The sequence below is a fragment of the Gloeomargarita sp. SRBZ-1_bins_9 genome, assembly GCA_039794565.1.
Lineage (GTDB): Bacteria > Cyanobacteriota > Cyanobacteriia > Gloeomargaritales > Gloeomargaritaceae > Gloeomargarita.
Genome location: JAUQVX010000011.1, coordinates 1 through 56,536, shown reverse-complemented (window position 1 = coordinate 56,536; position 56,536 = coordinate 1). Strand labels below are relative to the sequence as shown.

Sequence of the window (56,536 nt, the reverse complement as noted above, 5' to 3'; positions counted from 1 at the left end):
AGACCACCCGTAGCCCCATTTCCTCCAGCAGGATGCGCGAAGCCCAGGCATCACCCCCGATGTTGTAATCGCCGATGATAGCCACGTCGTAGGGAGACGGGCTAAAGCCCAGCTCGGCGTCGCTCACCTTGTCATAGGTGGGGAACACCCAGTCGCGGATGGTGTCGTTGGCGATGTGGTGCCCCAGGGATTGGGAAACCCCCCGGAAACCTTCGCACCGCACCGGCACCACGAGCTTGCCGATGTCTTTGCTCTTGTGGCGGGCAACGGCTTCGATGTCATCCCCAATCAGCCCGATAGGACACTCGGATTCGATCGTGATGCCCTTGGCCAAGGGAAACAGGGTAGCCATTTCGTCAATGGCCTGGGCCAGCTTCTTATCCCCCCCAAAGACAATATCCCGCTCCTGGAAATCGGTAGTGAACTGCATGGTGACAAAGCTGTCCACACCAGTGGTGCCCACGTAGTAATTGCGGCGCCCTGACCAGGAGTAATATCCGCAGCCCACGGGACCATGGCTGAGATGGATGACGTCCTTGACAGGTCCCCAGACCACCCCCTTGGAACCGGCATAGGCGCAACCGCGGGTGGTCATCACTCCAGGGATGGACTTGATATTGGACTTCACGCCACAGTCTGTAGCCCCTGCGGCCAGGACGTTGAGATGCTTCTGTCGTTTCTTGCGGGTCTTTTCGGGGTAAGCCGCCAGCACCTCCTGGATGATTTCTTTGCGCTCTTGGTACACGCTGCTCATGGTGGTTCCTCCAGATGGATGGGTAAGGGATAGGGCGTCCAACACCCCCAAGCGAGCAAGCGTTGCACGCCCATAGGGGTCAAACCTGGGTCAATTGCTTAGCCTGGTCCGCCGCCACAGCCCGCTCGTAGGCCTGCTCGTCGTCCAGGATGCCGTATTCCACTAACAGGGCCTCCAGGTCCTCCATCGCCAGGGGCGTGGGGATGGTCAGGTGGGTGTTGTGGAGAATCTTCCGGGCCAAGATGCGGTATTCTTCGGCCTGCTTACTGTCGGGGGCGTATTCATTCACCGTCATGCGGCGCAATTCCGCGTGTTGCACCACATTGTCCCGGGGAATGAAGTGAATCATCTGGGTATTGAGCCGGCGGGCCAGGTTTTCGATCAGGTCCACCTCCCGGTCCACCTTGCGGCTGTTGCAAATGAGACCCCCCAAACGCACACCGCCGGAATGGGCGTATTTGAGAATCCCCCGGGCGATGTTGTTAGCGGCGTACATGGCCATCATTTCCCCGGAAACCACAATGTAGATTTCCTGGGCTTTTCCTTCGCGGATGGGCATGGCAAACCCACCACAGACCACGTCCCCCAACACGTCATAGGCCACAAAGTCCAAGTCTTCGTAGGCCCCGTTTTCCTCCAGGAAGTTAATGGCCGTGATAATGCCGCGCCCGGCGCAGCCTACCCCCGGCTCCGGACCCCCCGATTCCACGCAGCGAATGCCCCGGTAACCGGTGAGCATCACTTCCTCCAACTCCAGGTCCTCAACTGACCCCCGCTCCGCCGCCAGGTGTAGAATGGTTTTTTGGGCTTTGCTGTGTAGGATTAAGCGGGTAGCGTCAGCTTTGGGGTCGCAACCGACGATCATGATTCGCTGTCCCAGTTCGGCCAGAGCGGCCATCACGTTTTGGCAGGTGGTGGATTTGCCAATGCCACCTTTGCCGTAGAAAGCAATCTGTCTCATGGTGTCCTCCTAAAACAAACCAAACAACCAACAACCACGCATGCAACCGCAGAATTAGCCCAGGGAAGGGCCATCAACCCGTGGGGGTGAGCGTTTACCCGGTGTAGTCAGAACCCACATGGCAACCTCCTTAATCTCCTTTACGCCAGAGCTTCGACAACCACCGCTGGACCTAGGACCCGTTGCAGGCGGACTTGGATCAGGTCTTTCACGGTGACCAGGCGGCTGGGGCAATCACCGCAGGCCCCTTGGAGTTGCACCCAGACGCAGTCCCCCTCCAGGTCCACCAGTTCCACATCGCCGCCGTCTTGCTGGAGCAGGGGGCGCAGCTCCGCCAGTACCGCCTGAATCCGCTGGATTTTTTGCAGGGTGGTCAAGCGGGGGGGAGCAATGGTACGGGCCAGGATGTCGGCAATCGCCTCCCGACAAGTGCCGCAACCCCCCCCTGCCTTCAGGTAGTGGGTCACCTCCTCTACCGTGGTCAGGCGGTTTTCCCGGACGACTTTGCGGATGCGCTCCTCACTCACCCCGAAGCAGGTACACACCAGGGGGCTGTGGTCTGCCGTGGGTTGTGCTATCGGCCACCCCCGGTACTGGGCAATGGCCTGCTCCAGCGCCTCTTGCCCCATGACTGAGCAGTGCATTTTCTGGGGCGGCAAGCCATCCAAGTAGTCGGCAATGTCCTGGTTGCTAATAGCCAGCGCCTCGTCCACGGTGCGTCCCTTGACCATTTCCGTCAGGGCTGATGACGCAGCAATGGCACTGGTGCAACCAAAGGTTTGGAACTTCGCATCCAGAATGCGGTCGCTGGCCCGGTCAATCTTGAGATACAGGCGCAGGGCATCGCCACAGGCCAGGCTTCCTACCTCGCCCCGCACCACCGCTATCCCTGACTCCCCCTTGTCTTCGATGGCTCCCTGGTTGCGGGGGTGATAGAAGTGGTCCAAAACCTTGTCGCTGTAGTTCCACATGGCTGACCTCCTAACCAGTTGCCAGCAGGGCGTGGGTGCGCTCAGTCAGCCAATCGCTCTCGTCATCGCTAAAGGGGGAGAGAGCGCGCAGTTGGGCGACAATCCCCGGCAGCACCGCCAGCACCCGTTCAATGTCGGCCGGGGTGGTATAGCGCGAGAGACTCAAGCGAATGGAGCCGTGCAGGACGCTATAGGGCAGTCCCATCGCCTGCAACACATGGGACGGTTCCAGGGAAGCCGACGTGCAGGCCGACCCGGACGACGCGCAGATGCCCTCCCGGTCCAGCAGCAGCAGGATGGCTTCCCCTTCGATGTACTTGAAACCGAGGTTGCTGGTGTTAGGTAGACGGGGGCTGCCCTGGCCGTTGACCACGGTTTCGGGGATGGCCCTGAGAATGGACTGCTCCAGGTGGTCCCGCAGGGCTTGCACCCGCGCCATGTCCGCCAGGTGTTGCTTGGCCAAAACCGCCGCCCGGCCTAGGCCCACGCTCCCCGCCACGTTTTCCGTACCCGCCCGGCGGTTCCGCTCCTGGTGACCGCCAAGGAGCAAGGGGCGAAACGGCACACCCCGCCGCACATACAGCGCACCAATCCCCTTGGGGGCATGGAATTTGTGCCCGGACAGGGTGAGCAAGTCAATGGGGCTGTCCTGCAGATGGATAGGAATCTTCCCCACCGCTTGTACGGCATCCACGTGGAACAACACCCCCCGGGACTTCACCAGTGCGCCGATTTGGTCAATGGGAAACAGGACGCCTGTTTCGTTGTTGGCCCACATCACCGACACCAGGGCCGTATCACCGGTCAAGGCCGCCTCCAGTTCCAGTAGGTCCAGTTGTCCCCGCCGGTCCACCGACAGGTAAGTCACCTGGTAGCCCTGCTTTTCCAAGTGTCGGCAGAGATTGCGCACGCAGGCGTGTTCCACCTGGGTGGTGACGATATGGCGCCGGTTGGGGAAGCTAGCCAGTGCCGAGCGAATGGCTGTATTGTTGCCTTCCGTACCGCCGCTGGTAAACACGATTTCTGTCGGTGTGGCCCCCAGCAGGTCAGCTACCTGTTCCCGAGCGGTCTGGATGGCCTGCGCTACTTGACCGCCAAAGCGGTGCATGCTCGACGGATTGCCGTAGGCGGTGGTCAGGTAGGGTAACATGGCCTCCAGGACTTCCGGCGCGACGGCAGTAGTGGCGTTGTTATCCAGGTAAACGACGGTCATGGGCGACCTCCCACCCCCTGCTGGGTCTGTAAACGGGCCAGGTGTTGCTGGTAGGTAGCAAACCACTGGCGCCAGTAGCTGCTGATGTCCTCCAGTTGGTCAGGAGAGTTGTCCTCAAAAATACCCCCGCAGCGGTATTCCCCCAGGTCGCGGCAACGGTTGCACCGGCGCGGGTCCCAGCAGTAGTGGTGCCCGATGCGCTGGATAGCCCCCTGGGGACAACGACTGCAACACTCCCCCCAACTCATGTACTCATTCGGCGTTTTGTAAGGCATGGCACACCTCCGGTTGGGTTTGCAGAAATTTGCTGTAGAACTTGCGGGCCACGACGTCAATCGCGTCGTAATCCTCAAAGGGTTCGATGCCCCGCTGGCGCAGTTTTTCTTGGGGGCAGGCGCCAATCTTGCTACAGAGCACCCCTTGACAATCGGCAATCGCCGCCAGGATGTGTTCCATGGTGGCCTCCTCGCCGTAGCCCCCCTGGCAGTACTGGGCCACCTTGCGATGGCCAACGAAATTGACACTGGCCCCGTCCACCTCGTAGATGAGAAATTCCTTGGCGTGACCAAAGTGTTGATTGACCAAACCGCCGCCTTTGCTGGCCACGGCCACCAAGATTTTGGGGGTGGGGGCTGCGGGAGCAGTCGTCAGTTGGGCTTTCAGGGCAGCCAATTCCCGGCGCTGGCGTTCGACCTGCTCCTGCACCCGGCGGCGTTGCTCAGGGTCATAGGTCACCGGCATGGTCATCACTTTGGCCTTGGGAAACTCCTGGGAGCGGTCCTCCCCCAGCAGACCAATGGCATCAGCCCGGCACTGGCGACAGTGGCGCATGATGCGCATATTCCCTGCACATTGGTCCTGTAGGGCTTTCAGTTCCTGGGGTGTGGGTCCCCGTTGCCCGTGGAGACCAAAGTAGGTGCCGTGGGCGGGGTCGGAAATCAGGGGCATGATGTTGTGAATAAAGGCCCCCTTCTCCCGGATAAACTGATTGACCTCCAGCAAGTGCCGGTCGTTGATCCCCGGAATCATCACCGAATTCACCTTGCAGAGAATATCAGCTTTTTGTAAAGCCTCCAGCCCTTCTTTTTGCCGCTCTAGCAGGATTTTGACTGCTTCTTTTCCGTAGATACGCTTGCGTTGCCAGCGAATCCAAGGGTAGATTTGTGCGGCAATCTCCGGGTCAATGGCGTTGATGGTGACCGTCACGTGGTCAATACCCAGGGCCTTGATCCGGTCAATGTAGTCCGGCAAGTTCAAACCGTTGGTGGAAAGACACAGCTTCAGGTCGGGCGCGTGCTCAGCCAGGAGTTCAAAGGTGCGAAAGGTCTGCTGGGGATTGGCTAAAGGGTCCCCTGGCCCGGCAATCCCCACCACCGTCAACTGGGGAATTTTCCCGGCGATCACCAACACCTTGCGCAGGGCCTCTTCGGGTGTGAGGACTTCGCTGACCACCCCTGGTCGGCTTTCGTTGGCACAGTCGTACTTGCGGTTGCAGTAGTGGCACTGGATGTTACAGGCGGGGGCCACTGCCACATGCATGCGGGCGTAGTGGTGATGGGCCTCCTCGCTGTAGCAAGGGTGCCGGGCAATCCGCGCCTGTAAACGGGCATCCCGTTCCACCAGAGCGTCAGCCAGCCCGTTTTGGGTACAACGGCAGTGGGTTGGGGCATCGGTTGCCATTTTTTGAGGCCTCCCTATCCGATGCCATCGTTATATCACTGCCGTTTTTGCGCCCCAATGATACCCCTCAAATCCCCTCATTAAATTGGTTAGGTAGGTACTCAATCCCCCACAACCCTACCCATGGGACATAGCACTTTTAAGGACATCAAGAATCGGGTATTTTTCCCCCCAGAGGAAACCCTTTCGACAGGGGAAACAGCCTTAAAATCTACTCAACTCCAGCCTCGATTGACACCCATCGATCGCATCTTTTGTATCAATCATAACACTAGCATATTTAGACCGTTACATATAATACCAAAATTGATGTAAAATTTCGCCTATCGTCGGTTAGCCAGGCGAGAGAAGGGGGGGTACAGAGGCAGAGGAATTTCCAAATCCCCCAAAATCCTTGTTGCACCGGACAAAAATAGAACGGCCTAGGGAGAAAAATTCCAGTTCATTCCAGGAGTCGGCATGGGTCTAGAGCTGTCAAGCCAGCCGTTAACGGGGACACAGGTCGCCGGTGGGGGCTGAGTACAACCTAACTAAACAATCAGGGATCCAGGGGTACCAGGCGAGGGCAAGACAGGGGCTTGTTATAACGAAAGGAACAGGAAATAGGGGATCAGGCTTATGTGGGAGGCTATTTTGACAGACCATATCGAAACCTTACCGGTGGGAGAGCGGTGGAATATCCGCGCGCGTCTCCAGGAATTGGCAATTGCTTGTGAATGTTTGGCAGATGGTTCCCTGGCCGTAGAAATCAAAAATTGCCATCAGGCGATTCTGGTGGCCATGATCCTGTTCCGGTTTAATAGCTCCCGCCAGCAGCAGGTGGATTGGTTAGAGCGTTGTTGGCAGAGTTTAGCGGTACCCGGCGGGTAATGGATGGGATCAGGTTTGTGGTGTTTATTCGTCTTTATACCGCCAGGTGGTTCAGGCCATTCCTGTTTGGTTAGAGGCCATGATGCTGGAGATGGTTTGGATCAACGATACAACCCTGCGGGATGGGGAACAGGCGGCAGGCGTAGCGTTTACCCCTGAGGAAAAACTGGCCATTGCCCGCTTGCTGGACGCCATCGGCATTCCGGAATTGGAAGTGGGTATCCCGGCCATGGGGGGGGAGGAAGCAAAAGCCATCCGGCGCATCGTTCGGGCGGGTCTCAAGGCCCAGTTGATTGGCTGGAATCGTTGCCGCCTGGAGGACCTGCGGGCTTCTCTGGCCTGTGGGCTACGCCGGGTGCATATCTCGGTGCCGGTGTCAGAGGTGCAAATCGGGGTGAAGTTCCAAGGCGATCGGCAGGCGATGCTCCAGCAGTTACGGGCCTGTATCCAATTCGCCAAGGACCAGGGGTTATTTGTGGCCGTCGGGGGAGAGGATAGTTCCCGCGCTGACCCTAGGTTTCTATTGGAGGTGGCCACGGCAGCCCAGGCGTGGGGGGCGGAACGGTTCCGGTTTTGCGATACAGTCGGCTGTCTTGACCCTTTTACAACCTATGATCAGGTACGGCATTTGACCGAGGCGCTGGCGATTCCGGTGGAGATGCACACCCACGACGATTTCGGTATGGCCACGGCCAACGCCCTGGCGGGAATTCGCGCCGGCGCCCGTGCGGTGAACACGACGGTCAACGGTTTAGGGGAACGGGCTGGGAATGCGGCCTTGGAGGAGGTGGTGCTGGCCTTGCAGGAGATTTATGGCTGTCGGTTGCCCATAGACACCAGCCGTTTCTGGGAACTGTCCCAACGGGTGGCCCAGGCGGCTAATTGTCGTCCACCCTTGTGCAAGGCGGTTGTTGGCATCAACACCTTTGCCCATGAGGCGGGTATCCATGCCCACGGCGTACTGACTGACCCCTTGACCTATGAACCCTATCCCCCGGAGCGGGTGGGACGACAGCGGCAACTGGTGATTGGCAAACATTCGGGTACCCACGCCATCACTCACGTTTTACAGCAGATGGGGGTGCAGGTCACGCCCGCCCAAGCTCAGGCAATTTTGGCCCTTGTGCGCCGACGGGCTACTCGTCACAAAGGGGGGTTGCCCCTGTCGGAATTGAGAACAATCGCCCAGAGGGTCCAAGCGTCATGGACGGAACTCCAAGCGAGTTGATGGGTCCTCCCCAATTTGCCCTGGGGGAAAAGGTGCGGCTCACCCGGACGATTCGCAACGACGGTACGTTCATCGGACGGGGGCCGAGGGAGGTTTTGGCCGGCAAGGGGGAGGTGGGCTACGTGGTGGGCATCGGCACGTTTCTGCAGATGTTCTATATCTACAGCGTGCATTTTTTGGCGTTGGGTATAGTGGTGGGGTGCCGGGGGACAGAACTGGAAAGCTTGGAGCCACCGGCGGACATCGAGTAACAGCTACTCCCTATGACTCCTCTAACCCTATTTGGGCAACCGGCGCGGCGGGGACGTTGGTTCCTGCTGCCTTTAGGCATGGCCATTTTGCTGTGCCTGGGGACGGTTTACTCCTGGAGCATTTTTCGCCTGCCCCTGGAAGAACACCTGGGCTTAAGCGCTACCGCCAGCCTACTTCCCTATACCCTGGCATTGCTGTTTTATGCCTTGCTGATGCCGATTGCCGGCTTTGGTTTGCCACACCTGGGCACACGTCGGGTGACGGTGATGGGAGGACTGCTGGTGGGGCTGGGTTATCTCTTGGCCAGTCTAGCAAAGGGGTTGCCTTTACTGGTGGTGGGGTATGGGGTGCTGGGGGGATCAGGGATTGGTATGACGTATGGTGTCCCACTGCTGGTAGCGGCCCGCTGGTTTCCTGACCGCAAGGGGCTGGCTGTGGGGCTAACAGTGGTGGGGTTTGGATTGTCTCCCTTGGTCACGGCGCCCCTGGCCAACTTGTGGATTCAAACCTACGGGGTGCGGGTGGCGCTGCGGCTGATGGGGTTGCTGTTGATGACGGTGATCCTGGCCCTGGCGGGATGGATGCGGTTGCCGCCGCCGGATTGGCGCCCCCCAACGGACTCGTCTGGGATGCAAACAAATGGGGTCTATCCGGTGACTCTGTGGCGCAGCCGCTCCTTCTACGGGTTATGGCTGTGCTATGCCCTAGGAACTTTCATTGGGCTGAGCGCGATTGGGATTGCTAGTCCCGTCGGTCAGGAGGTCATTGGCATCACTGCTGACCTGGCAGCAGCCAGTGTCGCTTGGTTTGCTGTGGGCAATGGGGTCAGTCGTCCCCTGTTTGGTTGGTTGAGCGACCGGTTTCCTCCCCGCTACGTAGCGATGTTTTCCTATGCCCTAATGTTTGTCGCTGCGCTGGTAATGGGTTCGGCGCGGGCAGGCCAAGTAGGCCATTACCTGCTGGCGTTTAGCCTATTTTGGTTCTGTTTGGGGGGGTGGCTGGCCATGGCTCCCACGGTTACTCTGCGTTTTTTCCACCCCGACCGCTATGCCCAAAACTACGGTTGGGTGTTTACGGCCTACGGTGCAGGGGCGCTTTTAGGTACATTGCTGACCGGTCAAATTCGGGATTGGTTAGGGTCGTATCAAGCTGTTTTTGGGGTCATGGCAGGGTTGGCTATGGGGGGCATGGGACTGGCTTGGACCGGGTTGAAACCCCCAGTTCATACCAGCCTGTTAAAAGGTTAAAAAACCATAAAAATCCCTATGGCTGGTCGGACAAGTTACAGAATCAGACGGCTATGCGGGGTTAATTTTTGAATAGTAAAATCAGTCATCCATGGGTTGGGCCGTTTAGGAGACCGGTCATGGTCAAGGGTGGGTCCATGTTGAATACGTGTCCTGTATCCAATTTGGGCGAGTTAAAGTTGCGTATCCCCTGCGACCGTCCGTCCCAGGAAGCAGAGATTACCTGTCATCAAACTTACCGTTGTTTGAGTCAAGTGTTGGGCTTGCCCCCTGGTCGTCCTGCGACAACGGCCGTGCCTTTACCCAACATCACCCTGTTTGCCAATGGCCAAAATACTCCCTTTGCCTCCTGTTTGGTTATCTGGCAGGCCTGTCAGGGGATGACCCAGCGACCCTATCAGGTCTGGCAAACGGCGGGGGAGTTTCGGGTGTGGGAATATCAGGGGTCCTCGGGACGGTTGCGTTACCGGCTGCCTCAGGCCCTGGGGGATGGCGGATGGGATATGCGCGTGATTGTCATGCACCTGCTGTTAGCCGCCTGTGTGACCCAAAGGGACCGTCCCTGGGAGGAGGATGTCGTCATCAACGACCAGCTCATCGCCGAGTTTTTGGGATGGCACCAGCGCAAGGACCTGAATCGTTTGCAAAAGTTGCTGCTGCTGGAGGCGTGGATGCGTCAGGCCAGTTACCTGGAGGTGGAGGTCTTTTGGCAACAACGGGGCCCAATTCCGGCGGTGCATTTGCCCTTTGCGCCCCTGTGGTTGGTGAGGCCGACGTACCATGTCGCTACGGCCAAGGACGGCTCCACCTACTTGAGTGGGTTGTCGTTCCAGGTGCGGGCGGGTCCCTGGGCAACTTACTTTCTCCAACGGCATCAGGCGCGCCCCAAAACCGCTTACTATCAGTACGGTTGGCTGCCCCGGTCGTTGCCGGCCAAGATCATGCAACTGTGGAAACGCTATCCGGGTAGTGTCGTATTGCTGTTACATTTGCTTTTTCAGTCCCGGGTGCGCCAGGAACCCCTGACCAAGGTGGCGACCTTACTCAAGCTGATTTACGGTGACCAGGCGGTGCAGCAGGCGTGGCATCAGGCGGAGTTGCGGCGCAAGTTAATCACCACCTGGGAGTTGGATTTGTATCCCTTGTTTGACTATGGTTTCCGGCCCCTGTTTCGGGAGGACTGCTACCCGCGCGCTATCCAACCCGATTGGTTTACGGCCCAAGAGCTACCCGACGACCCGGAAGAGGCCTTTCACTACTGGGTTAACAGACCACCAGAGGCAAAGATGAACTCAAAACAAAAATGGTTACAGTTGTTCAATGCCGCCATTTGCCTGGAGGAATTCCCCGCCGATTGGCCGATGAACTTTCGCCCCAAGTGGAAAAAGACCCCAGCCAAACCCAGGTCTAGACCGGCGGTGGGCCATCCGATTACCGGCGCCCTGGTGAGGCAAGCGCGGCTGCAACAACACCTAAGTCAACGCCAACTGGCCGCCCTGCTGCACAAAAGTCAAAGCTGGTTGCGGGATATTGAAGCGGGCCGCTACAGCCTTAAACCGAAGGACGTGGCTCTGCTGCAGACGGTTTTACCGAACTTGGCGGGGACGCCGGCGGGTTAACTAAGCCCTGCACCAGGTCCTGAAATTCCCGGGCGAAGGTCACCTGGGCGCGATTAGTTTTGCCGCCGATATACAGCCGGTCATCGGCCCACAACCCCCAAATCTGGCTATAGGAGACATAGCTCATGAGCACACCCAGCATCAAACCGGCAAAACCGGCATAGAGAATGGGCACACCGGGGTCCGATTTGACCTGCAAACCCGTACTGCCGATGATGTCCGTCACCTGCAGCGTAATTTGCCCCAGTTGCACCGGTGTCCCGACCCGCCCGGTCGCCAGCAATTGCCCCTGCTGATCGTAGAGCAAAAACAACCCCTGCAAATCGGGAATGACCAGGGACACGCCCACACGCAAATCCGGTTGCAAGGGCAACCAGGTTCCCCACAGTCGGCGCCCGTTTTCTGCCGTAAAGGCGGTGACGGGAACGTCGAAAACAGGGCTGTTGTTGTAGCGCAGGCGCACGCTGTGAACCCCCCAACTGGTCTGGTAAAAGGTGAGGCCGTGCCAGCGCAGGGGGTGATTGACATAAATGGTTTGGCGCGTCACTTCGTTGCCCTGCTCGTCTACCAAGCCCAAGTCGGTATAGAACTGGTCAATGTCACCGCTGGGGGTGTATTCGATCCAGAAGCGGTGCACGCGCCCCCGCAGGTTAGGCAGATGGCGTACCAACGCCCCGGCTCTCACCACATGCTGTAGGGCAAAATCCTGACCGCTGGGCACCATTTCCTGCACCAGAAAACCGGTGAGGGAACTGACCATCCCCCCGAGAAGCACCACCACCAAACTGGCATGGACGACGATGGGACCCACCTTGCCGACCAGACCCCTGCGGGCGTAGAGTTTGTCTCCTGCCGTAACTACCCAATAGCCCTTTTGGCGGAGGGTTTGGCTGACGGTTTCGATAGGGATAGGGGGGCAGGTTTGGCTGAGGCTGAGGCGGGCGATTTGCTCCGGGCGTTGGTAGTAATGCCATTTCTGGGCCACCCGCAACGCCGGCCACTGCCGCAGGCTAGTACAAGCCAGCAAACTCGCCCCAAACAGCATCAGCAGGCTCAAGTACCACCAGGTTTGGTAGACGTGGTCCAACCCCAAGGCCAGGATGACTTTCCAGGTGAGAAAGCCAAACAGGGCGGGATGTGCCGGGTAATGGGTCTGGTAAAAGGCCGGCGATTCCCCCTGTTCGATTACCGTACCGGCTACGCTGGCCAGGGCTATTCCCAAAAGCAACCCAATGGCCAGGCGCAAATCCGCTACCACCTGCACCAGGGCGCGCCACCAGACTTGCACTGCACGCCAACGGGCCAATGGGGTCATGGGCTGTCGTCCGTTGTTGCGATTCCCATGCTAGAGCAATTTCCCGCAGGCCTGCTGTTGCTGGAGCTGGGAGAGCCACTGCTGAGCTTGGGCACCTTGAGCCTTGAGGGTCACCCGCCGGCCGATGGTCTCATCCCTGTGCCAGCGTACGTGCACGTAATGGGGGGGCCACACTGGTAAGCGCTCCGGCCATTCAATAGCTACGATCCCCGGCGGCGCTTCCTGCCAGTAGTACTCCGGTTGCAACTGCTGCACCTCCGCCGGACTCAGGCGATACAAATCCAGGTGATACAGGGGAATGCGGCCCTCCGGGTACTCCTGCACCAGGGCAAAGGTGGGACTGGTGACCGGTTCGGTAATCCCCAGTTCTTGGGCCAGGCCCTGCACCAGAGTAGTCTTGCCGCTGCCCAGCTCCCCCTGCAACAACACCACCGCTCCGGCGGGCAACACCTGACCTAAAGCCTCCCCCAACCGCTGGGTCGCCGCCGCATCCGGGAGTTCTACCACCATGGCTGCACCCGCTGGTACCACCGCATCAAAACCCGGGCCAAACGCTGGGGATGGTGCTGCACATAGCCTTTTTGCGGGTCCTCCTGAATCACATCCGCCAAGAGCAACCGGTAGCCCATGCGCAAGACCTCCTCCCGGTCCAATTCCACAAAGGCTGACCCCACCTGGGCATACCGTTCGACAGCCTGGGGCGATGGCGGTCTTTTTTGCACCAGCACCACGTCAAAGATGCGCCCGCCGGTGACCTGCTCAATCGCCCGCAGGTGGTCCGAAACCCGGTATCCCTCTGTTTCCCCCGGCTCCGTCATGGCGTTGCAAATATACACCCGGGGTACGGTTGCCTGGGCAATCGCCGCCGTAATTTCCGGCACCAGCAAGTTGGGGATGACACTGGTGTAGAGACTGCCCGGCCCCACCAGGATCAAGTCCGCGTCTTCAAGGGCTTCAATGGCCTTGGGCAACGCCGGGGGATTGGGGGGGGTACAGCCGATGCGCACAATGCGGCCCCGGGCCTGGGGAATTTGCGACTCCCCTTCGATGCGCCGTCCATCAGCCAATTCCGCCCACAGATGCACATCCGCCATCGTCGCCGGCAACACTTGTCCTCGCACCGCCAGCACCCGGGAACTGGCCGCAATCGCCTGCTCCAAGCTGCCAGTGATGTGGGTCAAGGCCGTCAGGTACAAATTGCCGAAACTATGGCCGCTCAACCCTTCTCCCGCTTCAAAGCGGTACTGAAACAGGGCCGTCAGCAGTTGCTCTTCATTGGCCAGGGCCGTCAAACAATTGCGAATATCCCCCGGCGGCAGGACCCCCACCTCCCGGCGCAACCGTCCCGACGACCCCCCATCATCGGCCACCGTGACGATGGCGGTGATATTGCTGCTGTAGTGCTTCAGTCCCCGCAGCAGGCGTGAAAGGCCCGTTCCTCCCCCCAAAGCCACAATCTTCGGCCCCCGATTGCGTTGGCGCTGGGCCAGGAGGACGTCCACCACATCCTGTTCCCCCTCCGGACGCAGGGCCTCCGTCAGAGTTCCCACCGACCGGGTTTGGCTCCAGATGATCAGCCCCAAGCCCAGCAGCACCGCCAGGGGGCCCGAGATATAGTTGGGGATCACCGTCGCCAATCCCCGCACCAGGCCCTCGATGAGCTGTAACAGACTATTGATGGGCGTCAGGCGCAGGGAAATGGACAACCCCAACACCACCAACACAGAGCCGATAAACGTCAGCAGCAGCCAGCGCTTAACAAACAGACCCGGTCGCAACCACTTAAGCCATTGCCGCAACCGCCAAGGTGCCTGCTTCCCCATGGGTCACCGCTCACCGGTCGGTTTTGACTCTAGCAAATGGTTAGCCTCGTGGGAAAGTCCTCTAGTACTCAATACCCGGTTGGGCCTTGATGCCCTGGGAGCGAAAGGGATGTTTGCGCAGGGTCATTTCCGTGACCAAATCCGCATATTCGATGAGGGCCGGAGGTGCACCGCGTCCGGTCAAGACCACATGGGTGTGGGGGGGTTTTTGCTGCAATCCCTGCAACACCTGATCCACCGCCAGGTAACCCAAACGCAGGGCCACATTCACCTCATCCAGGACCGTGAGGTAGTAATCCGGGTTGCAAATGTACTCACAGGCCAATTGCCAGGCCGTCTGGGCGCACTGCCGGTCCCGTTGCCAATCCTGGGTATCCCAAGTGAACCCCTCCCCCAAAGCATGCCAGCGAATTTGGTCCGACCATTGCGCCAGAACCCGCCGCTCTGCCGGTTCCCAGGCCCCCTTAATAAACTGCACCACCGCCACCCGGTAGCCATGACCCAAAGAGCGCAGCACCATCCCCAGAGCCGCCGTGGTCTTTCCCTTGCCGTCCCCCGTAAAGACGATCACCAAACCCTTTTGGGTGCAGCGCTCCAGGTAAGCCGCCTGTTGCCGTTGGCGCCGTTGCATCTTCCGGCGGTACTGCTCCGGCGTCAGCACCTTACTTCTTCTTGCGAGAACTCGATTTTTTCTTTTCCGTAGCCTCCGCTGCCGGTTCTGGTGGGACTTCTGCTGCCGGCGGGGTTGGCGCTGGGGCAGCCAGTTCAGTGCTGGTCGTGGCCGGTGTGGTTAGCTCTTCCCCCAGCCGATAGCGGGTAAAGCGTCGCACCCGGATATTTTCCCCCACCAGGGCAATGGTTTGCTTGATCAAATCCCCCACCGTAATACTGGGGTCCTTGATGTAGGGCTGGTCCAGCAGGCAGCGCTCCCGAAAGATTTTCTCCAAGCGGCCCTGGACAATCTTTTCCCGCACCGCCTCCGGCTTATTGGCCAGGTCCTCCCGGCCCATTTCAATCGCCCGCTCCCGTTCGATCACCGCCGGCGGCACCTCGCTCATGTCCACGTATTCCACGTTCTCCGTCGCGGCAATTTGCAGGGCGATATTGTGGGCCAGATTCTGAAACACCTCACCCCGGGCCACAAAATCCGTTTCGCAGTTAATTTCCAGCAACACCCCCAACTTACCGCCAGTGTGAATGTAGCTGTAAATCAGGCCCTCGGTGGTGCTGCGACCCGCTTTTTTCTCCGCCGAAGCCAAGCCCTTTTGCCGCAGGTATTCCACAGCCTTTTCCAGGTCACCGCCGCTGTGCTGGAGCGCTTTTTTGCAATCGAGCATCCCGGCGCCGGTGCGTTCGCGGAGAGTTTTGACCAACTGGGCGGAAACTTCAGCCATAACAACTCCTATGGACTGGCTCTATTGTAACCCCTTTCAGCCATCGGCTTCCTCAGGGAGTTCCTCCCCTTCCTCCTCCAGGAAGGACTCCTCTGCCCAATCCGTCACTTCTGTTTCCTCTTCCTCCTCCAGGAGACCCTCTTTCTCCTGGCCGCTGCGGCCCTCGCAAATGGCGTCCACCAATTCCCCCAGGATGAGTTTGATGGAACGGATGGCGTCATCATTAGCTGGGATGGGCACATCCACCAAATCCGGGTCGCAGTTGGTATCCAGCAACGACACAATGGGGATATTCAACTTCAGACACTCCTGCACCGCGTTATATTCCCGTTTCTGGTCCACGATAATCACCACATCGGGCAGGCGGCGCATCATTTTAATGCCCCCCAGGTACTTACGCAGTCGTTCCAACTCCCGCCGCAGGGTGGCCGCCTCCTTTTTGGGCAACAGATCAAAGGCCCCCGTTTCCTCCTGCCGCTCCAGTTCCTTCAGCCGTTCCACCCGGGATTTGATCGTCGTCCAGTTGGTGAGCATCCCCCCCAGCCAGCGCTGGTTGACGTAGTAGGATTCACAGCGCAAAGCCTCCTGGGCCACAATCCCAGCCGCCTGTCGCTTGGTGCCTACAAACAAAAACTTTTTGTTGGCCTCGGCGGCCCGCCGCACATAGTCACAGGCTTCCTCGAGTAATTCCGCCGTCTGCACCAGGTCAATAATATGTACGCCATTGCGCTCAGCGTAGATATAGGGGGCCATTTTGGGGTTCCACCGCCGGGCCTGGTGACCGAAATGCACCCCTGCTTCCAACAGTTGCGCCAGTGTGACTGCCATGGACTACTCCTACGGGTTCAAACCATCCGGCTGGGTTCCCTAGGGAACACCCGTAGCCACCAGATGGGTAAGTTTACAAAACAAACAATTTTTTAGCTTAGCAAAAAAGTCAAACGGGGTCACGATTGGGCAGCGGGTCCGGGTGGTCATCCGGTCGGGGCGTCGGCAGGGGTGCGGTGTACACCAAAAACGGCAACCCTTCCCCCTGTAGGCCCTGGTGGATGCGCCGGGGGCTACTGGGCCAGAGGACAAACAGGGGATAAACCTTTTCGGCGCCCTCGTTGTAAATCTGGCTATAGCGGGGGGGCATCACCCACTCGTAGGGTTGACTCAGATATATTTGCGTCTGCCGCCACCGTTGCAACAACTGGGAAAAGTCCTCCCCCTGACGATGGAAAAACACCAGCACTTCCCGGTCGGTTTTCACCCGCCACACCGGGTCACAAGGTAGCAGCGCCAACTCACAGGGCAATTGCACCAAGCAGCCCCCCTGGCGCACCAAGGGCAACACGATGGGGATCAAGCTGGCTTCTGGGCGGCGTAGGCTGGGGAGCAATTCCAGGTAGGCGCGATGACCCTTGAGGATGGCCATGGCACCCTGCACCTGGCTGGCTTGGGCCAACAGTTCCTCGTACTCCAACGTAGTCATGGCGAACTCTCGGCGCCGGTTCCTTTCTATATTGACCCACAGCCGCCCTGGGGATGCAATAAATTAGTAAACGGAAGCGTCGCCGACGGGAATGCTGGGGATTTCACGGCCCACGTATTACGAGATTTTGGGGGTCCCTCCCTTTGCCAACGGGGAGACCATTCGCCGGGCCTACCGGGAACTCAGCAAACGCTACCACCCCGACACCACCAGCCTCCCCCTCGACATCGCCCAAGAAAAGTTCCGGGAGATCAACACCGCCTATACGGTCTTAATCTGCCCCCAGCAGCGGGCCGCCTATGACCAACTCTTGCGACGACAGGCCCTTGCACCCCCGCGCCCCCAACCCCGTCGTCCCGCTTATGCCTACTCTGCCTATCTCGACCCCACCGACCGTCCCCTGTCCCCCGGCGAACTCTTTGCCCTTTGTCTATTGGGATTGACCTTTGTGGGCTGTCTGTTTCTGGTGGTGATTCTCGGGCTGGTGCGTTCGGGAACCGTCAGCACCTAAACCTGGTAAATAGCCAGCAACTTCGGGCCGAGGTGGTCGGCAGCGAGATGGTTTTCGGCAAAACGGCGGCCCTGTTCACCCAGGTGTTGACGCTGCTCGGCGGGCATGTGGTACAGCTCCAGAATCCGTTGCACCAGGGTCTCCGGTTGATCCGGGTCAAAAATCAGGCCACACTGCCCCTGCTGCAGAATTAAGGCTTGGTCACTGACGGCCGAAGCAATGACGGGGCGTCCCGCCGCCAGGTAATAGGACAACTTATAGGGGTATTGACTCTGGGAAACCGGCCCCCTCACGCGGCTGGAAATAAGGGCATGGCACTGGCTGAGAAAAGCACCTTCTTCGCCTCGGGGAACCGTCGGGAGCACGGTCAGATTCAGGGGCAGGGGTTGGGGTAGGTCAATACGGTAAAGTTCCGGTTGAATCCCCCCCAACAAAAAGTGAATATCTGGATGATGGCTCAGACGCGCCACTGCATACAAGATCAAATCAATGCCCTGCCAAAAGCTGCCGTTGCCCAGATAGCCAACGATGAACTTTGGGCCGACTGGCGGCGGGACATAGGGAATGGAGCGAACCTCCACCGGCCCCCAGATAACATCTATTTTGGTCGCCAGATGGTCGCCAAATTCTTGCCCTATCAGGTCCTTTTGGCTGTGGCTCATGGCGATAATCCGGTCGGCTGACCTGAGGCTTAGCCATTCCAGGAACTGAAACGTTGTGCACGACCAGGGCCGGGCCTGGGTCATTTCGTAGCGGGTTAACCCGTGAATTTCCAAGATGATCTTCACCCGGGGGGCAGACAACCGATAGGCCAAGGCCGCCAGGATACCGGCAGGTTGAATCAGATGAATCACATCCGGTTGAAAGCGGTACAGCGCCCGGGTCACATAGCGGGTGAAACGATCCCAGCGAAAACGGGTTACCCAAGCCCGGGGCACCACTTCCACGTAGGGCGCCGAACCCCCTGTGGCATAGACCCGCAACCGGCAACAGCGGTGGAGCACCTGGGCCGTCAAATGGGCGCGCACCGGCGTTCCCGAAAGACGGTCCACATCAAAGGGACAAATCAGGGCAACTTTGACCATCAGCGTTCATCCCTTAGCCGTGAGTTCGGTAAACAGGTTCACCAAACGCTCCATCAACCGGTCCAGGCTGTGATAGCGAATAACCTGTTGGCGCAGATAACTTCCCATCACCTGCCTTTGCGCCTCAGACAAAGACAACAGGTTAGCCAGTTTGCCGGCCAAATCCTCCGGATCGCCATGGGCAAACAGCAATTGGTCGGCGTAAACCCCCAACGTTTCCCGAAACCCCTGGTTAGCGGCCAAACACACCTTTCCGCAGGCCATCGCCTCCAGGGCCACCTTATCACCAAAACCGGTGGGGGTGAGATTCACATACACCGTGCATTGCCGATAAATAGCGGGCAGTTCATACAGGGCCACCGCCGGTCGGAAATGCACACGGGTTTCTAGACCTAGCGCCTGAACCTGACGGCGTAAAGACGCTGCATAGTCTTCATCGCCAGGATGGGCAGGATTACCGACAATGCGCACCGTAACCGGACGCTGCTCCTGATACACCAGTCGGGCCACCGCCGCAATCAACGTCCCGTAATCCTTCACCGGCGACAGCCGCCCCACCGCCAAGATGAGGGGTTGATCAGGGCACTCCTTCTCCCCGGCAGCCGGTTGGAATACATCCGTGTCAATGCCCTGGCCGACGACCACCAATTTGTCCTGGCGATAGGGGTAGGCGGTGGGGAGACTGCTCACCATCCGGTCCGACCAAAAATGGGCCAGTTTCAATTGGCGGGTGAGGCTGGGGTGGGCGTACCACGTAACAATCGGAATCCGGTGCAGTTTCAGGAGCGGGGCCGCCAGGTTGGTCAACAGGGGCGTCATGTGGGAAAAACACAGATCAATCCGGTGATGACGTAGGATGTGAGAGAGAAATCTATAGAAGCGCACAGCCCGCCGGGGTTCACTATAGCCCCGTTCTTTGCCCAAGGAATAAACCTGGACATTCTTTGGCAACTGCAGTACACCGGCCCGCATGGTGATGACATGGATAGCCGCCACCCGTTCTGCTAGTTTGTTCAACCACAGGGTGGTGAACCCAAGCAGGGGATGATGGGCATCCGTGGCCAAGTTAAACACCAGGAGATTCATCGCCCTAAACATAGCCGACAGAGGTCTGCGTAGCCCTGGTAGTAGCGTTCGGGGCTAAAGAAGGTTTTGACCATTTGCCGACCCCGTTGTCCCATGGTGTGGGCCGCCTCAGGATGCCGCAGTAAATACACCAGGCGTCTAGCCAGGGCTGCCTCATCGCCGGGTGGGACCAAGAAACCGTTGACCCCGTCCCGCACCACATCCGGGATACCCCCGACTGCACTGGCCACCACCGGTGTACCCGTAGCCATGGCCTCCAGCAAAACTCGCCCCAAAGCTTCCGCCAACGACGGCAAAACCAAAACCGTACTCCTAGCCATTTCCGCGGCCAATTGCTGCTGGGGCATCTCCGGTAGAAAAGCGACATGCTCCTGCAAATGAGCCTGCCTAACCTGTTGCGTCAGCCCCTGGGCATATGCCCTATTTTCAGGACGGCCAATGATTGTTAGGCGGGCCGAGGGTACCTGCTGAACCACTTGCCCAAAAGCTGCCACCAGGTGATGCAAGCCCTTACAGGGAATCAACACACCGGCATAAACCACCGTTAATTCCTTCGCCGTTTCCCCCACCGCATCGCCGGCTGCATAAAAACTCTCCAAGTCTGTCCAGGCGATAAAGGTAACCATCGGTCGGCCTGGGGCATAAGCCTGGAGTTGGTCAGCGGTGGCGCGGGAAACCGCCCGTAATACGTCAGCTTGACCGAGGGTTAACCGGGCAACCCAACGCATCCATCCCTTGTAAAGCCCAGGCCACCAAACCCGCCGCTGTAAAAACAGATAATTTTCAAAATCGTTGTGACTTTCCACCACTAAACACAGTCGGTGATGGGCTAGTTGGGCCAGTTTTTTGACCGGCAAAACCGCCAGGGCTTCATAGGGACTCTGGGCAATCACCACCTGAATCCGCTGTCGCCAGACAAGCCACAGCAAGATGGGGGGTACCACCAGCAGAAACTGTATGTAGCGAAGGGGTGGCCAGGGCCAATTGGGTAGGAGGTAAAAATAGGCTTCTTCTTGAAAAAATCGGGGCTGCCAATCCCGGGAAAAGCCAATGACATGGACTGGCCCCAGCCGGCTAAGCAGCACAAACTTCTTGCGCTGGGTCGGATTCAAGGGACGCTGGTAGCGACTGCCGCCGACAAAGCAGATGCGGTAAAGGGGGGAGACCATGGGACAGGTAGATACCTGGTCGCGACGGCTGACCCACGCCAAACCGGGCTGGCATGGCCACCCCCCATTATAGGTCCTCTCCTAGCTAGGGGTTATCTGGGGGGTGCGGCGTCATGGCCGTCGCCAGGGTAGGGGAGACCAATCGCCGCTAGCCACAAAGGCTGCCCAGTAGTAGGGCGATTCCCGCTTTGACCGCTCTCGTTGCACCTGTCGGAGGGCTTCGGTAATTCCCAGGCCCCGGCGTAAGTTCTGGTAAAACGCCACCATAATGTCTCGAGTGGCTTGGTCATCCACCTTCCACAGGGTACTCACCTGGGACCGCGCCCCTGCCAATGTGAAGGCTCGCCGTAACCCGTAGACCCCTTCGCCGTTGACCACCTCCCCCCGCCCCGTGTCACAGGCCGATAGAACCACCAACGCTGTACCGTGCAGATGCATGCTGGTTACCTCTAGGGCTGTAAGCACTCCATCATCATCTGCTGGCGAAGTGCTGTGTCGTTGATTGACCCCGGCCAAGGCCAATCCCGACCGCAAAAGTGGGTTTTCCCAGGGTCCTTTTGAGGACCAGTTGGCCAGGAAAAAGCCATGGGTTGCCAAATGGAGAACTTGGGGTGCTGTGGCAGCTTTGACCACTGATTCTGTCGCTGCTGTCCGGGTCAATAGGCGAGCTGTGGGTAGGAGCGCTTTAATAGCCTGGGCCTCCTGGGCCGTACCTGGCAAGGGGGTAAAGGTGAGATGGAATCCATCCGGCAGACCTATGTTGGCCCAGGATGGGGACGCGAAAGACTGCTGGGGGGGGTCACCAAAGCTGGGATCAGCTACGATCAACGGGGCAGTGGCGGCTCCCGGTGGCGATGTCATCCGCAGGAGTTCTCGCCCGGAGGTCAGTAGGGTAATTAGGTAGGACTCCAGCAAATATTGCCCCTTGCTATCCACCAGGGCCGGAAACGGAATCCTGTTGAGTTCGCCATCGGGGCTAATCAGTAGGTGGGTCGCCTGGCCCAGCCACGACCGAATAGGGGTGATTAACCGTGCCGCGAGCGCTTGGGCTGCCTGTTGCAATGCTTCCTTGGGGGAACGGGGGTCGGCCAGGCGTAGGTAGGCCTGACGGACTTGGGCGTCAATATCAACCGCTAGACCGAGGTCCTTTCCCTGGGGTTGGCCGGTTGCCCGCAGTACATATACCCCATAGCGGGGTTCATCAAAGCGGTTGGTCTGCAGGTTGTAGGGGCGATAACGGATAAATTCCACTAGGGCGGCATCGGTCGGAATCCACCGTTGGACGTCCCTGACTATGACCGGCTGGGTCAGTTCCCGGAAGGCAGCACTGCGCAAACTGAGTTCCGCCTCCAGTTGGTCCGCTTCCTGGCGCAATTGGGACACCAGCGAAGGGTCTGGGGCGGTCACGGGGTCAAACACCAAGCGAGCAATTCTGGTGCGCAGTTGGCTGAGCTGTTGCAGTTTGGCCTGCTCCGCAGCCGCTAGTTGCCGTTGTAGGCGCGCCTGGTTCTGGCTAAGGAAATCCAGCAGCCGTCCCTTACGCCGTAAAATCGTTGTCAGGGCCAGGTGGGTGGCCTCAGCACTGGCAGGCAGAACCTGCAAATGGAGCGAGATCACAGCGTCGGTGGTGTCGCGAAAGGTGGTCATATAGTTGCGCTTGTACGCTTCAGAACCAACCACCAGGTTTTGACGGAGATTGTGTTCTTCGATGTCTTGGACCTGCTTCAGTAAGGCCAGGGTTTGGTTCAGGTCGCCCTGCTGCCAGTAGACCAAAGCCAGGTTAGTGAGGACCGTTGCCACGATGGGGTGGGTTGTCCCCAGCCGGGATTGAACCAGGGCTAGGCTTTGCTGGTACAGGGGGAGGGCCGCCGAGTAATCCCGCTGGTCATAATAGAGGGCTGCTAAGTTATTCAGGCTATTGGCAATGTCGAGATGGTCGGAGGGGAGAATTTGTAGGCGAATGGCTAGGGCCCGCTGCAGAAGGGCCAAGGCCGTTGCAGTATCCCGGCGCGCCTGATGCAATGTCCCCAAATTGGTCAGCACGGTGGCGACATAGGGATCGCTTTCCCCAAATGCCTGGGTCAGGATGGTTAAAGCGCGCTGATACAAGGACAACGCCTGTGGGTAGTTTTGTTGCTCGGCTTGGAGAAGTGCCAGGTTGTTGAGGGTGATGGCCACCTCAGGATGGCGGGGCCCCAAGCTCTTTTCGGCAATGGCTAAGGCCCGCTGTAAAAGGGGCAATGCCGCTTGGTGGTTGCCCTGGATCCGGTAGAGATTGGCCAGGTTATTGAGGGTGAAGGCCACCTCAGGATGCTCGGGGCCCAGTATCTCTTCACGAATGGCCAATGCTCGCTGGTAGAGCGGCAAAGCGGCTGCATAGTTCCCCTGCTCCGTCTGGAGTCTGCCTATGAGGTTGAGGGCATCCGCCAGTAGGGGGTGACTGCCGCCAAGGTTACGATAGAGCAAGACTGCCAAGTACTCTGCCAGGGAAATAGCAGCCGCTAAGTTGCCTTGTTCTTCCAGTTGGGAGATTTGCTGGTAAATCTGCTCGGCCAGGTGTTCCACCAACTCTGCGCGGGGTTGTCCCTGGGAAGGAGGTGTAGCTGGGGGTTGGCCCAAGCTGACAGGACACCAGACCCAAACCCCACTACCCAGCAGGGAAACGACCGCTAAACGCAGCCATGGTCCGCTCAGCATACTGCTCGACCCCTGGTTGACTTAAATCATAGGCCCTTGCCCGAGAGCTGACCGGGGTGAGCCCCGCCGAGTCATCGCTGCTATAGTCTGTAGCAGCAACCTTGGCCTCTGGAGGGAACCATGGCCCATCCCTGGCAAGCGGCTATCTTGACGCCGGCGGTTGAGTTCGGTCCCGTAGCTTTACCGGTGCTGGAGGGGCATATCCCACCGGACCTGCGGGGAACGTTTTACCGGAATGGGCCGGGGCGATTGACGCGGGGCCACCAGCGGGTGGGTCACTGGTTCGATGGGGATGGGGCGATTCTGGCGGTGCATTTCACCGGGGGACGGGCGACGGGTTTGTTGCGCTATGTGCAGACGGAGGGCTACCAGGCGGAGGAAAAAAGCGGGCGGTATCTATTTGCCAACTACGGCATGACGGCGCCGGGGTCCTTGTGGGAGCGCATTTTCGGCAAAAATGTGAAAAATTGCGCCAATACGTCGGTGCTACCTTTGCCAGACCGGCTGCTGGCCCTGTGGGAAGGCGGGGCGCCCCATCAGTTGGACCGGCAATCCCTGGCGACTTGGGGGTTGGATTTGCTAGGGAGTTTAACGCCCACCACCCCCTATGCCGCCCACCCTAAACGGGATCCCTTGACGGGAGACATCTACAACTTTGGGGTGAGTTTGGGCTGGCAGGGCACCCTACATCTCTATCGCAGTGGGCCGGATGGCCGGATTCGTCAGCGCGCTGCCATCCCCTTGTCCGGATTTCCCTTGATCCATGACTTTGTGTTGGCCGGCCCCTATCTGGTCTTTTTCATTCCACCGGTGCGCCTGAACTTTTTGCCCTTGATCCTGAACCAAAAAAGCTACAGCGAAGCGTTGGAATGGCAGCCTGAATGGGGAACGCAGATTCTGATCATTGACCGCGAGTGTTTCCGTGTGGTCACCCGTGCGGAAGCGCCGCCCTGGTTTCAATGGCATTTCGCTAATGGGTGCCTCGTTCAGGAGGGGGTGATTCGGGTGCAGTTGGTGCGCTATGGGGACTTTGCCACCAATGAATATCTGCGGGAAGTCAGCAGGGGCGATCCGGTGACGCCGGCTCCCAGTCAACTCTGGGAAATGGAATTGGCGGTGAGCACCGGCAAACTGCAACGGGCCACGCCCTTGACGGACCGCAATTGCGAATTTCCGGTGGTGCCGGAGGCGGTGGTGGGCCAGCCCTGGCGTTACACCTACTGCTCGATGAAGCGGGCCGACGCCAACATTGTGACGGAAATGGACAGCGTCATCGGCTGTTACGACCGGCAAACGGAAACCTGGCGGGAGTGGGATTGCGGTGTGGGCTATTACTGTATGGAACCGGTGTATGCGCCAGGGGAAACGGGGGATTATTTGCTCAACCTGATTTTCAACAGTCATGACCGGCGCAGTGAATTGTGGATTTTCCCGGCGCGCCACTTTAGCGACGGTCCCTGTTGTCGTCTAGCATTGCCGGTGGTGGTCCCTTTGGGGTTTCACGGCAAGTGGGCTGATGCCCGATCTACAATAGCGGCGGAGTGAGTGCCCTGGGTTCATGACCACGGATTGGGGACGGGTGGCGGGCGGTTGGAATAGTTGGCTTCTCAAGCAGGCCCATCGCAACCTGGAACGAGCCTATCGGGCGGCCCAACGGATCCAGACCCTACAGGAGCGCTATGGACGGGCTTTAACACCGACCCAATTCCCGGACCCGGCACAAGCGCGTTACCTGCAAGGTATTCTCGACCGGCAGTTGTTGACGATCCGGCTGCATCTGACCCAGTTCCACGCCCTCAATTTTTTGGTGAACCACGACGAGTTGCCTCTGGAGCTGGAGCAGGAGGTTTTGCAAAAACTGAATTTCATCGAGCAGGTGACGGCGCCCTACCGCCAACGGGCTAAAGCGCACAAAACCGGAACTGAGGATGAGGAATCTCCCTTGAATCGCCGGCTGAAAAAAGAGAGTGGCTCCTTCCTAACCACCCTGCAGGAATTTACCCAAGAACTGCAACCCGGCTATGAGGAGAAGGTGGTGGAGGAGATTCGGGCGTTCCGGCGTCAAGGGCAGATGGCGATCCGGTTTTTGTGCCTGTTGTTGCTCTTGCCATTACTGACACAAATCCTGACGAAAAATCTTGTCTATGCTCCTCTGCTGGACAAATTTATTGATGTGCACCCCACCAGTGTCCGGCCCTTTTTCCGGGAGGAAATCCGGGAGGAAATGATTGAGGAATTTGTGCGCTATAAAGAAACGATGGAGTTTACCCACTTACTGGGGTTGAATGCAGACTTTTCCACCCGCCGGGAAGAAGCCTTGCAGGAAAAAGCGCTGGAAATTTTTCGTAAGAATGCCTACCGGGCGGTGGACGGCCTGGCCAATTTGTTGGCGGATTTGACGGGGGTGGCGGTTTTCCTGGTGGTGGCGCGTTTGGGGCAAGACCAGTTCCCGGTGCTCTGGGGCTTTATTGACCGCTTTTTCCGCAATCTGAACGACCCCACCAAGGTCTTGATTTTCATTCTGGTGACGGACCTGTTTGTGGGCTTTCACTCGGTGGAAGGGTGGGAGGTGTTGCTGGAGACGGTATCGGAACACTTCGGCATGACGCCCAACCGCCGGTTTATTTACGCCTTTATTGCCACGGTGCCGGTGGTGCTGGATGCCATGATCAAGTTCTGGATTTTCAACTACCTGAACCGGTCGTCCCCGTCGGCGGTGGCTGTCCTGGAAAAGATGAACCAGTGATGCTGGCTGAACAACCCCTTGTATCGGCACTGCCTGATGTCGGGGTCGCTGGGATTGAGGTATATCACCTGGAGGTCCAAGGTCTTGGGGCAGAGGGGACTAGGGCGTTGGCGGCGCTGCTGACCCCTGCAGACTACGCGGAAATGGCTGGATTGTCCTGCCCCCAAAAACGCCACAGGTTTTCCCTCAGCCGGGGCATCCTGCGGTGGTTGCTGGGGCGTTACTTGGGGGTTTCCCCACAGGATTTATGTTTGGTTCGTAACCGCTGGGGCAAGTTGGTTTTGCCGGACGATTCCCTGCACTTCAATCTGAGTCATAGCGGCACCAAGCTGGTCGTGGCGGTCAGTCGCCTGTATAGAGTGGGCATTGACCTGGAGCAGGTGCGCCCGTTGGCCTGTCTGGATCGTCTGGTCAAGCGCTATTGCACCCGGCGAGAGCAACACCTGTGGCAGACATTGCCCCCCAGCCAGCAGACGCGGTTTTTTCTACAGACATGGACGGCGAAAGAAGCCTATGCCAAAGGCTGGGGAACAGGACTGGCGGGACTTTTGCGACATTTTTCTGGGTTAGAAACAACCCTCGGCACCTCCTTGGGTCTTGGGGGGGGATGGCCGGCGCAATGGCAACCCTTGGCGTTGGGACCAGACTACGTGGGCGCCCTGTGCTGGGGACCTATTCTGGCCGCAACCGCATAAGCACTTGACCGAATTCCACGGGTTGACCGTTTTCCACCAAGATTTCGAGGATTTCCCCGCTGACCGGGGCCTCTAGCTCGTTCATGGTTTTCATGGCCTCGATGATGCCCAGGGTCTGTCCGGCCCGCACCCGGTCGCCCACTTGCACAAAAGGGGGTTCCCCGGGCGCCGGGGCAGCATAGAAGGTCCCCACCATCATGGAGGTGACGTCAACGCCCCGCTTGATTTCCTTGGGTTCGGCGGTGGGTTTGTCAGAGGGGGCCGGTGACGCTACGGAGACAGGAGTGGGGCTGGGTGCAGACATCCCTGGCTGGCCCTGCTCGATGGTCAGTTCAAAGCCATTGCTCTTGAGACTAAAGGTGGTGATATTGGTGCGATGCAGCGTCAACAGCAGCTCCTGGAGTTGCTGAAAGGTCAATTCCACGCTCATTCCCGTCCCAAGTAGGTATCGGTGCGGGTATCTACCCGGATACGGTCCCCCACATTGATAAACAGGGGCACTTGGATTTGGGCGCCGGTTTCTAAGGTGGCCGGTTTGGTGCCGCCGGTGGCCGTATCCCCCCGCACGCCCGGGTCCGTTTCCACCACCGTCAGGACCACCGTGTTGGGCAACTCAATTTCCAGAATCTGGTCGTTCCAGGTGACGATGGTGACTTCCATTTCTTCCTTGAGGTACTTGGCCCGGTCGCCCAGCTCTTGGGGAGAACACCGCCGCTCCTCGTAGGTTTCCATGTCCATAAAAATATACTGGTCCCCCTCCCGGTAGGTGTGCTGCATGGTGCGTTTTTCCAAAATGGCTTGGGGCACCATTTCCCCGGCCCGGAAGGTCCGCTCGAGCACCTTACCCGTTTGCACATTCTTCAGGGTGGTGCGCACAAAGGCCGAGCCTTTTCCCGGTTTGACGTGCAGAAACTCCACCACCCGCCACACCGAACCGTCAAGCTCAATGGTGACACCAGGTCGAAAATCATTGCTGGAAATCATAGCGCCTACGTCGGGTAACGGGTTTTATTGTACCGCTAGGCAGCCCTTTTACCGAATCTCCCCAAGACAGGATATGATTGTTACAATCCGTTACAAATGGAGGAGGCAGGGATGGTGGTGGCCTTGTTACCGGAAGCAGCGGCGCAACGGTACGACCCCCAACGAATTGCCCAGGTGTATGATGCCCAGCGCTGGCGGGTGTGGCGACGGGCGTTGGCGGTGGTGGGGCCACTGTTGTGGTTTGCCCTGCAATTGGGATGGGACCGGCTGACGGGGCAGCTCCAGCGGCGGGAAGCCCAGCGGGCGCAGCAGTTCCGGGAGTTGTTGACGTCCTTGGGACCGGCGGCGATTAAGATTGGACAAGCCCTGTCCACCCGGCCCGATTTGGTGCCCCCGGTTTACTTGGAGGAATTGACGCTTCTCCAGGACCAATTACCCCCCTTTCCCAATGAGGTGGCCTACCGGTTTATTGAGGAGGAACTGGGCCAAAAACCGGAATTACTGTTTGCTGAGTTGTCCCCCCAACCGGTGGCGGCAGCGTCCCTGGGGCAGGTGTACAAAGGCCGGTTGCCTAGCGGCGAATGGGTAGCCGTCAAAGTCCAGCGACCGGGTCTGGTGGACCAAATTAGCCTAGACCTTTACATCCTGCGCCATCTGTTGGCCTGGGTGAAAAAGCGGGTCAAACGCATCCGCAGCGACCTGGTGGCCATCTTGGATGAATTTGCCACCCGCTTGTACGAGGAAATGGACTACACCCAGGAGGGACTGAACGCGGAAAAGTTTGCCCGCCTGTACGGTCATTTGGCCGATATTTACGTGCCCAAAATCTACTGGCATTTGACCCGGCGGCGGGTGCTGACCATGGAGTGGATTGACGGCATCAAATTGACCGATATCGAGCAAATGCGGGCGGTCGGTTTGGATACCAAACGCATGGTGGCGATTGGGGTGCAGTGTTCCCTGCGGCAACTGTTGGAACACGGCTTTTTCCACGCCGACCCCCACCCCGGCAACCTGCTGGCCATGCCCAACGGCCAATTGGCCTACCTGGACTTCGGCATGATGAGCTATGTCAGTCCCCAGCAGCGCTATGGGTTGATCACCGCCATCGTCCACATGGTCAACCGGGATTACGAGGCTCTGGCGCAGGACTACGTGAACCTCGGGTTTTTGACGCCCGACACGGATTTGACCCCCATCAAACCAGCCTTGAGCCAAGCCTTTACCGAAATTTTGGGGCCGGCGGGGGCACTGGGCGCTAGCGTTTCCCAGCTCAATATCAAAAGCATCACCGACCGGCTTTCACGACTGATGTATGAATACCCTTTTCAGGTGCCGGCCTACTATGCCCTGATCATCCGGTCGTTGGTGACCCTGGAGGGGATTGCCATCACGATCGACCCGGAGTTCAAGGTGCTGAGTGTAGCCTATCCCTACGTGGCCAAGCGTTTGCTCACCGACCCGGCCCCGGAATTGCGCCAGTCCCTGCGGGATTTGTTGTTCAAAGACGGCACCTTCCGCTGGAATCGCCTGGAGAATCTGCTGAAAAATGCGGCCAACAGCGAGGACTTCGACTTGGAAAGAGTGCTCCTGCAGGTGGGGGATTTCCTGTTTTCGGAACGGGGGCACTTTATCCGGGAGAAATTGGCGGAGGAACTGGCGGTCGGGCTCGACCAGTGGGGCCAACACCTGTGGCGACAGTTGCTCACCAACGGTCAACCGGCGCCGCCGACTCCTGCTGTGACGCCAACCGCCTGGGAGCACCTGCGGTCCCTGTGGCAAATCCTGCAAAGCAGTCCCGGCTTTGAACCCCGGCGTTTGTTACCCCTGATCTCCCGCCTGTTGCTCCGCCCGGAGACGAGCCAGTTCGCCCAGTACGTGGCGCGACGGGTGGGGGAGCGGTTCCTGACTCGGTGGCTGCGGCAATGGGCGCTCAGCAGCAGTGGGGCGAACCTGGTCCTGGCTCCCCGTTAGCACCACCTGCATCGTGTAGAGCAAAATGGCCAGCTTGTAGGTCAGAAAACCCAGGATCGCCGGCAGCAGATGCAAATGGGGGCGGCGCACCACCAGGATAAACAGGGCTACCACCAGCAGCAGACGGGCCGCAGGCAGAGGGGAAAACCGAGTTGACGTCAAGCCCAGGGTCGCCACACTCCGGGCTAGCAGACGCAGGTACATCAGGCCGACCACCGTCCCCAGCAGATAGCTGAGCCCGGTATCCAGGCCGTAAACCCCCCAGCAAAGGGCAAAAACTATACCTCCCAGGACCGCGGTCGTCTGGAGCAACCAGCGCTGGAGTTGGGCATACTCGGGGCTAGACATGGGGTTCCGCGGTCGGCACGGGGGTAGCCGGTTGGCTGGGGAACACCAGACGCAACAGGGGCGGCGCCAGAAACGTGGTGAGAATCACCATCACCACAATACCCGCATCCAGGGCATCGTTCAACACCCCGCTGCTGGACCCGGCGGCGGCAAACACCAACCCCACCTCCCCCCGCGGGATCATGCCCACCCCCACCGCCAGGCGATTGAGTTTGGTTTCCCCCCAGCCGGCGCCGATGCCACTGGCCACCTTGCCCAAGATCGCCACCACCACCAAAAACGCCGCCAGTACCAGTCCCTCCCGGTTAGCCGGAATCGCTGGGTTGAATACACCGAAATCCGTGCGCGCCCCCACACACACAAAGAAGATGGGCACAAAAAAGTCCGCCAGGGGCAGCACCTGTTCCTCCAGGTCCTGTTGCCGCTCCGTTTCCGAAAGAATGAGCCCCGCCGTGAAGGACCCCAAAATCGCCTCCAACTGAATTGCCGCCCCAATCACCGCCAGCAGGACCATCAAAATCAAGGCCATGATGAGCAAGCTGCCGCGGGTTTTCATGTTATTGACCAGAGTGACGAACAGGGGACTCAACCAGCGGCCCAATACCACCGACCCCACCAAAAACACCGCCGCCCCCACGATCAAATACAGCACCCGCCCCAGTTCCACCTCACCGTTTTTAGCCAAACTGGCCACTACCGCCAGGATGATGATGCCTAACACGTCATCCATCACCGCCGCCCCCAGGATCACCTGCCCCTCCGGCGAACTCAGTTGCTGCAACTCCGCCAGCACCTTCGCGGTAATACCGATGCTGGTGGCCGTCAGCGCCGCTCCGGCAAAAATAGCCGGCACCGTGGGTACATGAAAGAGGGTGATTAACCCCACCGTCCCTGCCACAAAGGGCACCGTGACCCCCACCACCGCCACCAGGGCCGCCTGCACCCCCACCCGCAGCAATTCCTGCAAGTTAGATTCCAGGCCAATTTCAAACAACAAAATAATGACACCTAATTCCGCCAACAGGCTAACCACTTCCCCCTGGGCGGCAAAGGTGGCCTCCTGCACCTCCGGCGACAGATGCAGGAACGACTGCACCCCCCGCATCAGCAGGGAATCCTGTCCCGTGAGGCCATGTTCCGGGAAAACCAGCAGGTGCAGCACCGACACACCGATCACCGCCCCGGCCAACAATTCCCCCAGCACCGGCGGCAGGTCAAACCGGGCGCAGAGTTCTCCCCCCAGTCGGCTGGCCCCATAAATCACCATCAGGCTTAGCAGGACCATCAACAAAACGCCCGTGGGGTCAGCAGCTACCGGCATGTCCACACCTGAAACACGTCACTGGGTGAGAGTTTAACCTATCCGCCCCGGCGAGTACCAGATCACAACGCACCTAATTTACCGAGCTAGCGCCCCAGCCGAACGAGGACATTCAGAACAATGGTAAACAGGAGACTGAGCAGGAGCATCGTTCCGAAGGGGGCAATCAAGGTGAAATCACCGTTGCTGATGGTGACGTCTCCCGGCAGGCGGCCCAACCAGGAAAACCGGCCACTGAAAAACAAAAGCAAACCCACCCCAAACATCACCGCACCCATCAGCATGAGAACCTTACCGATTTCCATCATGGCCATAGGAGTTGATCTCACGCCGCATCCTAGGGCCCAATATAGGGGATCGCGCTTTTCCTGGCAATTTAGAGTGGACATGATGCGAACCATCTGGATCGTGCGCCACATGCACCGGGAGGATGCCGACAACCCCCACTGGCGCCGCCAAGCCCCCTACCCCGACGATCCGGATTTATCGCCCCTGGGTCAGGCGCAGGCGCACCAACTGGCCCGTTTTTTTGCCGACCGGCCCCTGGATTACATCTTCAGCTCCCCCTTCTGGCGCGCCCTGCGTACAGCCCAACCCGTCGCCCACAGCAAAGGACTGCCGATTTATGTCGAAGACGGTTTGAGCGAATCCTTGACCTGCGAATTGTTTGCCGCTGCTCCCCGATTACGGGACCCGGACACCCGCCGGCAACAGTTTCCCGAAATTGACCCCAGCTATACCTCCCTATACACCCCCACCTATCCTGAAGACGGGTTAGCCGCCATCGCCCGCGCTGGTCAGGTGACCCTGGCGTTGGTGCAGCAATTTCCCGGCAACCTACTGCTCGTCGGTCACGGCGCCTCCGTTTGGGGAGCGACATGGGGACTTCTACCCGACCAGCCCCCAATTCAATGCGACTTTGGCGCCCTGGTGGAAATCCGACAAACCCCCACCGGCTGGCAACTGATCAAAGCAGGCGTCACCGACTACCTGTAGCCCCTCAGCCCGTCACATCCGAAAAAATACGGAATTCAACGCCCCTCCCCGCTAAGGCAAATCATAACCATATAACTATTTGTTCGTACTTGTAATTTTGGCAAAGTTTTTATTATACTTGAACAGATAAAATAAACGCGGTTTAGCAAGCGACCAAGCAATCGAATGCATTCCGGGGAATTTGCGCTGGTTTTACAGGGAGCCACCCAGCAACTGCAGGCAGGGATATCCATCGGCGAGGTCATTCATTCTGTCCTGACAAGGCTACAGGGGGAGTGGGGAGCGCGGCAAATCGCCCTCTATCGGGAGCAACAGTTGGTGCTACAGGCCGGGGAGCTGCTGGCAAACTTGGTCCTACCGGCCACCTGGCAACCCCAAAAAGTCCACGAAGGTACCAGGGAAACCTGGTTTTTCCCCGTGCTGGTGCGGCAAAAGGGGTGGGGCTGGTTGGTGATTTGCTGGAATCAGGCGCCGGGAGAAAGGATTGATCAGCAGGCTGAAGCTCTGGCAGCCCATTTGGGGTTAATGCTTCAGGCCACCGATGGGCAATTCCGGCAACCGGACTTGGAAGACCAACCCTATTACTTCCTACTCAACTCCCTACCCATTGGTGTCGGTTTGGCCAATGCTAAAGGGGAATGCATTTATGTCAATGATACCCTGGTGAGAATGCTTCAAGCACCCCTGCAGGAGTTGCTAGGGGAGCGGTGGGTCAACCGGATTCACCCGGAGGACCGGGAATGGTTACAGGCGGCCTGGCGGGATACACTTCAGTCGCCTAGGGACCAGGAATGGGAATACCGCCTCCAGGGACCTCAGGGGGACACCATTTGGGTGCGCTCCTATCTCACCGTACTGCGTAGTGACCAGGGGCAAGTGGTGGGTTTTCTGAGTGCCACGGCCGATATTACCCCCACCAAAACCCTAGAAAAAATGCTCATCGAGAGCGAACAAAAATATCGCAATTTGGTGGAGTATCAAACCGACTTACTGGTGTATTCCCTGGCGGACACCACCATCACCTTTGCCAATCTAGCTTTATGCCAGGCCCTGGGTTACACCTTAGAGGAACTGGTCGGGCAAAAGTGGGACGCCTTTATCGCCGATCCGCAAGACTTGATCTTTCTCGAACAAAAAATCCAAGCCCTGACCCCTGACCATCCCATCTTTTCGTTTACGAAACCGGTGCGCGCCAAACAGGGGCAAATCATTTACGTTGAATGCATCACCCTGGGTCTATTTGACGAGCAGGGACAGCTTTTGGCGCTCCAGACGGTGGGGCGGGATGTCACCGAACTGCGGCGGGCCGAACAGGAGCTGCGGGAGAGCCGGGAATTTCTTGCCACCCTCATCCAGAATCTGCCAGGGGTAGTGTACCGCTACCATCCGGCCAGCGCCGACCGTCCCGCCCACTTGAGCTATGTCAGCGACTATGCCGAGGAGATTTTTGAGCTGCCCGTTGCCACCATCATGGCCGACCCCCACACCCTCTGGCAGAAATACACCCACCCCGACGACCTAGACAAGCTTTGGGCTTCCGTGCAGGCGGCCATCCAGGAGGAAACTCCCTGGCATTGTCAATGGCGGGTGATCACCCCGTCGGGGAAGGTGAAATGGCTAGAGGGTCGCTCCCAGATGCGGCGGCGAGGTAATGAGCGTTTTTGGGATGGCATTATTTTGGATATTACCGCCGCCGAAACGGCCAAGTTAGAGCTGGAAAGAAACAAGGAATTTTTGGAGCGCGTTGTCACCGCTACCAAGGCCATTATTTATGTCTATGACCTCGAGCAGCAACGGAACGTCTTTATCAACCCGGAAATCGAACTGGTTTTGGGCTATACACCGGCTGAAATCCAAGCTTTAGGGAGCGAATTATTTACTCGCTTGGTGCATCCTGAAGATTTACCCATCATTCAAGCCAACATCGCCCGTTTACTCGATCCCCAACTGACCGGCGAAGTCCGGGTGGAATATCGCATGCGCACCAAAGCCGGGGAATGGCGATGGCTCCTTAGTCGCGACCGGATTTTCAAACGCAACGAGCAGGGCGAACCCCAACAGGTACTGGGCATTGCCGTGGACATTACCGAACTGAAACACACCCAGCAGGCCCTGGCGGATAACCGACGCCTGTTGCAACACATCCTAGACAACTTACCGGTGGCGATATGGCGCTATCAACGCTGGCCGGACGGGCGGGAAGCCTTTTTATACGTCAGCCCTGGTTGTGAAAAGCTCTACGGCGTCACCGCCGAACAGATCCAGCAACATCCCCAGGCCTTCTGGCAACTGATTGTTCCCCAGGACCGGCCCACCGTTCAAACCTCCCTGGCCGTTTCTCAGCAGCAGCTCACCGCGTGTCACTGTGAATTTCGCATCGTTACCCCCCAGGGAACGTGCAAATGGATCCGGGGACAGGGCCAACCGGAGCGGCAACCTGACGGCAGCACCATCTGGGATTCGGTCTTTACAGACATCACCGGCCAGAAGGAAGCGGATTGGCAACTGCGGCGCTTTAACGAACAACTGGAGCAACGGGTCCGGGAACGCACCATTCAGTTGCAGCAACAGGCCCAGGCAGAAGGCCTCCTGCGCATCATCATTGAAACGATCCATGAATCCTTAGACATTCATCAAACCCTCAATGTGGTTTTAGAGGAAACGCGGCGAACTCTAGCCTGCGACCGGGTTTTGGTTTATCAGTTCAACCCGGACTGGAGTGGTTATTTTTTAGCGGAATCCGTGGGTGCTGGTTGGCAAAAGGTGATCACCGGGCCGCAAACCCCCTTGGCCGACTCCTGTTTGCAAGAAACCCAGGGGGGACGGTTTCGGCAGCACTACATCCTGGTGAGCAATGACATTTACCGTTCCGGCTTTAGCGAATGTCATATTCGTCTGTTGGAGCAATTTCAGGCCCGTGCCCAGATCGTGATTCCTATTTTTTTAAACGACCAGTTGTGGGGGCTATTGGCGGCCTATCAAAACAGCGGCCCGCGCATCTGGCAGACCAATGAAATTGAAATTCTTCAGCATGTCGGGTTGCATTTGGCCATTGCCCTACGCCAGTCCCAGTTGTACAAGGCGGCCCAGGCCCAGGTGGTGGAGCTGCAAAAACTCAACAGACTCAAGGATGAATTTCTCAGCACTGTCTCCCATGAATTACGCTCGCCGATGCACAACATTGGCCTGGCTTTGAAAATGTTGGAGTTGCGCCTGCAGCAGGTCGGCATTTTAGCAGATGACCAAGCGGGTATCCGTCGCTATTTGACTATTCTGAAAACCGCCACCCAGCGGGAAACGGCACTCATTAACGACCTGTTGGACCTGGCGCGGTTGAATGCTGACCCTACGGAATTACCCAAGGAACCTGTGGATGTGCAACAAATCCTCGATGAACTGTTGCCACCGTTGCGGGAGCGCATGGCCGCCCACCAGCAAACGTTTGTGCTGCAATTGCCCGAGCAGCCCTGTCATCTGGAAACCCATGGTGCTTCCTTGAGTCGCATCCTACAGGAGTTACTGCACAACGCCTGTAAGTACACCCCCGCCGGGGAAACCATCACCTTGGCTATACAACGATGGGAGGGTCATTGGGCCTTTCGGGTGATCAACACCGGCGTTGACATTCCCCCGGAAGAACAGGCACGGGTGTTCGACAATTTCTATCGCATTCCTAGCCATGACCCCTGGCAATATGGCGGGACGGGCCTGGGCTTGGCGCTGGTGAAAAGATTGGTGGAGCGCTTGCACGGGGAGGTTTATTTGGTTAGCGAAAACTGGGTCACGGAGTTTCGGGTTTTGCTGGGTTAAAATGTTCCCGTGGGTGGGGGCAGGCGATGGCGGCGACCTGGCAGGACGGTTACGTAACGGAAATTCCCTATACCCAGGGCTTTTATCACCATTTGAGTCCGGCGAATCTCTATCTCTCCCTGTTGACCAAGCAGGTGCAACCTCGGCCGTTGGACCAGCCCTTTACCTACTGCGAGTTGGCCTGCGGCTACGGCCTGACCACGAATGTACTGGCGGCGGCCTATCCCCAGGGTCGTTTTTACGCCAATGATTTCAATGCTACCCATATTGCTCAGGCGCGCCAGTTGGCGGCGGACGCTGGTTTAACCAATGTGACCTTCAGCGATGCCAGTTTTCAGGAGTATCTGGAAGAGGATTTGCCGGAGTTTGATTTCATTTGCCTCCACGGCATCTATAGCTGGATTAGCGAGGAAAATCGCCGGGTTATTCGGGAATTTATCCGCCGCAAATTGAAGGTGGGTGGGGTGGTCTATGTCTCCTACAATACCCTGCCGGGGTGGGGTGTTATGGCGCCGATACAAAAACTGATGCAAGCCCATCGGGAGCGCTCCAGCGGTACTTTGATCGAACGCTTAAAAACAGCGCTGGAGTTGATTGAACTGCTGAAAAACAACCAGGCGATTTATCTGCAACACCCCTGGCTGGCTCCCCGCCTGGAACAGTTTAAGAACCAAAATGTGCACTACCTGGTACATGAGTTTTTCAACCAGCACTGGCATCCCTTGTGGGTGGATGAGGTGATGGCCGAAATGAGCACGGCGAAATTGAGCTACGTTGGCTCAGCCCATGTCCTAGACCACATAGATGCCTTTAATTTGCCGACCCAGGCGATTAACCATCTGGCCCAAATCAATGACGTGGCGATGCGGGAGCTGGTGCGGGATTTCTACTTGAATGGTCAATTTCGCCGGGATGTGTATGTGCGGGGGCCGGTGACCATCAGCGGGGACATGCAGGTGCGCTATTTTCAACCCCTGCCTTTTGTCCTGACGGTGTTGCCGGAGGCGGTCAAGCTGGAGCACCAAACGACGGCGGGTCAGGTGCAGTTGCAACCGAGTCTGTATGAACCGCTGGTGGCACAATTGGCGCAGGGACCGGTCACGGTAGCGGAACTAGTAGAGCGTTTGTCGCCCCAGGGGATCACCCTACAGCAGATTGGCCAGGCGTTGGTTGTGCTGACGGGGCTGGGGTATGCCCATCCGGTCGTCGGCCAGGGGAACCCTACGGAGGGCTTTAATCGGGCGGTGATCCAGCGGGCAGAACTAGACGGTGAAATACAGTTTTTGGCCAGTCCGGTTATTGGCAACGGGGTGAAGGTGTCCCACTTGGAGTTGCTGTTTTTGTTGGCAGAACGACGCCAGCAACCCTCGTTTGACTTTGTGTGGGGGATTTTGGAGCGGCGGGGTCTTAAACTCACTAAAGACGGCCAGGTGCTGGAAACGCCGCAGGAGAATCGCCAGTTTCTGCAGGAGCAGGTGACCCAGTTCGAGCAGAAGGGACGGGCGCTGCTGCGGCGCTTGGGGATTTAACTCCGGTATTCTCCTATCAGGCGGAGGATGGGTTCGGTGTTGGAGGGGCGCAGGGCTAACCAGGCCTGGGGCGTCACTAGCTTCACTCCGTCGGTGGTATCCAGGGTCAAGGCGGCGAAATCCAAAGCCTGCCAAAGCCGAGATAGATGGGGATGGTGCGCCTGAGCTGTCAGGTGGGACCCATTGAGAGAAATGTCCAGCGTCAGTTGGTCGCCGTTGAGGGCGAGGGCCATGCTCTGCTGCGGCTGTCCAATAATGATGCGCTCCGGTTGGGCGGCTACAGGGGGTGATTTCTGCTGCCACTGCTGGAACAGGTGCTGTAGGGCATGGGTGGATAGACCGGTGGGGGTGAGCTTTAATTTCACGCTCTGCCAGGGGGGAATGGCCTGCACCAGTTGCGACAAGGGACGTCCGGTCGTCGCCAGCCAACTGAGGATCAAACCCATGGCGCTTAGGCCATCCCGGGCCAGATGCACCTGGGGTACGATAACGCCGCCGCTGCCTTCACCCCCCAAAATGGCCCGATGCTGCTGCACCCCCACGGCCACGTGGCGTTCGCCAACGGCAGTACGGATGACCCGGGCGCCAGGGCACAGGGACTCCAGAGCATGGGTGGTCACCACATTGACCACAACCACGCCGTCGGGGTGGTGATGCAGGCGTTCCTGGGCACACAGGACCACCGTGTGTTCTTCGCTAACGGCGTTGCCCTGCTCGTCCACCAGCACCAACCGGTCCCCATCCGGGTCAGCGGCAAACCCCACGTCGCAATGGGCCGCCTGTACGAGATGCCTGAGGGTGGTCAAATGGGCTGGCAACGGCTCTGGAGTCCGGCTGAAAAACCCGTGCAGTTCCGTATGACAGGCCACCACGTCGCACCCCAGCGCCTGCAAAAACCTCTGCCAGAGCACCGCGCCACTGTTGCAGGCATCCAAGGCCACCCGAAAACGCCGCGCCCGGATCAGGTCCACCGGCAGGATGGCCAGTACCGCCTTTTGGTGGGCGTTAAAGGCGTCGGGGTCAGGAGTCGCTGCTCCCACTTGGTCCAAGGGGATTTCCGGGCGATATAAGGCCTGCCGCCGGGCTTCTAAGGTCTGCCACTCCGTTGCCGATAGAAACCATCCCTGGGCATCGAGAAACTTCAAACCGTTCCAAGGGGGAGGGTTGTGACTGGCCGTGACCATGACGCCCCCCTGCACATCCAGCCTGCGACTGACCGTAAATTGTAGGGTTGGGGTCAAGGTCAGGCCCAAATCCACCACCCGGCACCCGACGCTGAGCAGGCCGGCCCGCACCAGGTCAGCAATCAGGGGGGAGGAATTGCGGCCATCCCGCCCGAGGACCACGGTCGGCTGGGGGTGTTGTGCGCGCAACCACTGCCCAAAGGCCTGAACATAACTGAGGATGGTTCCTGGAGTTAGGTTGTCTGTCTGGTTATCTACCGTTCCCCGCAACCCGGCGATCCCTACTTTTAGCGTCATATGGCTTCGCCGTCCCGTTCCCCAGTGCGGATGCGAATCGCCCCTTCGATGGGGGTAATAAAAATCTTGCCGTCGCCGATTTCCCCTGTCCGGGCCGCCGCCATGATCTTGTCAATGACCAGGTCCACTTGGTCGTCTTCCACCACAATTTCCAATTTCAGTTTTTGTAAAAATTCCACGGTGTATTCTGAGCCGCGATAGCGTTCGGTTTGACCTCGCTGCCGACCAAACCCCCGCACTTCCGAAACCGTCATGCCGACGATCCCCGCATTGACCAGGGCAATTTTGACTTCATCCAGCTTGAAGGGACGGATAATGGCTTCAATTTTTTTCATAAACGCCCATCCATATGCTGCCAACCCTGACCTTGCTGTTTTAGCATTGGCCGCAAGGGGGAACCTGTAACCCATGATACCGGATGTTGGTCACATTCCTGTGCTGCCCCAGGCGGTGCTGACCTACCTGCGCCCGCAACCCGGTGCCCATTTCCTGGACGCGACGGTGGGGTTAGGGGGCCACAGCGCCCTGTTGCTGCAAGTGCCGGGGGTGCGCCTTACTGCCATTGACCGGGACAGCCAAGCTCTGGCTATTGCCCAGCAGCGGTTGCAGGGTTACGACGTGACCTGGTGGCAGGGCAATTACGCCGACTTCCCCGGTGGCGAATTCGACGGCATCCTGGCGGACCTGGGGGTGAGTTCGCTGCAGTTGGACACACCGGCGCGGGGGTTTAGTTTTCGGTTTGCAGGGCCGCTGGATATGCGCATGGACCTCCGCCAGGAGCAAACCGCCGCCGATTGGGTCAACCAGGCTAGTGAAACCGAGCTGGTTACCCTGTTGAGCCGCTACGGCGAAGTTCCCTACGCCCGCCGGATCGTCCGCCAAATCCTGCAGCAACGCCCGTTCCATGACACCAAAGCGCTGGCGGAAGCCATTTGGCAGGCGGTTCCCCCGGCAGCCCGGCACCGACGTCTTCATCCGGCCACCCAGGTGTTCCAGGCCCTACGGATCGCCGTCAACCAGGAACTAGAGAGCTTAGAGCGGTTTTTGCAGCGGGCGCCGGACTGGCTCAAACCAGGGGGGCGGCTGGTGGTCATCAGCTTTCACAGCTTAGAGGACCGCTTGGTGAAGTGGGCCCTGCGCCGAGATGTACGGTTGGAGGTGCTCACCCCTAAGCCCGTAACCCCTGATGCCCAGGAGCAGCGCCAGAATCCCCGTTGCCGATCGGCGAAGCTACGGGCCGCCCAGCGACGGTAATATAATGAGCGGATAACTCACAGCGGGATACGACCACTGCCCATGACCACCTTGGCCTGCGATTACTACCCGGGATTGGAAGGAGTACCGGTGACCCAATCCAGCATCAGTTATGTGGATGGGCAAAGGGGCATTTTGGAGTATCGGGGGATTCCCATCGAAGAATTGGCGGCCAAAAGCAGCTTTTTGGAGGTGGCCTATTTGCTAATCTGGGGTCAGCTGCCCACCGCCAGTGAACTGCAAGCGTTTGAACGGGAAATTACCTACCATCGCCGCGTCAAATACCGCATCCGGGACATGATGAAGTGTTTTCCCGAAAGCGGTCACCCGATGGATGCGCTCCAGGCGTCGGCAGCGGCCTTGGGGCTGTTTTACTCCCGGCGTACGTTGGATGACCCGGCCTATATCCGCGCGGCGGTGGTGCGTTTGCTGGCCAAAATCCCTACCATGGTGGCGGCCTTTGAACATATCCGCAAGGGGAATGACCCCGTGCAACCCCGCGATGACCAGGACTACGCCGCCAACTTTCTCTACATGCTGCGGGAACAGGTGCCCCATCCTTTAGAAGCCCGGGTGTTAGATACCTGCTTGATTCTCCATGCGGAGCACACCATTAATGCCTCCACCTTTGCGGCGATGGTGACGGCTTCGACGTTGACCGACCCCTACGGCGTGGTGGCGTCGGCAGTGGGCACCCTGGCCGGGCCGTTGCACGGGGGGGCCAACGAGGATGTGATGCAGATGATTGAGGAAATTGGCTCGGTGAAAAACGTGGAACCCTACATTGACCGGTTGCTGGAGAAAAAGGCCCGGATTCCTGGGTTTGGCCATCGGGTGTACAAAGTGAAAGACCCCCGGGCCACTATCCTGCAGAACTTGGCCAAACAACTGTTTGATGAATTTGGGGCGGACGAGTACTACGACATTGCCCTGGAAATCGAGCGGGTGGTGGTGGAGCGCCTGGGCCACAAGGGGATTTATCCCAATGTGGATTTCTACTCCGGTTTGGTGTATCGCAAGCTAGGGATTCCCAACGATTTATTCACGCCGGTGTTTGCCATTGCCCGAGTGGCTGGCTGGTTGGCTCACTGGAAGGAACAACTGAATCACAACCGCATCTTCCGGCCGACGCAAATCTATGTGGGGGAACACAACCGCCCTTATGTCCCCATCCAGGAACGCACGGCATGATTGGTCAATGGAAGCGGTGGGTATGGCGACCCCTGCGACGCTATGGGACCCGAATGGCGCTGAGGGTTTGGGGGCGGGTTCCGGCCCAGGGATATTGGGAATCCGCAGAAAGCTACTGGCGTCATCATCCTGACCAGGCTGCCTATCAGGTGCTTATGCCGGCCCATGGGGAAACCCTCGACCCCCCTTCTTGGATAGGGCCAGATACCACCCTGCCCCCCAGTTTTTACCAAAGGGAATTTGCTGTACCTGCGGCGTTTTGTTACCGGATCAACCAGGGGCGGGTGGCCAGTCAGTATGGGGATGTCATTGCTCCTGATGGACGCCTGATTTACGACGGTTGGGATGAACCGGGGCGACGACCCCAAGAGTGCACAGTTTGTACATTGCCTTTTCCCCCAGCGAAACTTCTCAACCAGACGGTGGGGACCATTGCCAGTGTGAGGGGGGGCAGCAATTATTATCATTTGCTGGTGGATGTTTTGCCCCGGCTTTACTTGCTTAAACAGTCTCAGTTTTGGTCGCAAATTGACACGATTTATGTGAACCGGTTTGTCCCTGCTCTCCAGAAACTGCAACCCCTGTTGCACCTGGTGGGTCTAGAGGGCAAAAAACTCTTTTGGGCCGATGCCTATAGCCATATCCAAGCACGAGCGGTGGTGGCGACATCATTGACGGGTTTACCGGGGATGTCCTACTTCAAACCCGGTTGGGTCTTTACGTTTTTGCGGGAAACTTTTCTATCCCTAGCCCAACCCCCAGAGAAAACCCAGCCCCGGATTTATATCAGTCGTTCGCGGGCAAGTTTCCGGCGGGTCCTGAATGAACCAGAGGTATTGGAAATACTTCGTACTTGGGGTTATCAACCAGTGTGGCTGGAGGATTTAAGCTTCGCCCAGCAGGTGGGGTTGTTTCAGCAGGCGCAACGGATCGTCGCCCCCCACGGTGCCGGTTTGACGAATTTGGTCTGGTGCCAGCCGGGGGCGCGGGTACTGGAGTTTTTCTCCTCCAACTATCAACCGATATGTTATTGGAGGATAGCGCGGCAAGTGGGGGTGGATTACGGGTGTGTGGTCGGGCAAGGGGTGTTGACGCATCCGGACCAGCGGCAACAGGAGATATGGATTGATCGACGGCACTTAACCCAGGCGCTGGCGTGGCTAGAAGCAGACGCGGTATAGTGAGGGCAAAGGCACAGGAGGGGACATGGCCATCGAACAGGTCTGGGAACAGCCGGAATGTTATGACCCTGCCCCCCGGGATTTCAACCGCTACGGCCAGGGACGGCGGCGCAAGGCGGTGGTGGTGCTCTCCCTAGTCTGGGGGGGGACGATTGCGTTGCACTGGGTGTCCTGGGGTCCCTGGGTGGTGTGGCTGTTGACGACGGTGATGGGTCTGCAAGCTTTGCGCCTGTTGTGGGCCAAGGGGTCTCCTGCTCCCCCACCAACGCTTGAGGAGGATGCTGACTTGCCCCGGGTGAGTCTGCTGGTGGCGGCCAAAAACGAAGAGGCGGTGATCGAACGGCTGGTGCGCTCCCTGGGTCAGTTGGATTACCCGGATTACGAGCTGTGGGTGATCGATGACGGCAGTACGGATGGCACGGGGCGGATTTTGGACCAACTGTGCGCCGAATATCCCCAACTGCGGGTGCTGCACCGACCGGCAGGGGCAGGGGGCGGTAAGTCCGGGGCACTCAACGATGGCCTGCGGCTGAGTCGGGGAGAAATTATTGGGGTGTTTGATGCGGATGCCCAGGTGCCGCCGGATTTGCTGCGCTGGATTGTACCCCTGTTTCGCCAACCCCACATCGGTGCGGTGCAGGTGCGCAAGGCGATTGCTCCAGGACCGAAAAACTGGTGGCTGCGGGGCCAGCAAATTGAAATGGTGCTGGATGCGTTTTTGCAACAACAGCGGCGGCGGCTGGGAGGCGTGGCGGAACTGCGGGGCAATGGTCAGTTTGTGCGGCGCTCGGCCCTGCTGCGGGTGGGGGGCTGGAACGAAGGCACGCTCACGGATGACCTGGATTTGACCTTCCGGTTGCATCTGGACGCCTGGGATATCGAGTTTTTGTTCACACCCAGCGTTCTGGAGGAGGGGGTGACCAATTTCCGGGCGCTGTGGCATCAACGCAATCGCTGGGCGGAAGGGGGGTACCAACGTTATTTGGACTACTGGCGGCCCTGGCTGTTTTGGCCCTGGGGGGGAGTGAAACGCTGGGATACGGGCGTGTCCTACCTGAGCCAATACTTGTTGCCGGCAGCCACGATCCCGGATGGGTTAATGGCCCTGTGGACGAAACATCCGCCGTTGCTGTGGCCCTTGACGGGGGTGATGCTGCTGCTGTTTTGCGGGTCTACCTGGCGGGGCTTGGCGCAACTGGAGGGAAAAACCTACTCCCGCTGGCGGTTGCTGGGGGCGTCTTTGCGGATGATGGTGTATATGCTGCACTGGCTGCCGGTGGTGGCGACGATGATGGTGCGGGTGGCGGTCCGGCCTAAGCGGTTAAAATGGGTGAAAACGGTGCATGTGCAGTACACGGTGGAACCCTGACGCCTATGCCCCGCTCCCAGCGCAACGATAATTTTATTGATAAGACCTTCACGGTGCTGGCGGATTTGTTGTTGAAGTTGTTGCCGGCCAGCCCCAAGGAGAAAGCGGCATTTGCCTACTACCGGGATGGCATGAGCGCCCAAGCAGAAGGAGAATACGCTGAAGCACTGAAAAATTACGAAGAGGCGCTGGCGTTGGAGGATGACCCCTACGACCGCAGTTTTATCCTGTACAACATTGGCCTGATCCACACCAGTAACGGTGACCATGAAAAGGCCCTGGAGTACTACCACCAAGCCTTGGCTTTGAATCCCCGCATGCCCCAGGCGCTCAACAATATCGCCGTCATTTATCACTACCAGGGTGAGCAGGCCAAGGCGGCGAACCAACCGGAATTGGCCGAAGAATTGTTTGACAAGGCGGCCCAGTACTGGCAGGAGGCGATCCGCTTGGCCCCCAACAACTACATCGAAGCGCAAAATTGGTTGAAAACCACCGGACGCGGTCAGATTGAGGTGTTTTGAAATGGCGATTACTCCCGAAGAAACGGCGCGGTTGGCCTACCTGGCGCGGCTGGCTTTGACCCCGGAAGAAATTGCCACCTTCAGCCAGCAGTTGGGGTCCATTTTGGATTACATGGCCCAGATTCAGCAGTTGGACCTGCAGGATGTGCCGCCAACGCTGCACGCGGTGGATACGGCTAATGTGTTGCGCCCCGATGAACCGGTGCCTTCAACATTGACGGATTTGCTGCTGCAGGCGGCGCCGGCGCCCGAGGACCGCTTTTTCCAAGTCCCCCAAATCCTACGGGAAGGCTAGTTTTTGTGCCAGGGCCAGGGCGTCTTGCCGGTTGCGGATCTCCCCTTGGGCATGGGCTAGCGCTAGGGCACGCAGCAATTCACCGATGTGGGGGCCGGGGGTGAGTCCCAGGTGCTGCATGAGGTCGTGACCGGTCACCAGGGGCAAAGCATGGGCGACGGGGTCCTGGGGGTCGGCGTAGTGTTCTAGCCAAGGGCCCACCTGGGTGACAGGATACCCCTGCACCAGCGCCAGCGCCACTAACCCCGGCAGCACGTCCCCCGCCTGTTGAAACAGGGCAAATTGGTCGGGAATCGGCACGGACGATTGCTCCAGCAGGACCACAAACCGGGGCCACAGATGCACTAGCTTCACCAGGTATGCGATTTCGGCGCGGCTGTAACGTAAATGGGTCAGGGTTTGTTCGACAGCGGCAGGGTCATCGCCCAGTAAGCAGCGCAGCTTCAAGGTCTGGATCACCGAACGGTCCGCCCGCAGCTCCCGGGTCAGGTAGGGGGTCAAGGGGGGGTAAAGGCTCAGAACGTCCTCCCAGCGGGGCAGTAAGGTTAGCCAGGTCTGTTGAACATCGGGGAACCAGGGTTGCAGAACGCCATCTTCTTGGGCGCGGATGACCCACGGGGGACCATTCCCTTCTGCCAGTAATAGACTGATTTCGGTTTGCACCCGCTCGGGAGCCACTTGAGCCAAATAGGGCGCGCAATCCCGTAGGGTTTGTTGGGTGCTGGCTTCGATCTCAAAGTGCAATTGGGCGGCTAACCGATAGGCCCGTAAGACCCGCAAGGGGTCCTGGCGCAAATTTTCCGGATGTACCATGCGCAGGGTTTTCCAGTGCAAATCGGCCTGGCCGTGGTAGGGGTCCTGTAACTCCCGGGTGGTGTAGTTCCAGGCCATGGCATTGACGGTGAAATCCCGCTGGCGCAAATCGCTGTGGATGTCATCCCCCTGCAGCGCGCTCAAATCCACCGTGACGCCAGGGAAGATGAGACGGGCAATTTGCCGGTCGGCATCGAGCACCACAAAACCGGTGCGATATTGGCGGGCTAAGCGCTTACCCAGGCGAATGACGTCCGTGGGGCAGACCAGGTCCAAATCCCAGGATGCCTTGGCGCGCCCCAGGAGACCATCCCGCACCGCACCCCCCACCAGATAACCGCCCGGGGGTAAGTCATCTAGGGATAGGGGCCAGGTTTGGGGGTCAAAGGGGTTGAGCATGCAAGGCCCTCTTTTGGGTACAGAGCCATCGGTGCCAGTCGCAGCCCTGTAAGATTATCCCTGAAAGGTTAAGTCTAGCCCATGATTGTACTGACCCACCGTTTTGGCCGCCTGGGCAATCGTTTACTCATCAGTGCCCACCTCCTGGCCTATGCCCTGGAGACAGGACATGCGTTGATAGATTGGGGGTTTGCCGAATATACACCCTATTTTGTCGGTACCGCATCCCATCCTGATATTTTCCGCTTTCCCCCCCGTCCTTGGGTACCAAAGCTGATTTACACTGGCGTTCGCGCCCTGCGTAAATTGGTGCATCGTTATCCGGCGTTAAAGTCCCACATCCACGTTCTACCGGATCCGGGTAAACACTGGGGCAATCCCCTCATCCTGGATGACCTGGTGGTGAAAAAAGCCTTATTTGTCCGGGCCTGGTACGTGCGGGCGCCCCGTTGCTTTGTGAAACACCAACAAACCATTCGGGAGTGGTTCACACCTATACCCGTTTATCAGCAGCAAGTTGCCGATTTTATCCAACCCTTGCGGGATAGGTACGATGTGCTCATTGGCCTGCATATTCGGGCAGGGGATTACCGATGCTATGGGGGATTTCATGGCTTGGAGATGTGGCGGCTAGCGATGGAACGCATGACAGATCTACTGCCCGGAAAAAGACTGGCCTTTGTCCTGTGCTCCGATGAAAACTTCCGCGACCAGGCCCATGTCTTTCGGGACTTTGCCGTGTACTTTGGTCCGGGGCATCCGGTCACCGATTTATACACCTTGGCCCGCTGCGATTACCTGATTGCTCCACCGAGCACCTACAGCAATTGGGCGGCGTTTTATGGTCAAGTTCCCATTTGTCAGGTTGGCTATGTTCCACTACACACCCTAGACCCCGTTTGTCGGGATGTAACGGCGAGCCGACAGCGCATGGAACAGGATATGCGGGCGCTGGATTGGCCGCGCTTTCGCCGGGTGACCTATTTTGTGGACCATCGCCTGAGCCCTTGAACTAAAATCCAGTGCTATAGTCGTACGGAAAGGTGTGGGAAATCCATGAAGCGCTGGGCCATGGCGGGACTGGCATTGATGGGGTTGGTGGCGGGTTGCCAACCGGGCACCCAGGGGTTGAAGTTGGGGGTGCTGCTGCCGGCGACGGGGGATTTGGCGCCCCTGGGTCAGGAAATGATCCCGGCGGTGGAATTGCTGGTGGAACAGGTGAACGCCTGTGGGGGGGTCAACGGCCAACCGGTAACGGTCGTCAAGGAGGATGACCAGACCCAACCAACGGCGGGGGCGGCGGCCATGACCAAATTGGCGGAAGTCGACCGGGTCGGTGGGGTGGTGGGTTCCTTTGCTAGCAGCGTCTCCCAGGCGGCGTTGGATGTGGCGGTGCGCAATCAGGTGCCGATGGTGTCGCCGGGAAGCACTAGCCCCGAATTCACGGAACGGGCCAAGAAAGGGGAATACAAGGGCTTTTGGTATCGCACGGCCCCGCCAGATACCTACCAGGGCGCAGCTTTGGCCGCATTGGCTTTGAAACGGGGACTGACGCGGGTCAGCACGGTGGTGATTAACAATAGCTACGGCCTGGGGTTTGAACGGGAATTCACCCAGGCGTTCACCCAAAAGGGAGGCCAGATCGTCAACCGCCCCACCCGCTACGACCCCAACGCCACCACGTTAGAAAGTGAAGCCCGCAGCGCCTTTGCCAACCGACCCCAAGCGGTCATGGCGGCGGTGTATGCCGAAACGGGGGCGCTGTTGTTCAAATCCGCCTACGAACAGGGGCTATTGCCGGGGGTGCAATTGCTGCTGACAGACGCGGTGCAGTCGGAACAGTTTGTCGCTAGTGTGGGCCGGAATCCCCAGGGGCAGTTCATCATGGCGGGGGCCATCGGCACGGTGCCAGGGGCGGATGGACCGGGACTGGCGGCACTGGAAAACCTCTGGCGCCAAAGGCGAGGGACGGCCTTGCCCCCTTACGCGGCCCAAACCTGGGATGCAGCAGCGGTGATTGTGCTGGCGGCGCAGGCAGCAGGGAGTAACCGGGGGGTGGACATTGCCCCGAAGATTCGAGAGGTGGGGGGGCCGCCGGGACAACCGGTAACGGACGTCTGCCAAGCCCTGGAATTGCTCCGCCAAGGTCAACCGATTGATTACCAGGGCGCCAGCGGCAATGTGGACTTTGATGAATGGGGGGATGTGATCGGCAGCTACGACGTGTGGCAAGTGACGCCCGACGGCAGGATTCGGGTCATTGACCGGGTTAAGCCCTAGGAAAGTGGCGCTGGACGTAGGCAATGGCTTCGGCCCGGTCGGTAATTTCCCGGTCGAGGTAGGCAGAACGCAAACGGTTCAGAATCTGGCGGAATTGGGGGCCGGGTGCATACCCTAGTGCTTGTAAGTCCTTGCCGTTTAAGGGGGGATGCTCATGGGACCAATACTGCAAATAATTCCGCAAAAGCTGCCGGAGGGTCCCCCGCTGGCGAAACAGGGCCAGGGTGAGCAATTCGGGTTCGTAAGGCTCCAGGGTTTGACAAATCTGGCTGACGGGCAAACCCGGTAGGGCCGGCAATTGGGCTTCCAGTTGGGCCAGGCGCGCCAGGCGTTTTTGGGCCGCCCAGGGTAAATCCAAACCATGGGCCACTGCGTAGCGGTCGTGGGCAGGGACATCGCTCACCAACAGCTCCGTCAGACAGCGGTGGCGCTGGGGATGTCGGCGCAGAACGTAGCTGGCGGTGCGCAAAGACTGCTCCAGCTCCGGTGTCCAGTGCAAATCGGGATGCACACAGGCCCAAGCGCCCAGCGCTTCTAACCAACGCCCCGCCCGTACCCACGACTCCATCTGCCACAGATACTGCAACTCTGCCCGCAGGCGGGTTTGCAAGGCCGGCGCTTGCCCTGGTTGCCGTCGCCAGTACTCCAGCACGCCGCTAGCTAGGGTGTCTTGCCACTGGGCCAGGGTCTCCGGGGCCAATTGCAGCCCGTAGCGCACTCCATAGCGCACGCCCCGCCACAACCGGGTGGGGTCATCGGTGAAGCTCTGGTCGTGCAACACCCGTAGCAGACGCCGCTGCAAATCCCCCCGCCCATCAAACGGATCAAGAAACACACCTTCAGGATGCAACCCCAGCGCCATGGCATTGATGGTGAAATCGCGGCGGTAGAGGTCCTGGTGAATGTCGGCGGGGGTGACCACCGGGTTGGCGGCCGGGTGAGGATAGGTTTCCCGGCGGGCTAAGGCTAAATCCAAGGCCAAGTCCGGCCAGAGGATGTCGCAGGTGAAAAATTTGGGGTGGGGTTGCACCAGGGCACCGGGTCGCCAGCGACGAATTTGCTCGGCCAGGGCGTCAATGGCGGTAGGAGGTAGGTGGTCCAGCACCAGGTCCAGGTCCGCTAGGGTGATGGTTTGTCCGTCTTGCTGGGCCAGGAGTAAATCTCGCACCCCACCCCCCACCAAATATGCCTGCCCCCCCAGGGCTGCCACCTGTTGGCCTAGGCGCTGGAGAAAGTCCCGTTGTTGGGGGTCCAAGTAGGCAAGCAACATCCGTGCCGGCAGTAAAGTTCCTTAGAATGAATTATGCGTGTTGCTTTCCCCCATCCTATGCTCAGTGGCTTGGTGGTCGGGCCGGTCGTGGGTGCGCTCCTGCTATGGTTGTGGCCGGAGCGTTGGGTGCGTCCGGTGGCTCTGGTGACGGTGCTAGGGCTACTGGGGTGGACAGGGGCGCTGCTGACCCGGTTCGATGTCCACCACGCGGGCTGGCAAATGGTCCAGGTGCTCCCCTGGTTGGATAGCTTGGGCTTGAGCTACCGGCTGGCGGTGGATGGGTTGTCTATGCCCCTATTGGCCCTCAACAGCTTGATCCTGACCCTGGCGGTGGCCAGTCATCATCCGGTCGTGCGGCCCCGTTTGTATTACACGTTGTTGTTGCTGGCGGGGGCGGCAGTAGCAGGGGCCTTCGTGGCGCAAAATTTGCTGCTGTTTTTCCTGTTTTATGAGCTGGAATTGCTGCCTTTGTATCTGCTGATTGCTATTTGGGGGGGACCGCGGCGGGACTACGCAGCGTTGAAATTTTTGGTCTATACGGCCATTTCCGGGCTGCTGTTGCTGGCGGCCTTTTTTGGGCTGGTGGTGCTCAGCGGCGCCGGGTCGTTTGATTATGAAGTGGTTGCCGCCCATCGGCTGGGTTTGACCGCCCAGGTCGGTCTGCTGGTGCTGTTGCTGCTGGGGCTGGGTATCAAGATTCCCTTGGTGCCTTTGCATACCTGGTTGCCGGATGCCCACGTGGAGGCTTCGACGGAGGTGTCCATGTTGCTGGCGGGGGTGCTGCTGAAGTTGGGGACCTATGGGCTGGTGCGGTTTGGGGTGCAGTTGTTGCCGGAAGGGTGGCGGGTGCTGGCGCCGGGGTTGGCAGTCTGGGCCGTGGTCAGCGTGCTGTATGGGTCCCTGATGGCTATCGGACAGCAGGATATGAAGCGGGTGGTGGCGTTTAGTTCCATTGGCCACATGGGCTACGTCTTGCTGGCGGCAGCGGCGGCAACCCCTTTGTCCCTGGTGGCGGCAGTGGCCCAGATGGTGAGTCATGGGCTGATTGCGGCGCTGTTGTTTTTCCTGGTGGGGGTGGTCTATCGGGTGACGGGTACGCGGGATTTGGCGAAATTGCAGGGGCTGCTGACGCCGGAGCGGGGCCTACCGGTTATCGGTAGCTTGCTGATCCTGGCGGTGATGGCCAGCAGCGGTATTCCGGGGATGGTGGGGTTTATCAGCGAATTTATGGTGTTTCGCGGCAGTTTCCCGGTGTTTCCCCTGCCGACGGTGCTGGCTATGCTGGGTACGGCTTTGACGTCGGTGTATTTTCTGCTGCTGGTGAACCGGGCGTTTTTCGGGCGCTTGCCCCCGGCTCTGGCGGACTTGCCTCCGGTGAGTTGGGGACAACGGCTACCGGCGATGGTGCTGGCAACCTTGGTGCTCACCTTGGGGCTGCAACCCCATTGGTTGGTGCGCTGGAGTGAGGCAACGGTGACCCATTGGAGGCTGGGATGAAGCTGGCAACGCCATTAGAGCGGGTGAAGGAACGGCTGCTGCAGGGGGGAGCGCTCCTACCGGATACGCCGGATAACCTGGTGGAGGTCGTGGGTATTCTGAAAAGCTACGGCGTGGTGCTGGATTACTACTGGCGCAACCTAATTTACATGGCCCAGGAGCAATTCCTGGTCATTTTCCCCTTTTTTAAATACTTCAACGGCGAAATTACTTGGCAAAAGCTGCTGCACCATTGGAACCACGACCGGATTAACTACGAGTTTGCCGAGTACTGCATGCGGGCCATGTTGTGGCATGGCAGTCCCCCCCTGGATGCCTACTTGGATTCGCCAGAATTTGCCCAAAACGCCGCGCGGGCCATCCAAGCCAAAATTCGCGGGCATGTTCTCCTGCAACTCCTGCACGCCCTGTTTCCCACCTTTTTGCCGGAACAGGTTAAACAAATGGTTTACACCAGCGTGCTGGGGCAGTTTTGGCGGGTGATGAGTCCCCTGTTTCTGGAGCTGTCTGACCGCTACGACCGGGGGGAAATCACCAGCATTGCCGCTGTGGTGGACCACATTCGCACAGGACTGGTCCAAGCGGCTCCCCAACCGATTACCTATGAGGTGGAAATTGGCGGGCAGGTGTATCCTTTGGTGCCGAAAAGCAGCGGGCTGACTTTTTTGACGGCGGCGGCAGTGCCCTATGTGGAGGCGGTGTTTTTCCGGTCCTTTCCCTTCATGGGTACGGTGTCCTACAACGCCCAGGCCTATCAAATTCCGGCGGACCAAGCGGACTTTACCTACGGTGCGCTCTATGCTGACCCCTTACCGATTGGGGGAGCAGGGATTCCGCCTACGTTGTTGATGCAGGATATGCGCCATTTTCTCCCGGACTATCTGCTGGAGCGCTACCGGCAGACAGGACGGGGGCTGGGGGACCTACGGGTGAAGATTTGCGTGAGTTTCCAAAAGGCGATGTTTTGCGTGACAACGGCGGCGATCCAGGCCCTGGCGCCCTATCCGTTGACCAGTTCGGACCCCCAAGCACGGGCAGCTAACGAGCGCTATTTAGCTCCCTGGTTACAACGGCTGGCGGAATCCCGTCTATTGACGGTGCAGGGAGGAGGTGGTTGAAATGCAACGGGAGGCTATGGGGGGGATTTTGACGGCCATGGTGCTGATGGCCAGCAGTTGCGCGCCCAATGCCAACCAACTCTATGAGCAGGGGGTCCAGGCGCTGCGGCAGGGTCGGCCCCAGGAGGCGGTGGCCAAACTGAACGAGGTGATTCGCCTGCGCCGGGACTATCTGGAGGCTTACGAACAACGGGGGATTGCCTATTTGAAGCTGGGGGAATACCGGGAGGCAGTACAAGATTTAACCAAGGCCCTGGAGGGCAAGCCGGATGACCCAGTGTTGTTGCGCCACCGGGCGATTGCCTACTTCGGCATGGGCAAGCCCAACGAGGGCAATGCCGATTTGTGCCGCGCTGCTGACATCACCAAAGACGCCAAAGTCCAGGCCAATTGCGCCGCCCGCCAGCAGGCCGATCAGGAAACCCCAGGGGAGAGTCCCGGCTAGATGCACGAGGTGGGATTCGAACCCACATACCGGCGATTATGAGTCGCTTGCCCTACCAGTCGGCCACTCGTGCGGGTTGATACAATGGCATAGGCGATTTTAACAAAACCCATGGGCCAAGCGCGGCGCTGGATGGGCATAGCTACGCTGATGTTTACCTTCCTGGCGTTGTTGACCGGGGGGGTGGCGGCCGGGCTGGGGTATCGTCTGGGTCAGGAAGCCTTGAGTAAAGTTCGACAACCCACCCTGAATCCGGTGCCGCCAGATAAGGACCCCCAACCCTTCACGCTCCTGGCTGAAGAGGTCATCATCCAACAGGTGCAGGCGCTGATGGGTACCAGCCAAGGGCAGCCCCCTACCGCCACCGACCCCAACCTGCGATTACCCTTGCTGGCCCTGCAGGAAGGGGGCGTGTACATGGCCCTGGAGCAAATCGAGCGGGAAGGGGACCAGGCCATCTTGCACCTGCGTATTCAAAACGAACGGGCAACAGCCGTGCAACTGCAACGCCAATTTTTCGTCCGCAACGACTGGGGAGAAATTTTGCAGGTGGAAGTGGAGGGACTACCAGTGCAACTGGCGCCCGGCAATCAGGCCACAGCCGTGCGGGTGAAGGTGCCCATCCACCTGGGCAAAGTGCATATCGGACTCACGGAAGTGGGCCAGACCATTCCCTTTATCGAATTGCGAGATATTACTCTCGACCTCGCCCCACCAACCCCTCATCCCAGTCCCACGGTTAACTAATCGTCGGCGAAGCACCGTTGCCGCTAGGTTGACTGCGCAAGTAATTCAAAAAATCGATCAATTCCTGGTCGGTTAACTCCTGCCGGCTATTGCGACCGTAGGTGCGCCGTAAGTATTCCCGCCCTTGAGCGTTGGTCCAACCCAGCCGTTTCATCTCCGCCGTCGTCTGGGCCAGGATGTCGAGCATATCCACCTTGGGGGATTCAGGGGGAGAGGTTGCCTCAGCAACAGGTGTGGCTACCGGTGGTGGTGCAGGCTGGGGTTCGGTGGAGGGCAGTACTGGGTGCGGCGTCTCGGCCACTTTGGGGGTTAATCCCAATGCCATTAACGCCCGTTCCCTAGCCCGGTCCTCCGCCCCCTCGAGCGTGTTGCCGCTGCCTAGCCCCGTGGCCAGGGTGATGCCGCCGACCTGCACCACCACGCGTACCAGGTACTGGCCCTGGTGGATCTGTAGCAACTCACTGGTTAGGCAACCCAGTGGATATTTCTGGCGAAACTCCCCCAACACCCTAGGAACGTTGTCCGACCACTTTGCCGATGAATTCGTTGACCTCCCGGAACACCGCCTGACGGGACTCTGCCATCAGCAGATAGCGCAGGATGTACCACAGCCCCAGTAGCTCCAGCAGCGCCGGCAACAACGGGATGGCATTGATAATCCCCAGCACACCCGACACCAGCGCCAGCACCAACACCACCAGGACGATAACCACCACCAGACTGATGGTTCGCCGTTGTTCGCTGAAAAAGGTTTGGACCTTCTCCCACGTCGGTCCCAAGACACTCAGGGAGTCCGCCAGGGTATGACGCAGGGACTCCATCACCGCCACCGCCTTACTTTTGGCCCCCGTCCCATAGGCGGCAGTCTCCGTCGGCTCCGCCCCTTGAGGAGCAGTAGCGGTTGGTGGCGTCTCCTGATTCTCAAACGGATGGGTCTCGGGTTCCATAACACCGACCTCGGTAAACACTGCTTGATGCGACTTTACCCCTGAACGAACCGTTCCGGCAAGCCTCTAGCGGAACATGCTGCTGACGGAGCTGTCCTCATGCACCCGCCAGATGGCCTCCCCTAATACATTCGCCACCGAGAGAATCTTCAGTTGGGGGAACCGTTTCTCTGGTGGCACCGGGATCGTGTTGGTGACGATCACCTCCGTAAAGGCGCTGTTGGCCAACAGTTCGGGCGCCCGTCCCGAAAACACCGGGTGGGTAGCACAGGCATAGACCGCCTTAGCCCCCTGTTCCATCAACAGCCGCGCCGCCTCCGTCATCGTACCCCCTGTGTCGATCATATCGTCCACGATAATCGCCGTCTTGCCCCGCACATCACCAATCACATTGAGCACCTCCGCCACATTGTGCCCCTGGCGGCGTTTGTCAATGATGGCCAAGGGGGCGTCGTTGAGTTTTTTGGCAAAGGCCCGGGCGCGGGCTACCCCCCCCACATCCGGCGAAACCACCACAAAATCCGTCAACCCCTTGCTGAGGATGTACTGCTGCAAAACATTGCTGGCATAGACATGGTCAAAGGGAATGTCGAAATAGGCCTGAATCTGGGCCACGTGCAAGTCCATCGCCAGAATCCGGCTGGCCCCCGCCTCCGTAATCAGATTGGCCACCAGCTTAGCGGTAATCGCCTCCCGGCCAGCCGTTTTCCGGTCCGCCCGCGCGTAGCCATAGTAGGGAATCACCGCCGTAATCTGCCGCGCCGACGCCCGCCGACAGGCATCAATCATAATCAGCAATTCCATCAAATGGTCGTTAACCGGATGGCACGTCGGTTGCAGGAGATACACATCACAGCCCCGTACCGACTCCTGGATCTGCACATACAACTCACCGTCGGAAAAACGCTTGCGCACAATCGGCCCCAAATCCACCCCAAGATAGCGGGCGATTTCCTCCGCCAAAGGCACATTGGCCGAACCCGCCAGTAAACGCAGACGACCATGGTCAGCGGGAACCGGCACCGGCAACGACAAGGGACGGGAAGCTTGCAGCACAGTTTTACCCCGGCACAACCCTACCTGTCATCGTAGCACCTCTCCCGGCTGAATCTAGTAGCCACCCCGCTCTCAACGCCGTGGCCGCCGCCGTTTCAGGAAATCGGGAATATCAATTTCTGGGGGTGGCTCTTCCAGTTTAGGCGGCACCTCCACCTGGGGCGTTGGCGGGCTGGTTGGTCCCGGCGTTACCGGTCGCAACGAGGGTTGGGGATGGGAAGCCGCTGGTTGAAAGCCCGTGGCAATCACCGTAATCCGCACTTCCCCCTGCAACCGGTCATCCAGTACCGCCCCAAAAATGATATTGGCCTCCGGGTCCACCACGTTGTAGATAATTTCCGCCGCCGTATTCACCTCGTGCAGGCTTAAATCGCTGCCCCCCGTGATATTAAACAAAACCCCCTTGGCCCCGTGAATGGAAGACTCCAGCAACGGTGAAGCAATGGCCATATTCGCCGCTTCCGCCGCCCGTCCCTTCCCCGTGCCCGTGCCAATGCCCATCAATGCCGACCCCGCATCCGCCATGATCGCCTTCACATCGGCAAAATCCACATTCACCAGCCCCGGAATGGTAATGATGTCGGAAATTCCCTGCACCCCCTGGCGCAAAATGTCATCCGCCACCCGGAAGGCTTCTTGCACCGGTGTGGATTCGCCAATGGTGGTCAGCAGGCGGTCATTAGGAATGACGATCAACGTATCCACCCGCCCCTGGAGCATGGCAATGCCTTCTTCGGCTTGGGCTGCTCGACGTCTGCCCTCAAAGGTAAAAGGCCGGGTGACAATCGCCACCGTCAAAGCTCCCAATTCTTTAGCCACCTCCGCCACGATCGGCGCTGCCCCCGTGCCCGTACCCCCCCCCATCCCCGCCGTGATAAACACCAAATCCGCCTGGTCCAGGGCCGCCATGATTT

54 protein-coding genes, 1 tRNA gene and 2 pseudogenes (1 of these 57 cut by a window edge) are annotated in these 56,536 nt (G+C 58.9%); 25 read left to right on the top strand and 32 right to left on the bottom strand.

Annotated elements, in window-relative coordinates; all coding sequences use genetic code 11:
• The 7 genes and pseudogenes from nifD to nifB form a co-directional block, all read right to left on the bottom strand.
• Positions 1-754: the 5' portion of a nitrogenase molybdenum-iron protein alpha chain gene (gene nifD / locus Q6L55_09610; protein ID MEN9258964.1), read on the bottom strand. Its footprint begins 701 nt before the window's first position; 754 of the gene's 1,455 nt are visible here — the first part of the coding sequence; the start codon lies at positions 752-754; the stop codon falls past the left edge of the window.
• A gap of 79 nt (positions 755-833) precedes the next feature.
• Positions 834-1,715 (bottom strand): nitrogenase iron protein, encoded by an 882-nt coding sequence (nifH, locus tag Q6L55_09605; protein MEN9258963.1) that lies wholly within the window; start codon positions 1,713-1,715, stop codon positions 834-836.
• Positions 1,716-1,855: 140 nt separating this feature from the next.
• A complete protein-coding gene (locus tag Q6L55_09600; GenBank protein ID MEN9258962.1) occupies positions 1,856-2,092 on the bottom strand; it encodes a NifU family protein in 237 nt (78 codons plus the stop codon).
• Between the two features lie 27 nt (positions 2,093-2,119).
• A pseudogene (gene nifU / locus Q6L55_09595) lies at positions 2,120-2,686 on the bottom strand (Fe-S cluster assembly protein NifU).
• Between the two features lie 10 nt (positions 2,687-2,696).
• The gene (gene nifS / locus Q6L55_09590) at positions 2,697-3,899 is read right to left on the bottom strand and encodes a cysteine desulfurase NifS (protein ID MEN9258961.1); all 1,203 of its coding nucleotides are present in this window, start codon (positions 3,897-3,899) and stop codon (positions 2,697-2,699) included.
• Positions 3,896-4,174, bottom strand: coding sequence for a hypothetical protein (locus tag Q6L55_09585; protein MEN9258960.1), 279 nt, complete (start codon positions 4,172-4,174; stop codon positions 3,896-3,898). Before Q6L55_09585 ends, nifS begins: the two co-directional genes overlap by 4 nt.
• Positions 4,152-5,579 carry a nitrogenase cofactor biosynthesis protein NifB gene (nifB, locus tag Q6L55_09580; GenBank protein ID MEN9258959.1) on the bottom strand — a complete coding sequence of 476 codons (1,428 nt, stop codon included), beginning with the start codon at positions 5,577-5,579 and terminating at the stop codon, positions 4,152-4,154. The genes Q6L55_09585 and nifB overlap by 23 nt, the downstream gene beginning before the upstream one ends.
• A 618-nt stretch (positions 5,580-6,197) precedes the next feature.
• Here nifB and Q6L55_09575 point away from each other — a divergent pair.
• The 5 genes from Q6L55_09575 (at position 6,198) to Q6L55_09555 (ending at position 10,795) form a co-directional block, all read left to right on the top strand.
• Complete coding sequence (locus tag Q6L55_09575) at positions 6,198-6,449, top strand: hypothetical protein (protein ID MEN9258958.1); 252 nt, start codon at positions 6,198-6,200, stop codon at positions 6,447-6,449.
• Between the two features lie 46 nt (positions 6,450-6,495).
• Positions 6,496-7,677: a homocitrate synthase gene (gene nifV, locus Q6L55_09570; GenBank protein ID MEN9258957.1), complete on the top strand. Its 1,182-nt coding sequence runs from the start codon at positions 6,496-6,498 to the stop codon at positions 7,675-7,677.
• On the top strand, positions 7,653-7,928 hold the full coding sequence (locus tag Q6L55_09565) for a nitrogen fixation protein NifZ (protein MEN9258956.1): 276 nt from the start codon (positions 7,653-7,655) through the stop codon (positions 7,926-7,928). Before nifV ends, Q6L55_09565 begins: the two co-directional genes overlap by 25 nt.
• Positions 7,929-7,940: 12 nt before the next feature.
• Positions 7,941-9,176, top strand: coding sequence for an OFA family MFS transporter (locus Q6L55_09560; GenBank protein MEN9258955.1), 1,236 nt, complete (start codon positions 7,941-7,943; stop codon positions 9,174-9,176).
• Positions 9,177-9,430: 254 nt separating this feature from the next.
• Positions 9,431-10,795, top strand: coding sequence for a helix-turn-helix transcriptional regulator (locus Q6L55_09555; protein ID MEN9258954.1), 1,365 nt, complete (start codon positions 9,431-9,433; stop codon positions 10,793-10,795).
• On the opposite strand, the gene Q6L55_09550 is transcribed toward Q6L55_09555, so the two are convergent.
• The 7 genes from Q6L55_09550 to Q6L55_09520 form a co-directional block, all read right to left on the bottom strand.
• Positions 10,728-12,110, bottom strand: a complete 1,383-nt coding sequence (locus Q6L55_09550; GenBank protein MEN9258953.1) for a cytochrome c biogenesis protein — start codon at positions 12,108-12,110, stop codon at positions 10,728-10,730. The two genes, Q6L55_09555 and Q6L55_09550, sit on opposite strands and share 68 nt — an antisense overlap.
• Positions 12,111-12,140: 30 nt before the next feature.
• On the bottom strand, positions 12,141-12,620 hold the full coding sequence (gene tsaE, locus Q6L55_09545) for a tRNA (adenosine(37)-N6)-threonylcarbamoyltransferase complex ATPase subunit type 1 TsaE (protein ID MEN9258952.1): 480 nt from the start codon (positions 12,618-12,620) through the stop codon (positions 12,141-12,143).
• On the bottom strand, positions 12,611-13,933 hold the full coding sequence (locus Q6L55_09540; GenBank protein MEN9258951.1) for a YvcK family protein: 1,323 nt from the start codon (positions 13,931-13,933) through the stop codon (positions 12,611-12,613). Before Q6L55_09540 ends, tsaE begins: the two co-directional genes overlap by 10 nt.
• A gap of 61 nt (positions 13,934-13,994) precedes the next feature.
• Entirely contained in the window at positions 13,995-14,594 is a 600-nt protein-coding gene (cobO, locus tag Q6L55_09535; GenBank protein MEN9258950.1) for a cob(I)yrinic acid a,c-diamide adenosyltransferase, read from the bottom strand.
• Position 14,595: 1 nt separating this feature from the next.
• Complete coding sequence (gene tsf / locus Q6L55_09530) at positions 14,596-15,327, bottom strand: translation elongation factor Ts (GenBank protein ID MEN9258949.1); 732 nt, start codon at positions 15,325-15,327, stop codon at positions 14,596-14,598.
• A gap of 36 nt (positions 15,328-15,363) precedes the next feature.
• Complete coding sequence (gene rpsB, locus Q6L55_09525; protein MEN9258948.1) at positions 15,364-16,155, bottom strand: 30S ribosomal protein S2; 792 nt, start codon at positions 16,153-16,155, stop codon at positions 15,364-15,366.
• Between the two features lie 109 nt (positions 16,156-16,264).
• Positions 16,265-16,804, bottom strand: coding sequence for a hypothetical protein (locus Q6L55_09520; protein ID MEN9258947.1), 540 nt, complete (start codon positions 16,802-16,804; stop codon positions 16,265-16,267).
• A 91-nt stretch (positions 16,805-16,895) separates the two neighbouring features.
• Here Q6L55_09520 and Q6L55_09515 point away from each other — a divergent pair, with 91 nt between their 5' ends.
• Entirely contained in the window at positions 16,896-17,315 is a 420-nt protein-coding gene (locus Q6L55_09515; GenBank protein ID MEN9258946.1) for a J domain-containing protein, read from the top strand.
• Here the strand turns inward: Q6L55_09515 and Q6L55_09510 are convergent.
• The 4 genes from Q6L55_09510 to Q6L55_09495 all read right to left on the bottom strand — a co-directional run bounded on the left by Q6L55_09510 (position 17,312) and on the right by Q6L55_09495 (position 23,352).
• The gene (locus tag Q6L55_09510) at positions 17,312-18,400 is read right to left on the bottom strand and encodes a glycosyltransferase family 4 protein (GenBank protein ID MEN9258945.1); all 1,089 of its coding nucleotides are present in this window, start codon (positions 18,398-18,400) and stop codon (positions 17,312-17,314) included. The genes Q6L55_09515 and Q6L55_09510 overlap by 4 nt on opposite strands.
• A gap of 6 nt (positions 18,401-18,406) precedes the next feature.
• Positions 18,407-19,486 carry a glycosyltransferase family 4 protein gene (locus Q6L55_09505; protein MEN9258944.1) on the bottom strand — a complete coding sequence of 360 codons (1,080 nt, stop codon included), beginning with the start codon at positions 19,484-19,486 and terminating at the stop codon, positions 18,407-18,409.
• Positions 19,483-20,697: a glycosyltransferase gene (locus tag Q6L55_09500; protein ID MEN9258943.1), complete on the bottom strand. Its 1,215-nt coding sequence runs from the start codon at positions 20,695-20,697 to the stop codon at positions 19,483-19,485. Before Q6L55_09500 ends, Q6L55_09505 begins: the two co-directional genes overlap by 4 nt.
• A gap of 69 nt (positions 20,698-20,766) precedes the next feature.
• Entirely contained in the window at positions 20,767-23,352 is a 2,586-nt protein-coding gene (locus Q6L55_09495; GenBank protein MEN9258942.1) for a CHAT domain-containing protein, read from the bottom strand.
• A gap of 120 nt (positions 23,353-23,472) precedes the next feature.
• Between Q6L55_09495 and Q6L55_09490 the strand changes: the two genes are divergently transcribed.
• From Q6L55_09490 to Q6L55_09480, 3 genes are read left to right on the top strand one after another with little or no spacing between them, the layout of a single operon-like run.
• A complete protein-coding gene (locus Q6L55_09490; GenBank protein MEN9258941.1) occupies positions 23,473-24,897 on the top strand; it encodes a carotenoid oxygenase family protein in 1,425 nt (474 codons plus the stop codon).
• 13 nt (positions 24,898-24,910) lie between these two features.
• On the top strand, positions 24,911-26,098 hold the full coding sequence (locus tag Q6L55_09485; GenBank protein ID MEN9258940.1) for a hypothetical protein: 1,188 nt from the start codon (positions 24,911-24,913) through the stop codon (positions 26,096-26,098).
• Positions 26,098-26,793 (top strand): 4'-phosphopantetheinyl transferase superfamily protein, encoded by a 696-nt coding sequence (locus tag Q6L55_09480; protein MEN9258939.1) that lies wholly within the window; start codon positions 26,098-26,100, stop codon positions 26,791-26,793. Before Q6L55_09485 ends, Q6L55_09480 begins: the two co-directional genes overlap by 1 nt.
• Here Q6L55_09480 and accB read toward each other — a convergent pair.
• Both accB and efp read right to left on the bottom strand, forming a co-directional pair.
• Complete coding sequence (accB, locus tag Q6L55_09475; protein ID MEN9258938.1) at positions 26,771-27,223, bottom strand: acetyl-CoA carboxylase biotin carboxyl carrier protein; 453 nt, start codon at positions 27,221-27,223, stop codon at positions 26,771-26,773. The two genes, Q6L55_09480 and accB, sit on opposite strands and share 23 nt — an antisense overlap.
• On the bottom strand, positions 27,220-27,777 hold the full coding sequence (efp, locus tag Q6L55_09470; protein MEN9258937.1) for an elongation factor P: 558 nt from the start codon (positions 27,775-27,777) through the stop codon (positions 27,220-27,222). Before efp ends, accB begins: the two co-directional genes overlap by 4 nt.
• A gap of 111 nt (positions 27,778-27,888) precedes the next feature.
• Here efp and Q6L55_09465 point away from each other — a divergent pair.
• Positions 27,889-28,914, top strand: a pseudogene (locus tag Q6L55_09465) (AarF/ABC1/UbiB kinase family protein).
• A gap of 684 nt (positions 28,915-29,598) precedes the next feature.
• On the opposite strand, the gene Q6L55_09460 reads toward Q6L55_09465, so the two are convergent.
• The 3 genes from Q6L55_09460 to Q6L55_09450 form a co-directional block, all read right to left on the bottom strand.
• Positions 29,599-30,099 (bottom strand): ATP synthase subunit I, encoded by a 501-nt coding sequence (locus Q6L55_09460; GenBank protein MEN9258936.1) that lies wholly within the window; start codon positions 30,097-30,099, stop codon positions 29,599-29,601.
• On the bottom strand, positions 30,092-31,420 hold the full coding sequence (locus Q6L55_09455; GenBank protein ID MEN9258935.1) for a cation:proton antiporter: 1,329 nt from the start codon (positions 31,418-31,420) through the stop codon (positions 30,092-30,094). Before Q6L55_09455 ends, Q6L55_09460 begins: the two co-directional genes overlap by 8 nt.
• A gap of 86 nt (positions 31,421-31,506) precedes the next feature.
• Positions 31,507-31,734 (bottom strand): DUF2905 domain-containing protein, encoded by a 228-nt coding sequence (locus Q6L55_09450; GenBank protein MEN9258934.1) that lies wholly within the window; start codon positions 31,732-31,734, stop codon positions 31,507-31,509.
• 73 nt (positions 31,735-31,807) lie between these two features.
• Between Q6L55_09450 and Q6L55_09445 the strand changes: the two genes are divergently transcribed.
• From Q6L55_09445 to Q6L55_09435, 3 genes are all read left to right on the top strand, one after another.
• A complete protein-coding gene (locus Q6L55_09445) occupies positions 31,808-32,416 on the top strand; it encodes a histidine phosphatase family protein (protein MEN9258933.1) in 609 nt (202 codons plus the stop codon).
• A 165-nt stretch (positions 32,417-32,581) separates the two neighbouring features.
• A complete protein-coding gene (locus Q6L55_09440) occupies positions 32,582-36,226 on the top strand; it encodes a PAS domain-containing protein (protein ID MEN9258932.1) in 3,645 nt (1,214 codons plus the stop codon).
• Between the two features lie 26 nt (positions 36,227-36,252).
• A complete protein-coding gene (locus Q6L55_09435) occupies positions 36,253-37,755 on the top strand; it encodes a class I SAM-dependent methyltransferase (protein MEN9258931.1) in 1,503 nt (500 codons plus the stop codon).
• Here the strand turns inward: Q6L55_09435 and Q6L55_09430 are convergent.
• Together Q6L55_09430 and Q6L55_09425 are read right to left on the bottom strand one after the other, a co-directional pair.
• Positions 37,752-39,236, bottom strand: coding sequence for a hypothetical protein (locus Q6L55_09430; GenBank protein ID MEN9258930.1), 1,485 nt, complete (start codon positions 39,234-39,236; stop codon positions 37,752-37,754). The two genes, Q6L55_09435 and Q6L55_09430, sit on opposite strands and share 4 nt — an antisense overlap.
• Positions 39,233-39,571, bottom strand: coding sequence for a P-II family nitrogen regulator (locus Q6L55_09425; GenBank protein ID MEN9258929.1), 339 nt, complete (start codon positions 39,569-39,571; stop codon positions 39,233-39,235). Before Q6L55_09425 ends, Q6L55_09430 begins: the two co-directional genes overlap by 4 nt.
• Before the next feature lie 73 nt (positions 39,572-39,644).
• On the opposite strand from Q6L55_09425, the gene rsmH reads away from it, so the two are divergent.
• The 6 genes from rsmH to gatC are packed head-to-tail and all read left to right on the top strand — an operon-like array spanning position 39,645 to position 45,050.
• Positions 39,645-40,490: a 16S rRNA (cytosine(1402)-N(4))-methyltransferase RsmH gene (gene rsmH / locus Q6L55_09420; GenBank protein ID MEN9258928.1), complete on the top strand. Its 846-nt coding sequence runs from the start codon at positions 39,645-39,647 to the stop codon at positions 40,488-40,490.
• 42 nt (positions 40,491-40,532) lie between these two features.
• A complete protein-coding gene (locus Q6L55_09415; GenBank protein ID MEN9258927.1) occupies positions 40,533-41,681 on the top strand; it encodes a citrate synthase in 1,149 nt (382 codons plus the stop codon).
• Between the two features lie 53 nt (positions 41,682-41,734).
• Positions 41,735-42,862 carry a glycosyltransferase family 61 protein gene (locus tag Q6L55_09410; GenBank protein ID MEN9258926.1) on the top strand — a complete coding sequence of 376 codons (1,128 nt, stop codon included), beginning with the start codon at positions 41,735-41,737 and terminating at the stop codon, positions 42,860-42,862.
• A 25-nt stretch (positions 42,863-42,887) separates the two neighbouring features.
• Complete coding sequence (locus Q6L55_09405) at positions 42,888-44,231, top strand: glycosyltransferase family 2 protein (protein ID MEN9258925.1); 1,344 nt, start codon at positions 42,888-42,890, stop codon at positions 44,229-44,231.
• Positions 44,232-44,236: 5 nt separating this feature from the next.
• Positions 44,237-44,755 carry a photosystem I assembly protein Ycf3 gene (locus Q6L55_09400; GenBank protein ID MEN9258924.1) on the top strand — a complete coding sequence of 173 codons (519 nt, stop codon included), beginning with the start codon at positions 44,237-44,239 and terminating at the stop codon, positions 44,753-44,755.
• 1 nt (position 44,756) lies between these two features.
• A complete protein-coding gene (gene gatC / locus Q6L55_09395) occupies positions 44,757-45,050 on the top strand; it encodes an Asp-tRNA(Asn)/Glu-tRNA(Gln) amidotransferase subunit GatC (GenBank protein ID MEN9258923.1) in 294 nt (97 codons plus the stop codon).
• Here gatC and Q6L55_09390 read toward each other — a convergent pair.
• On the bottom strand, positions 45,036-46,262 hold the full coding sequence (locus Q6L55_09390; protein ID MEN9258922.1) for a hypothetical protein: 1,227 nt from the start codon (positions 46,260-46,262) through the stop codon (positions 45,036-45,038). The two genes, gatC and Q6L55_09390, sit on opposite strands and share 15 nt — an antisense overlap.
• A gap of 81 nt (positions 46,263-46,343) precedes the next feature.
• Here Q6L55_09390 and Q6L55_09385 point away from each other — a divergent pair, with 81 nt between their 5' ends.
• Entirely contained in the window at positions 46,344-47,273 is a 930-nt protein-coding gene (locus tag Q6L55_09385) for a hypothetical protein (protein MEN9258921.1), read from the top strand.
• A gap of 45 nt (positions 47,274-47,318) precedes the next feature.
• Positions 47,319-48,542 (top strand): ABC transporter substrate-binding protein, encoded by a 1,224-nt coding sequence (locus Q6L55_09380; protein ID MEN9258920.1) that lies wholly within the window; start codon positions 47,319-47,321, stop codon positions 48,540-48,542.
• Here the strand turns inward: Q6L55_09380 and Q6L55_09375 are convergent.
• Positions 48,532-49,812, bottom strand: coding sequence for a hypothetical protein (locus Q6L55_09375; protein ID MEN9258919.1), 1,281 nt, complete (start codon positions 49,810-49,812; stop codon positions 48,532-48,534). The genes Q6L55_09380 and Q6L55_09375 overlap by 11 nt on opposite strands.
• A 57-nt stretch (positions 49,813-49,869) precedes the next feature.
• On the opposite strand from Q6L55_09375, the gene Q6L55_09370 reads away from it, so the two are divergent.
• The 3 genes from Q6L55_09370 to Q6L55_09360 are packed head-to-tail and all read left to right on the top strand — an operon-like array spanning position 49,870 to position 52,872.
• Positions 49,870-51,309 (top strand): NADH-quinone oxidoreductase subunit M, encoded by a 1,440-nt coding sequence (locus Q6L55_09370; protein ID MEN9258918.1) that lies wholly within the window; start codon positions 49,870-49,872, stop codon positions 51,307-51,309.
• Positions 51,306-52,427, top strand: a complete 1,122-nt coding sequence (locus Q6L55_09365) for a CO2 hydration protein (GenBank protein MEN9258917.1) — start codon at positions 51,306-51,308, stop codon at positions 52,425-52,427. Before Q6L55_09370 ends, Q6L55_09365 begins: the two co-directional genes overlap by 4 nt.
• 1 nt (position 52,428) lies before the next feature.
• A complete protein-coding gene (locus Q6L55_09360; protein ID MEN9258916.1) occupies positions 52,429-52,872 on the top strand; it encodes a tetratricopeptide repeat protein in 444 nt (147 codons plus the stop codon).
• A gap of 1 nt (position 52,873) precedes the next feature.
• Here the strand turns inward: Q6L55_09360 and Q6L55_09355 are convergent.
• Positions 52,874-52,945: transfer RNA gene (locus Q6L55_09355), tRNA-Ile, on the bottom strand.
• Between the two features lie 38 nt (positions 52,946-52,983).
• Between Q6L55_09355 and Q6L55_09350 the strand changes: the two genes are divergently transcribed.
• Positions 52,984-53,619, top strand: a complete 636-nt coding sequence (locus tag Q6L55_09350) for a hypothetical protein (protein ID MEN9258915.1) — start codon at positions 52,984-52,986, stop codon at positions 53,617-53,619.
• On the opposite strand, the gene Q6L55_09345 is transcribed toward Q6L55_09350, so the two are convergent.
• From Q6L55_09345 to ftsZ, 4 genes are all read right to left on the bottom strand, one after another.
• Entirely contained in the window at positions 53,612-54,076 is a 465-nt protein-coding gene (locus tag Q6L55_09345) for a hypothetical protein (protein ID MEN9258914.1), read from the bottom strand. The two genes, Q6L55_09350 and Q6L55_09345, sit on opposite strands and share 8 nt — an antisense overlap.
• Before the next feature lie 52 nt (positions 54,077-54,128).
• On the bottom strand, positions 54,129-54,566 hold the full coding sequence (locus Q6L55_09340; protein MEN9258913.1) for a CAAD domain-containing protein: 438 nt from the start codon (positions 54,564-54,566) through the stop codon (positions 54,129-54,131).
• Between the two features lie 66 nt (positions 54,567-54,632).
• Positions 54,633-55,589, bottom strand: coding sequence for a ribose-phosphate pyrophosphokinase (locus Q6L55_09335; GenBank protein MEN9258912.1), 957 nt, complete (start codon positions 55,587-55,589; stop codon positions 54,633-54,635).
• A gap of 105 nt (positions 55,590-55,694) precedes the next feature.
• Positions 55,695-56,536: cell division protein FtsZ (ftsZ, locus tag Q6L55_09330; protein ID MEN9258911.1), on the bottom strand; the 842-nt coding region annotated here is incomplete at its 5' end.

Coding starts and splice junctions, on each gene's coding strand:
- Q6L55_09550 (MEN9258953.1), bottom strand. CDS start 12,110: ATGACCCCATTGGCCCGTTGGCGTGCAGTGCAAGTCTGGTGGCGCGCC.
- Q6L55_09425 (MEN9258929.1), bottom strand. CDS start 39,571: ATGAAAAAAATTGAAGCCATTATCCGTCCCTTCAAGCTGGATGAAGTC.
- Q6L55_09440 (MEN9258932.1), top strand. CDS start 32,582: ATGCATTCCGGGGAATTTGCGCTGGTTTTACAGGGAGCCACCCAGCAA.
- Q6L55_09445 (MEN9258933.1), top strand. CDS start 31,808: ATGATGCGAACCATCTGGATCGTGCGCCACATGCACCGGGAGGATGCC.
- Q6L55_09390 (MEN9258922.1), bottom strand. CDS start 46,262: ATGCTCAACCCCTTTGACCCCCAAACCTGGCCCCTATCCCTAGATGAC.
- Q6L55_09365 (MEN9258917.1), top strand. CDS start 51,306: ATGAAGCTGGCAACGCCATTAGAGCGGGTGAAGGAACGGCTGCTGCAG.
- Q6L55_09510 (MEN9258945.1), bottom strand. CDS start 18,400: ATGGTCAAAGTTGCCCTGATTTGTCCCTTTGATGTGGACCGTCTTTCG.
- efp (MEN9258937.1), bottom strand. CDS start 27,777: ATGATTTCCAGCAATGATTTTCGACCTGGTGTCACCATTGAGCTTGAC.
- Q6L55_09575 (MEN9258958.1), top strand. CDS start 6,198: ATGTGGGAGGCTATTTTGACAGACCATATCGAAACCTTACCGGTGGGA.
- Q6L55_09415 (MEN9258927.1), top strand. CDS start 40,533: ATGACCACCTTGGCCTGCGATTACTACCCGGGATTGGAAGGAGTACCG.
- nifB (MEN9258959.1), bottom strand. CDS start 5,579: ATGGCAACCGATGCCCCAACCCACTGCCGTTGTACCCAAAACGGGCTG.
- tsaE (MEN9258952.1), bottom strand. CDS start 12,620: ATGGTGGTAGAACTCCCGGATGCGGCGGCGACCCAGCGGTTGGGGGAG.
- nifH (MEN9258963.1), bottom strand. CDS start 1,715: ATGAGACAGATTGCTTTCTACGGCAAAGGTGGCATTGGCAAATCCACC.
- rsmH (MEN9258928.1), top strand. CDS start 39,645: ATGATACCGGATGTTGGTCACATTCCTGTGCTGCCCCAGGCGGTGCTG.
- Q6L55_09375 (MEN9258919.1), bottom strand. CDS start 49,812: ATGTTGCTTGCCTACTTGGACCCCCAACAACGGGACTTTCTCCAGCGC.
- Q6L55_09455 (MEN9258935.1), bottom strand. CDS start 31,420: ATGCCGGTAGCTGCTGACCCCACGGGCGTTTTGTTGATGGTCCTGCTA.
- Q6L55_09385 (MEN9258921.1), top strand. CDS start 46,344: ATGATTGTACTGACCCACCGTTTTGGCCGCCTGGGCAATCGTTTACTC.
- nifS (MEN9258961.1), bottom strand. CDS start 3,899: ATGACCGTCGTTTACCTGGATAACAACGCCACTACTGCCGTCGCGCCG.
- Q6L55_09430 (MEN9258930.1), bottom strand. CDS start 39,236: ATGACGCTAAAAGTAGGGATCGCCGGGTTGCGGGGAACGGTAGATAAC.
- Q6L55_09495 (MEN9258942.1), bottom strand. CDS start 23,352: ATGCTGAGCGGACCATGGCTGCGTTTAGCGGTCGTTTCCCTGCTGGGT.
- Q6L55_09485 (MEN9258940.1), top strand. CDS start 24,911: ATGACCACGGATTGGGGACGGGTGGCGGGCGGTTGGAATAGTTGGCTT.
- Q6L55_09460 (MEN9258936.1), bottom strand. CDS start 30,099: ATGTCTAGCCCCGAGTATGCCCAACTCCAGCGCTGGTTGCTCCAGACG.
- tsf (MEN9258949.1), bottom strand. CDS start 15,327: ATGGCTGAAGTTTCCGCCCAGTTGGTCAAAACTCTCCGCGAACGCACC.
- Q6L55_09400 (MEN9258924.1), top strand. CDS start 44,237: ATGCCCCGCTCCCAGCGCAACGATAATTTTATTGATAAGACCTTCACG.
- Q6L55_09450 (MEN9258934.1), bottom strand. CDS start 31,734: ATGGCCATGATGGAAATCGGTAAGGTTCTCATGCTGATGGGTGCGGTG.
- Q6L55_09370 (MEN9258918.1), top strand. CDS start 49,870: ATGCTCAGTGGCTTGGTGGTCGGGCCGGTCGTGGGTGCGCTCCTGCTA.
- Q6L55_09480 (MEN9258939.1), top strand. CDS start 26,098: ATGCTGGCTGAACAACCCCTTGTATCGGCACTGCCTGATGTCGGGGTC.
- Q6L55_09565 (MEN9258956.1), top strand. CDS start 7,653: ATGGACGGAACTCCAAGCGAGTTGATGGGTCCTCCCCAATTTGCCCTG.
- Q6L55_09435 (MEN9258931.1), top strand. CDS start 36,253: ATGGCGGCGACCTGGCAGGACGGTTACGTAACGGAAATTCCCTATACC.
- Q6L55_09515 (MEN9258946.1), top strand. CDS start 16,896: ATGCTGGGGATTTCACGGCCCACGTATTACGAGATTTTGGGGGTCCCT.
- rpsB (MEN9258948.1), bottom strand. CDS start 16,155: ATGGCAGTCACACTGGCGCAACTGTTGGAAGCAGGGGTGCATTTCGGT.
- Q6L55_09340 (MEN9258913.1), bottom strand. CDS start 54,566: ATGGAACCCGAGACCCATCCGTTTGAGAATCAGGAGACGCCACCAACC.
- Q6L55_09585 (MEN9258960.1), bottom strand. CDS start 4,174: ATGCCTTACAAAACGCCGAATGAGTACATGAGTTGGGGGGAGTGTTGC.
- Q6L55_09540 (MEN9258951.1), bottom strand. CDS start 13,933: ATGGGGAAGCAGGCACCTTGGCGGTTGCGGCAATGGCTTAAGTGGTTG.
- Q6L55_09520 (MEN9258947.1), bottom strand. CDS start 16,804: ATGACTACGTTGGAGTACGAGGAACTGTTGGCCCAAGCCAGCCAGGTG.
- Q6L55_09350 (MEN9258915.1), top strand. CDS start 52,984: ATGGGCCAAGCGCGGCGCTGGATGGGCATAGCTACGCTGATGTTTACC.
- Q6L55_09405 (MEN9258925.1), top strand. CDS start 42,888: ATGGCCATCGAACAGGTCTGGGAACAGCCGGAATGTTATGACCCTGCC.
- Q6L55_09380 (MEN9258920.1), top strand. CDS start 47,319: ATGAAGCGCTGGGCCATGGCGGGACTGGCATTGATGGGGTTGGTGGCG.
- Q6L55_09505 (MEN9258944.1), bottom strand. CDS start 19,486: ATGAATCTCCTGGTGTTTAACTTGGCCACGGATGCCCATCATCCCCTG.
- gatC (MEN9258923.1), top strand. CDS start 44,757: ATGGCGATTACTCCCGAAGAAACGGCGCGGTTGGCCTACCTGGCGCGG.
- Q6L55_09560 (MEN9258955.1), top strand. CDS start 7,941: ATGACTCCTCTAACCCTATTTGGGCAACCGGCGCGGCGGGGACGTTGG.
- Q6L55_09490 (MEN9258941.1), top strand. CDS start 23,473: ATGGCCCATCCCTGGCAAGCGGCTATCTTGACGCCGGCGGTTGAGTTC.
- accB (MEN9258938.1), bottom strand. CDS start 27,223: ATGAGCGTGGAATTGACCTTTCAGCAACTCCAGGAGCTGCTGTTGACG.
- Q6L55_09360 (MEN9258916.1), top strand. CDS start 52,429: ATGCAACGGGAGGCTATGGGGGGGATTTTGACGGCCATGGTGCTGATG.
- Q6L55_09410 (MEN9258926.1), top strand. CDS start 41,735: ATGGCGCTGAGGGTTTGGGGGCGGGTTCCGGCCCAGGGATATTGGGAA.